At 71.7% G+C, this 56,744-nt stretch carries 50 protein-coding genes (2 of these 50 only partly in view); 32 read left to right on the top strand and 18 right to left on the bottom strand.

The window, feature by feature from the left end:
* From hemB to C0010_RS04400, 5 genes are all read left to right on the top strand, one after another.
* Window positions 1–684, top strand: the 3' portion of a protein-coding gene (gene hemB, locus C0010_RS04415; RefSeq protein ID WP_105565841.1) for a porphobilinogen synthase. It extends 300 nt beyond the left edge of the window; the window shows 684 of its 984 coding nt (coding positions 301–984); its start codon lies beyond the left edge, outside the window; the stop codon is at window positions 682–684.
* A gap of 54 nt (window positions 685–738) precedes the next feature.
* On the top strand, window positions 739–876 hold the full coding sequence (locus tag C0010_RS14890) for a hypothetical protein (RefSeq protein ID WP_158685302.1): 138 nt from the start codon (window positions 739–741) through the stop codon (window positions 874–876).
* Between the two features lie 257 nt (window positions 877–1,133).
* Complete coding sequence (locus C0010_RS04410; RefSeq protein WP_105565840.1) at window positions 1,134–3,653, top strand: GcvT family protein; 2,520 nt, start codon at window positions 1,134–1,136, stop codon at window positions 3,651–3,653.
* Between the two features lie 82 nt (window positions 3,654–3,735).
* A complete protein-coding gene (locus C0010_RS04405; protein ID WP_232531716.1) occupies window positions 3,736–4,956 on the top strand; it encodes a glycine cleavage T C-terminal barrel domain-containing protein in 1,221 nt (406 codons plus the stop codon).
* Window positions 4,957–5,265: 309 nt separating this feature from the next.
* Window positions 5,266–6,969, top strand: coding sequence for a formate--tetrahydrofolate ligase (locus C0010_RS04400; RefSeq protein WP_105565839.1), 1,704 nt, complete (start codon window positions 5,266–5,268; stop codon window positions 6,967–6,969).
* Between the two features lie 97 nt (window positions 6,970–7,066).
* On the opposite strand, the gene C0010_RS04395 is transcribed toward C0010_RS04400, so the two are convergent.
* The 3 genes from C0010_RS04395 to C0010_RS04385 form a co-directional block, all read right to left on the bottom strand.
* Window positions 7,067–7,531 (bottom strand): 5' nucleotidase, NT5C type, encoded by a 465-nt coding sequence (locus C0010_RS04395; protein ID WP_198410855.1) that lies wholly within the window; start codon window positions 7,529–7,531, stop codon window positions 7,067–7,069.
* Between the two features lie 71 nt (window positions 7,532–7,602).
* Window positions 7,603–8,319 (bottom strand): hypothetical protein, encoded by a 717-nt coding sequence (locus tag C0010_RS04390; protein WP_105565837.1) that lies wholly within the window; start codon window positions 8,317–8,319, stop codon window positions 7,603–7,605.
* A gap of 2 nt (window positions 8,320–8,321) precedes the next feature.
* On the bottom strand, window positions 8,322–8,519 hold the full coding sequence (locus C0010_RS04385) for a hypothetical protein (protein ID WP_158685299.1): 198 nt from the start codon (window positions 8,517–8,519) through the stop codon (window positions 8,322–8,324).
* Window positions 8,520–8,714: 195 nt separating this feature from the next.
* Between C0010_RS04385 and C0010_RS04380 the strand changes: the two genes are divergently transcribed.
* Window positions 8,715–9,161 carry a YbhB/YbcL family Raf kinase inhibitor-like protein gene (locus C0010_RS04380; protein WP_105565835.1) on the top strand — a complete coding sequence of 149 codons (447 nt, stop codon included), beginning with the start codon at window positions 8,715–8,717 and terminating at the stop codon, window positions 9,159–9,161.
* A 69-nt stretch (window positions 9,162–9,230) separates the two neighbouring features.
* On the opposite strand, the gene C0010_RS04375 is transcribed toward C0010_RS04380, so the two are convergent.
* Window positions 9,231–10,025 (bottom strand): class I SAM-dependent methyltransferase, encoded by a 795-nt coding sequence (locus C0010_RS04375; protein WP_105565834.1) that lies wholly within the window; start codon window positions 10,023–10,025, stop codon window positions 9,231–9,233.
* A 236-nt stretch (window positions 10,026–10,261) separates the two neighbouring features.
* On the opposite strand from C0010_RS04375, the gene C0010_RS04370 reads away from it, so the two are divergent.
* The 5 genes from C0010_RS04370 (at window position 10,262) to C0010_RS04350 (ending at window position 14,937) form a co-directional block, all read left to right on the top strand.
* On the top strand, window positions 10,262–10,678 hold the full coding sequence (locus tag C0010_RS04370) for a DUF2255 family protein (RefSeq protein ID WP_158685297.1): 417 nt from the start codon (window positions 10,262–10,264) through the stop codon (window positions 10,676–10,678).
* 133 nt (window positions 10,679–10,811) lie between these two features.
* Entirely contained in the window at window positions 10,812–12,128 is a 1,317-nt protein-coding gene (gene hemL / locus C0010_RS04365) for a glutamate-1-semialdehyde 2,1-aminomutase (RefSeq protein WP_105565932.1), read from the top strand.
* 193 nt (window positions 12,129–12,321) lie between these two features.
* On the top strand, window positions 12,322–13,182 hold the full coding sequence (locus C0010_RS04360; RefSeq protein WP_105565832.1) for an LLM class flavin-dependent oxidoreductase: 861 nt from the start codon (window positions 12,322–12,324) through the stop codon (window positions 13,180–13,182).
* A gap of 48 nt (window positions 13,183–13,230) precedes the next feature.
* Window positions 13,231–14,103: a PhzF family phenazine biosynthesis protein gene (locus C0010_RS04355; protein WP_105565831.1), complete on the top strand. Its 873-nt coding sequence runs from the start codon at window positions 13,231–13,233 to the stop codon at window positions 14,101–14,103.
* A gap of 165 nt (window positions 14,104–14,268) precedes the next feature.
* Window positions 14,269–14,937, top strand: coding sequence for a YitT family protein (locus C0010_RS04350; protein ID WP_232531715.1), 669 nt, complete (start codon window positions 14,269–14,271; stop codon window positions 14,935–14,937).
* Between the two features lie 192 nt (window positions 14,938–15,129).
* Here C0010_RS04350 and C0010_RS04345 read toward each other — a convergent pair whose 3' ends face one another.
* The 3 genes from C0010_RS04345 to C0010_RS04335 all read right to left on the bottom strand — a co-directional run bounded on the left by C0010_RS04345 (window position 15,130) and on the right by C0010_RS04335 (window position 17,296).
* Window positions 15,130–15,747 carry a trimeric intracellular cation channel family protein gene (locus C0010_RS04345; RefSeq protein WP_105565830.1) on the bottom strand — a complete coding sequence of 206 codons (618 nt, stop codon included), beginning with the start codon at window positions 15,745–15,747 and terminating at the stop codon, window positions 15,130–15,132.
* A 100-nt stretch (window positions 15,748–15,847) separates the two neighbouring features.
* Window positions 15,848–16,261: a nitroreductase family deazaflavin-dependent oxidoreductase gene (locus C0010_RS04340; protein WP_158685296.1), complete on the bottom strand. Its 414-nt coding sequence runs from the start codon at window positions 16,259–16,261 to the stop codon at window positions 15,848–15,850.
* 174 nt (window positions 16,262–16,435) lie between these two features.
* Window positions 16,436–17,296, bottom strand: coding sequence for a glycosyltransferase family protein (locus C0010_RS04335; protein WP_158685294.1), 861 nt, complete (start codon window positions 17,294–17,296; stop codon window positions 16,436–16,438).
* 4 nt (window positions 17,297–17,300) lie between these two features.
* Between C0010_RS04335 and C0010_RS14885 the strand changes: the two genes are divergently transcribed.
* Window positions 17,301–17,444 (top strand): hypothetical protein, encoded by a 144-nt coding sequence (locus C0010_RS14885; protein ID WP_158685292.1) that lies wholly within the window; start codon window positions 17,301–17,303, stop codon window positions 17,442–17,444.
* 133 nt (window positions 17,445–17,577) lie between these two features.
* On the opposite strand, the gene fgd is transcribed toward C0010_RS14885, so the two are convergent.
* The 3 genes from fgd to cofG form a co-directional block, all read right to left on the bottom strand.
* Complete coding sequence (gene fgd / locus C0010_RS04325) at window positions 17,578–18,591, bottom strand: glucose-6-phosphate dehydrogenase (coenzyme-F420) (RefSeq protein WP_105565826.1); 1,014 nt, start codon at window positions 18,589–18,591, stop codon at window positions 17,578–17,580.
* 250 nt (window positions 18,592–18,841) lie between these two features.
* Window positions 18,842–20,635: a flavin-containing monooxygenase gene (locus tag C0010_RS04320; RefSeq protein ID WP_232531714.1), complete on the bottom strand. Its 1,794-nt coding sequence runs from the start codon at window positions 20,633–20,635 to the stop codon at window positions 18,842–18,844.
* 127 nt (window positions 20,636–20,762) lie between these two features.
* Window positions 20,763–23,420: a 7,8-didemethyl-8-hydroxy-5-deazariboflavin synthase CofG gene (gene cofG, locus C0010_RS04310; RefSeq protein WP_105565825.1), complete on the bottom strand. Its 2,658-nt coding sequence runs from the start codon at window positions 23,418–23,420 to the stop codon at window positions 20,763–20,765.
* A gap of 192 nt (window positions 23,421–23,612) precedes the next feature.
* Here cofG and C0010_RS04305 point away from each other — a divergent pair, with 192 nt between their 5' ends.
* From C0010_RS04305 to C0010_RS04290, 4 genes are all read left to right on the top strand, one after another.
* A complete protein-coding gene (locus C0010_RS04305; protein WP_105565929.1) occupies window positions 23,613–25,139 on the top strand; it encodes an MmgE/PrpD family protein in 1,527 nt (508 codons plus the stop codon).
* Between the two features lie 151 nt (window positions 25,140–25,290).
* A complete protein-coding gene (prpB, locus tag C0010_RS04300) occupies window positions 25,291–26,193 on the top strand; it encodes a methylisocitrate lyase (protein WP_105565824.1) in 903 nt (300 codons plus the stop codon).
* 2 nt (window positions 26,194–26,195) lie between these two features.
* A complete protein-coding gene (locus tag C0010_RS04295; protein ID WP_105565823.1) occupies window positions 26,196–27,326 on the top strand; it encodes a bifunctional 2-methylcitrate synthase/citrate synthase in 1,131 nt (376 codons plus the stop codon).
* 127 nt (window positions 27,327–27,453) lie between these two features.
* The gene (locus C0010_RS04290; RefSeq protein WP_105565822.1) at window positions 27,454–27,846 is read left to right on the top strand and encodes a hypothetical protein; all 393 of its coding nucleotides are present in this window, start codon (window positions 27,454–27,456) and stop codon (window positions 27,844–27,846) included.
* A gap of 42 nt (window positions 27,847–27,888) precedes the next feature.
* Here the strand turns inward: C0010_RS04290 and C0010_RS04285 are convergent, their stop codons facing one another.
* Window positions 27,889–28,128 (bottom strand): hypothetical protein, encoded by a 240-nt coding sequence (locus C0010_RS04285; RefSeq protein WP_105565821.1) that lies wholly within the window; start codon window positions 28,126–28,128, stop codon window positions 27,889–27,891.
* Window positions 28,128–30,650, bottom strand: coding sequence for an ATP-binding cassette domain-containing protein (locus C0010_RS15110; RefSeq protein WP_198410856.1), 2,523 nt, complete (start codon window positions 30,648–30,650; stop codon window positions 28,128–28,130). Before C0010_RS15110 ends, C0010_RS04285 begins: the two co-directional genes overlap by 1 nt.
* A gap of 115 nt (window positions 30,651–30,765) precedes the next feature.
* Between C0010_RS15110 and C0010_RS04275 the strand changes: the two genes are divergently transcribed.
* Window positions 30,766–31,821, top strand: coding sequence for an enoyl-CoA hydratase/isomerase family protein (locus tag C0010_RS04275; RefSeq protein WP_105565820.1), 1,056 nt, complete (start codon window positions 30,766–30,768; stop codon window positions 31,819–31,821).
* Between the two features lie 48 nt (window positions 31,822–31,869).
* Here the strand turns inward: C0010_RS04275 and C0010_RS04270 are convergent, their stop codons facing one another.
* Window positions 31,870–33,225, bottom strand: coding sequence for a UDP-glucose dehydrogenase family protein (locus tag C0010_RS04270; protein ID WP_105565819.1), 1,356 nt, complete (start codon window positions 33,223–33,225; stop codon window positions 31,870–31,872).
* A gap of 335 nt (window positions 33,226–33,560) precedes the next feature.
* On the opposite strand from C0010_RS04270, the gene C0010_RS04265 reads away from it, so the two are divergent.
* The 9 genes from C0010_RS04265 (at window position 33,561) to C0010_RS04225 (ending at window position 45,060) form a co-directional block, all read left to right on the top strand.
* Window positions 33,561–34,730 carry a glycosyltransferase family protein gene (locus tag C0010_RS04265; protein ID WP_105565818.1) on the top strand — a complete coding sequence of 390 codons (1,170 nt, stop codon included), beginning with the start codon at window positions 33,561–33,563 and terminating at the stop codon, window positions 34,728–34,730.
* A complete protein-coding gene (locus C0010_RS04260; RefSeq protein WP_105565927.1) occupies window positions 34,720–35,946 on the top strand; it encodes a glycosyltransferase in 1,227 nt (408 codons plus the stop codon). Before C0010_RS04265 ends, C0010_RS04260 begins: the two co-directional genes overlap by 11 nt.
* Window positions 35,943–37,055, top strand: coding sequence for a glycosyltransferase family 4 protein (locus C0010_RS04255; protein WP_232531713.1), 1,113 nt, complete (start codon window positions 35,943–35,945; stop codon window positions 37,053–37,055). The genes C0010_RS04260 and C0010_RS04255 overlap by 4 nt, the downstream gene beginning before the upstream one ends.
* Window positions 37,052–38,866 (top strand): ABC transporter ATP-binding protein, encoded by a 1,815-nt coding sequence (locus tag C0010_RS04250; protein WP_105565817.1) that lies wholly within the window; start codon window positions 37,052–37,054, stop codon window positions 38,864–38,866. Before C0010_RS04255 ends, C0010_RS04250 begins: the two co-directional genes overlap by 4 nt.
* Window positions 38,863–39,948, top strand: a complete 1,086-nt coding sequence (locus C0010_RS04245) for a phosphotransferase family protein (RefSeq protein WP_158685290.1) — start codon at window positions 38,863–38,865, stop codon at window positions 39,946–39,948. The genes C0010_RS04250 and C0010_RS04245 overlap by 4 nt, the downstream gene beginning before the upstream one ends.
* Entirely contained in the window at window positions 39,945–41,030 is a 1,086-nt protein-coding gene (locus tag C0010_RS04240) for a phosphotransferase (protein ID WP_105565815.1), read from the top strand. The genes C0010_RS04245 and C0010_RS04240 overlap by 4 nt, the downstream gene beginning before the upstream one ends.
* The gene (locus tag C0010_RS14880; RefSeq protein ID WP_158685288.1) at window positions 41,027–41,515 is read left to right on the top strand and encodes a hypothetical protein; all 489 of its coding nucleotides are present in this window, start codon (window positions 41,027–41,029) and stop codon (window positions 41,513–41,515) included. Before C0010_RS04240 ends, C0010_RS14880 begins: the two co-directional genes overlap by 4 nt.
* 233 nt (window positions 41,516–41,748) lie before the next feature.
* Window positions 41,749–42,576, top strand: a complete 828-nt coding sequence (locus C0010_RS04230; protein WP_105565926.1) for a TIGR03620 family F420-dependent LLM class oxidoreductase — start codon at window positions 41,749–41,751, stop codon at window positions 42,574–42,576.
* A gap of 84 nt (window positions 42,577–42,660) precedes the next feature.
* The gene (locus C0010_RS04225; RefSeq protein ID WP_158685286.1) at window positions 42,661–45,060 is read left to right on the top strand and encodes a beta-galactosidase; all 2,400 of its coding nucleotides are present in this window, start codon (window positions 42,661–42,663) and stop codon (window positions 45,058–45,060) included.
* An 11-nt stretch (window positions 45,061–45,071) separates the two neighbouring features.
* Here C0010_RS04225 and C0010_RS04220 read toward each other — a convergent pair whose 3' ends face one another.
* The 5 genes from C0010_RS04220 to C0010_RS04200 all read right to left on the bottom strand — a co-directional run bounded on the left by C0010_RS04220 (window position 45,072) and on the right by C0010_RS04200 (window position 51,132).
* Window positions 45,072–47,198: a right-handed parallel beta-helix repeat-containing protein gene (locus tag C0010_RS04220; RefSeq protein WP_105565813.1), complete on the bottom strand. Its 2,127-nt coding sequence runs from the start codon at window positions 47,196–47,198 to the stop codon at window positions 45,072–45,074.
* 7 nt (window positions 47,199–47,205) lie between these two features.
* Window positions 47,206–48,033: a carbohydrate ABC transporter permease gene (locus C0010_RS04215; protein WP_105565812.1), complete on the bottom strand. Its 828-nt coding sequence runs from the start codon at window positions 48,031–48,033 to the stop codon at window positions 47,206–47,208.
* Entirely contained in the window at window positions 48,033–48,977 is a 945-nt protein-coding gene (locus C0010_RS04210) for a carbohydrate ABC transporter permease (protein ID WP_198410795.1), read from the bottom strand. Before C0010_RS04210 ends, C0010_RS04215 begins: the two co-directional genes overlap by 1 nt.
* 6 nt (window positions 48,978–48,983) lie before the next feature.
* Window positions 48,984–50,255, bottom strand: coding sequence for an ABC transporter substrate-binding protein (locus C0010_RS04205; protein ID WP_198410794.1), 1,272 nt, complete (start codon window positions 50,253–50,255; stop codon window positions 48,984–48,986).
* Between the two features lie 139 nt (window positions 50,256–50,394).
* The gene (locus C0010_RS04200; protein WP_105565811.1) at window positions 50,395–51,132 is read right to left on the bottom strand and encodes a FadR/GntR family transcriptional regulator; all 738 of its coding nucleotides are present in this window, start codon (window positions 51,130–51,132) and stop codon (window positions 50,395–50,397) included.
* A 104-nt stretch (window positions 51,133–51,236) separates the two neighbouring features.
* Between C0010_RS04200 and C0010_RS04195 the strand changes: the two genes are divergently transcribed.
* The 6 genes from C0010_RS04195 to C0010_RS04170 form a co-directional block, all read left to right on the top strand.
* Window positions 51,237–52,427 carry a mandelate racemase/muconate lactonizing enzyme family protein gene (locus C0010_RS04195; protein WP_105565810.1) on the top strand — a complete coding sequence of 397 codons (1,191 nt, stop codon included), beginning with the start codon at window positions 51,237–51,239 and terminating at the stop codon, window positions 52,425–52,427.
* Window positions 52,424–53,518 (top strand): Gfo/Idh/MocA family protein, encoded by a 1,095-nt coding sequence (locus C0010_RS04190; RefSeq protein WP_105565809.1) that lies wholly within the window; start codon window positions 52,424–52,426, stop codon window positions 53,516–53,518. The genes C0010_RS04195 and C0010_RS04190 overlap by 4 nt, the downstream gene beginning before the upstream one ends.
* A gap of 29 nt (window positions 53,519–53,547) precedes the next feature.
* Entirely contained in the window at window positions 53,548–54,462 is a 915-nt protein-coding gene (locus C0010_RS04185; RefSeq protein ID WP_105565808.1) for a sugar phosphate isomerase/epimerase family protein, read from the top strand.
* 177 nt (window positions 54,463–54,639) lie between these two features.
* Window positions 54,640–55,593, top strand: coding sequence for an MBL fold metallo-hydrolase (locus tag C0010_RS04180; RefSeq protein WP_158685284.1), 954 nt, complete (start codon window positions 54,640–54,642; stop codon window positions 55,591–55,593).
* Window positions 55,590–56,642, top strand: a complete 1,053-nt coding sequence (locus tag C0010_RS04175; protein WP_105565806.1) for a Gfo/Idh/MocA family protein — start codon at window positions 55,590–55,592, stop codon at window positions 56,640–56,642. Before C0010_RS04180 ends, C0010_RS04175 begins: the two co-directional genes overlap by 4 nt.
* A gap of 15 nt (window positions 56,643–56,657) precedes the next feature.
* Window positions 56,658–56,744, top strand: the beginning of a protein-coding gene (locus C0010_RS04170) for a CaiB/BaiF CoA transferase family protein (protein ID WP_105565805.1). 1,119 nt of this gene lie beyond the right edge of the window; the window shows 87 of its 1,206 coding nt (coding positions 1–87); its start codon is at window positions 56,658–56,660; its stop codon lies beyond the right edge, outside the window.

Here is a 56,744-nt window from a genome sequence, read left to right as displayed (position 1 = left end):
GTCGCGACGACCGCGGTCGCCGAGGAGGTCGGCGACGCGCTCGTCGTGCAGACCGACCTCTGCCTCGACGAGTTCACCGATCACGGTCACTGCGGCGTGCTCACGCCGTCCGGGGCCGTCGACAACGACGCCACGCTCGAGCGCTACGCCTCGATGGCGCTCGCGCAGGCCAGGGCCGGCTCGCAGCTGCTCGGGCTCAGCGGCATGATGGACGGCCAGACCGGCGTCGTGCGGGAGGCGCTCGACGAGGCCGGATTCACCGACACCCTGATCATGGCGTACTCGGCCAAGTACGCCGGCGCGTTCTACGGCCCGTTCCGCGAGGCGGTCGATTCGCAGCTCACCGGCGATCGCCGCGCGTACCAGATGGACGCGGCGAACGCCCGCGAGGGCGTGCGGGAGGCGATCCTCGACGTCGAAGAGGGCGCCGATGCCGTGATGGTCAAGCCGGGCCTGCCCTACCTCGACGTGCTCGCCGAGGTGCGAGCCTCCGTCGACGTGCCGGTGTGGACGTACCAGGTCTCGGGCGAGTACTCGATGGTTGAGGCGGCCGCCGAGCGCGGTTGGATCGACCGCCGCGCGACCATCCTCGACTCGCTCACGGCGTTCCGCCGCGCGGGCGCCGACACGATCCTCACGTACTGGGCGACCGAGGCCGCCGGCTGGCTGCGCGAGCAGCTGTAGCCGCCCCGCCCGCCATCGGCGGGCCACCGCCCGGCGAACCCGAGGAGCCCTGGCATGATCGAGGAGGAACCGCGCGAAAACGTCCTCGATCGTGCGGAATCTCCTCGTTTTCGTTGCGGCGGTGCGGGGGTGATGGAGCCTCGGCGCTGTCCGGTGCGTGGGCTGGTCGTCGAGGAGGCGCGGCAGAACTGAGGACGTTCGGCAGCATCGAGGAGGAATCGGGCGAAAACGTCCTCGATCGTGCGGATTCTCCTCGTTCCGGCCGCGCCCTCGCGCGCGCGACGCCGCCGTCGCGCGGTGCCCGCGGAGGCCACAGACGACACGCCGAAAATCGGTGCCTCCGCGCTCTTCCGTTCGGGAGGGACGCGGGGGTAGATTGCCCGGAACATGAGGGAGCGACGGAGGTTTCTCCGCCGTTCCCCGGCTGGTCGCTGTCGGAGGAGATGGTGATGGGTTCAGTTCCGGAACGGGCCTCGATCGTCGTGATCGGGGCGGGCATCGTCGGCAGCGCGCTCGTGCGCCACCTGGCCGAACTGGGCGAGCGGGACATCCTGCTGATCGACAAGGGCCCGCTGCCGGATCCGGGCGGATCGACCGGCCACGCGTCGAACTTCGTCTTCCCCGTCGACCACTCGCGCGAGATCACCGACCTGACGCTCGACTCGATGCGCCAGTACGACGAGCTCGGCGTGCTCATCGGTTCGGGCGGCGTCGAGGTCGCGCGCACGCCCGAGCGGCTGCAGGAGTTCACGCGCCGAATGTCGTCGGCCGAGTCCTGGGGCGTCGAGGCGGAGCTCGTGTCGCCGGCCCGCATCCGGGAGCTCGTGCCGTACGTGCGGGAGGACCTCCTGCTCGGCGGTTTCCACACGCCGTCCGGCGCGATCGTCGACGCCGTCCGGGCGGGCGAGATGCTCCGCGCCCGGGCCGAGGAGCTGGGCGCTCTCGCTGTCGCCCCCGAGACCGAGGTGACGGGCATCGACACGGCGCCGTCGGCATCCGGGCCCCGCGTCAGCCGCGTGCGGACCGATCGCGGCGACGTCGAGACCGAGCTCGTCGTGATCGCGTGCGGCGTCTGGAGCCCGCGCATCGCCGAGATGGCGGGCGCGACGATCCCGCTCACGCCGGCCGTGCACCAGATGGCTGACTACGGCCCGATCCCGCAGCTGGCGGCGACGGGCGAGGCGATCTCGATGCCGCTGCTGCGCGACATGGACGCCAAGATGTACGAGCGGCAGCGGGGCGCCGACCTCGAGATCGGCTCCTACGCGCACCGCCCCCTGCTGCATCGGCCCGGCGACATTCCCCCGCTCGGGGCCGGGCCTCAGACGTCCCCCACCAGGATGCCCTTCAGCGAGGCCGATTTCGCACCGCAGCTCGCGACGGCGTTCGAGCTGTTCGGCGAGCTCCTCGACCAGCCGGGCGTCGAGCGGCAGGACGCGATCGACGGGCTCCTGTCGATCACGCCCGACGGCTCGCCCGTGCTCGGCGAGACGGCCGAGGTCGCGGGGCTCTGGTCCGCCGCCGCCGTGTGGATCAAAGAGGGACCCGCGGTCGGGCGGGCGCTCGCCGAGCGGATCGTCGCGGGCCACAGCGAGATCGACATCGACGGCGCCGACGTCGCGCGCTTCCCGCAGCACGCCCGTTCGCGGCAGTTCGTCGAGCGGCGCAGCGCCGAGGGCTTCCCGAAGATCTACGGCATCAGCCACCCGCGCGAGCAGTACGCCTCCGAGCGGCCCATGCGCACCTCGCCGCTGCACACGCGCACCTCCGCGCTCGCGGCCGAGTACTACGACGCATCCGGATGGGAGAGGCCGCAGTGGTACGGCGCGAACGCCGCGCTCCTGGGCGACTACGCGGAGCGCATCGGCGACCGCACCCACGAATGGGACCAGCGCTGGTGGTCGCCGATCATCGAGGCCGAGCACCTCGCGATGCGCGACCGCGCCGCGATGTTCGACCTCTCGGCGTTCGCCGTCTTCGACGTCACCGGGCCGGGGGCGCTCGCGTTCCTCGAACGGATGGCCGCGAATCGCGTCGACCGCCCCGTCGGCACCGCCGTCTACACCCCCATGCTCGACCCGGCCGGCCGGTTCGCCGCCGACCTCACGATCATCCGGATGGGCGAGAACGAGTTCCAGGTGATCACGGGAGCGAACGACGGCCCGCGCGACCTGGCGCGGCTGCGCCGCCACGCGAGAGCCGACGTCCGCGTCGTCGACAGGACATCCGGCACCTCGGCCATCGGCCTGTGGGGGCCGCGCGCCCGCGACAGCGCGCAGCGCGTCGTCGACGCCGACCTCTCGCACGAGGCGTTCGGCTTCGCGACGGCGCAGGAAGTTTCGCTCGGCGGCGTGCCGGCGACGATGCTCCGCATCTCGTACGTCGGCGAGCTCGGCTGGGAGATCCACGTCCCCGCCGAGTACGCAGCCGCGGCCTGGGACCGCCTCTGGGCGGCCGGCCGCGACGACGGCGTGATCGCCGCGGGCGCCGGCGTGTACGGCACGACGGGCCGCATCGAGAAGGCGTTCCGCCTGATGGGCGCCGAGCTGACGGCCGACCGCGGCCCCGTCGAGGCGGGGCTCGCGATGCCGCGCGTCAAGGACGCGGACTTCATCGGGCGCGAGGCGTACCTCGCGGAGCGCGCGGCGGCGCCCGTCGCCGAGCTCGTCACGCTCGCGATGGTCGAGCCGCTGGCGCCCGCAGCACACTTCCCCACGGGCGGCGAGCCCGTGCAGGAGCCGGACGGGACCCCGATCGCTGATGCGCGGGGCATCCGGAGCTATGTCACGAGCGCGGGGCCCGGCCCCTCGCTCGGCAGGTACCTCATGCTGGCGTACCTGCCGCCCGAGCGCGCCGAGGTCGGCGCGCGGCTGAGCGTCGACTATCTCGGTCGGCGCCACCCCGTCGAGGTCGTGTCGCACGGCCGCGCCGGGGCGTTCGATCCGGATGGGCTGCGCATGCGGTCCTGAGCGCTTCGAACCACTTCCGCGGGGCCGTGACCCGGCCTCTTGCGGCGGCAGAATCCAGGCCCCAACCTGGAATGAGATGGATGTGTCGACTGAGGAGGTCATCATGTCTGTGAACCCGGATCCCCGGATCCTGCTGTACCCGAGGCTGAAGAAGTCACCCTTCTTCCACAGCTCCCGCGAGCACGGCGTCGCGATGTACAGCGTCTACAACCACACCTACCACCCGCGCCACTACGGCGACCCCGTCGCCGAGTACTGGGCGCTGCTGAACGGCGTCACCCTCTGGGACGTCGGCGTCGAGCGCCAGATCGAGATCACGGGGCCCGACGCGTTCACCTTCACGAACATGCTCGTGCCGCGCGATCTGTCGAAGTGCGCCGTCGGGCAGTGCAAGTACGTGTTCCTGACCGATCAGGACGGCGGCATCATCAACGACCCGGTGCTGCTGCGCCTCGGCGAGAATCACTTCTGGCTCTCGCTCGCCGACTCCGATGTGCTGCTGTGGGCCCGCGGGCTCGCGATCAACTCGGGTCTCGACGTCGACATCCGGGAGGCGGATGTCGGCCCCGTGCAGGTGCAGGGCCCGCTCTCGGGCGCACTCATGAGCGAGGTGTTCGGCGCCGACGTGCTCGACATCGGCTACTACTGGCTGCGCGAGTACGAGCTCGACGGCATGCAGCTGGTCGTCTCGCGCACGGGGTACACCGCCGAGCTGGGCTTCGAGGTCTACGTCAAGAACGCCAGTCGCGACGCCGGCCAGCTGTGGAACACCATCTGGGAGGCGGGCAAGGCCTTCGACCTGAAGGTGATCGGCCCGTGCCACATGCGCCGGATCGAGGCGGGCATCCTGTCGTACGGCTGCGACATCACGCTCGACACCAACCCATACGAGGTCGGGATGGGATACGACTGGATGGTCGACGTCGACCAGGAGGCCGACTTCATCGGCAAGGAGGCGCTGCGGCGCATCAAGGCCGAGGGCGTCAGCCGCCGGATGGTCGGGCTCGAGATCGGCGGCGACCGGCTCGGCACGTTCAACGACGGGTCCATGATCGAAGAGTTCACGGTGCTCGACGGCGAGATGCCCGTCGGCAACGTCACGAGCGCGTGCTTCTCGCCGCGGCTCGAGAAGAACATCGGCCTCGCCATGGTGCCTGTCGGCCTCGGCGAGGTGGGGCAGGAGCTGCTCGTCGCGACCCCCGCGGGAATCGTTCCCGCAACGGTCGTGCCGAAGCCGTTCATGGACCCCACCAAGGACACACCGAAGCAGGCCTTCGACACGGACCGCGTGGCGGAGGCGTAGGCCTAGCGGAGGGCGGCACCGCGCGTCGGTGTCGCCCACACCCCACGGTTCCCGTCGCAGATATCGCGCTTCCCATGGCGTGCAGAGCGCGTCCGTTGCGACGGGAGCGGTGGGGCGGTGAGGTCGACGCGGTCGGTGGTGCACGGCAGGTGCGGAGCAAGCGGCCGCGGTCGCAGATATCGCGCTTCCGATGGCGTGCCGAGCGCGTCCGTTGCGACGGGAGCGGCTGTGCGCGGCATTCGGCGCCGGCTCTGGACATCCGGGGCCGGCGCCACCAGGGTGGGGAAGACCGGATGAGGAGGCAGCTCGATGGCGAGTGCGGGAAAGCGGCTGAACAGCCTGGAGATCGCGGCACGGGCAGAGCTCAAGCCGATCGGCGAGATCGCCGACGCGCTGGGCCTGGCGGAGCACGTCGAGCAGTACGGGAAGGGCGTCGCGAAGGTCGACCTCGCGGCGATCGACGCGCTGAAGGACCGCCCGCCCGCGAAGTACGTGCTGGTCACGGCCGTGACTCCGACACCGCTCGGCGAGGGCAAGACGACCACGACCGTCGGGCTCGGCCAGGGCCTGCAGCACATCGGCCGCCGCGCCGTGCTCTCGCTGCGGCAGCCGTCGCTCGGCCCCGTGATGGGGATCAAGGGCGGAGGCGCGGGTGCGGGGCTCAGCCAGGTGGTGCCGATGGAGCGGCTGAACCTGCACCTTACGGGCGACATCCACGCGGTCGCGTCCGCCCACAACCAGCTCGCGGCTCAGGTCGACAACCACCTGATGAGGGGCGCGCCATCCGGTCTCGACCCCGCCCGCACGACGTGGCGCCGCACGGTCGACATCAACGATCGCGGGCTGCGCGACATCGTGACGGGCCTCGGCGCCGGCAACGGCACGGTGCGGCAGACGGGCTTCGACATCACGGCCGCGAGCGAGGTGATGACGGCGCTGTCGCTGTCGAGGTCGCTGCACGACCTGCGTGCCCGACTGGGCCGCATCGTCGTGGGCTTCACGCGTGACGGAGACCCCGTCACGGCGGAGGACGTGCGCGCGGCGGGCGCCATGACGGTGCTGCTGAAGGACGCTATCCGGCCCAATCTCATGCAGACGATCGAGCACACGCCCGTGCTCGTGCACTGCGGGCCGTTCGGGAACATCGCGACGGGCAACTCGTCGGTCGTCGCCGACCTGATCGGCAGCCGCGCCGCCGAGTTCCTCATCACGGAGGCCGGGTTCGCGAGCGACATGGGCGCAGAGCGCTTCTTCAACATCAAGTGCCGCGTCTCGGGCTTGAAGCCGGATGCCGCGGTCGTCGTCACGACCGTCCGGGCGCTGAAGGCGCACTCGGGCAAGCACCGGATCGTGGCGGGCCGAGACCTGCCGCCCGAGCTGTTCGACGAGAGCCCGGATGACGTGCGCGCCGGTGCCGACAACCTGCGGCATCACATCGGCATCGTGAGGCGGCACGGCGTGCCGGTCGTCGTCGCGGTCAACGCGTTCGCCGATGACCACGCGAGCGAGCACGACGCCATCCGGCAGATCGCCGCCGAGGAGGGCGTGCGCTGCGCCGTCTCGACCCACGTGGCCGACGGCGGGGCGGGCGCGACCGAGCTGGCGCTGCTGGTGACCGAGGCGGCCGACGAGCCGTCGAGCTTCGAGTTCCTGTACCGCTCGGAGGACGCGCTCGAGGACAAGGTGCGCGCGATCGCGACGGAGGTCTACGGCGCCGACGGCGTCGACTTCAGCGCCGCGGCTGCGCGCGACCTGGCCGAGTTCACGCGGCAGGGTTTCGGGCACCTGCCGGTCTGCATCGCGAAGACCCACCTCTCGCTCTCGGCCGACCCGACGCTGAAGGGGGCGCCGAAGGGCTGGCGCCTCCCCGTGCGCGAGGTGCGCCTCTCGGCCGGCGCGGGCTTCGTCTACCTGATCTGCGGAACGATGCAGACGATGCCGGGCCTCGGCTCGACGCCGGCTGCGGAGCAGATCGACATCGACGAGGACGGGAACACGGTGGGGTTGTACTAGGCAATCCGCGCGGCTTCGTCTGACGCGCACGGCCGTTCTTGAGCGCCGAGAACGGCCATGCGCGTCATCTGAACAGGAGGTCAGCGCGGTTGGTTGCTCAAGCGCGCCCGCGCAGATATCGGACGACATCCGGCCACGTGCGGTGCTCATCGGTCTGGCCGAAGGGCACGACCTCGCCCTCGAAGCGATCGGCCCCGTTGTGACCTGGCCGATCGTCGACGAGGAAGTCGCCGCGGTTCAGGTGCTTGTGGTGTGACAGGATCAGCCTCTTGTATGCGGGTGACCCTGGGTCGATTCCGAAGTGGATCTGCACCCATTCGACCTTGTGCTGCCACGCGGAGGGGTTGCCCCACGGCGCCGTCGACAGGATGTACGTGTCGAAGAGGTCTGCCAGCTCGTGGAACGCGTCGATGGCACCGGGCATGGGTGGCATGAGAGCGAAGAGGCCGGGCAGTTCGTCCTCGCGTCCGCGGAACCGGTTGCGCACGGCGGGGTCGACGCCGTCCAGACGCGCGCTGAAGTCGACGAGCGTATTGTCCATGTCGATGTAGAGGGTCTTCATACGGGCTCCTTCGTTCATGGTGAGGCGTCGTTCTCATCCTGCCGCCGCTCTCCGACGCCGAGGTCCGCCGCTCAGTACTCGCGCAGCACGTCGGAGTTTTCGGGAGGTTTGGCGCCGTCAGGTGGTTCGACTTTCCAACCGTGCACGCGCAACTCCCCGGCGACCTCGTGCGGAAAGTCGCGTGCGACTGTTCGGGCCTGGCGCCGCCGCGCGGCTTCGCGCCCGGCGGCGAGCGTGTTTCGCGAGCCAGGAAGCGCATCGAAGCCGCAATCCTCAATGAGGAACTGGAGGAAGTCTTCGAGCACGGGGCGGAACCGTCGGCCCCCTGTGGTGAAGTGCAGGTCTTGGAGGGACCGTGGGGCGCCCTCGTTCTTCGTGCCCAAGCTCGTGCGAGCGAGGGCGTATGACAGATCGCCACGCTCGGCGTGGAACTGCCAATGCGCTACGGGGGCGCGCGTATTGCGTCGTTGATACTCGAGTCTGACGATCGGGGCGTCGCGCAGACCTCGGTGTGCGGTCAGTAAGCTCATCCGCAGCTCATCGATGCGGAGGTGGCCGTCATGCGAGGCGTCGACCATCGCGTAGAACGTCCAATGTGCAACGATCTGCCCGTGCGCACGGAGCGGCATCTTGAGCAGGGATTCTTTGCCACCAGGGTCGTAGGCCGAGACGAGGATCCGCGACGCACCCTCGGCATGCTGCGCGCGGATATTGGGCTCGCAGTCGAAGACGGATCGGATCGTGAGATCAAGCTCGGCCGCGAACTGCTGCGCTTGCCCGACGAGCACGATCAGTCGGTGAGCTCGTCGGCACCCAACAGATACGCGATCGAATCCAGTTCGTCGCGGATGGCCCAGTCGGCATCGCTGAAAGCGCGTCGCCGGGAGCGCTCGACGAACTCTTCGTACGTGTTGAGCCCCACTTCGGCGAGCAGGTCAGACCTGCGGGCTTCGAGGTCGTGGCGCTTGAGTTCGATCACGGGTGCCATCGTCGGATCCTTCCGGTCGGTGAGTTCATCCGATTTCATCGCGAACCACTGACATTCGCAGAGTACCGCGTGATGCTGAGCGCGGACGGCGCTGACGAATGTGATCCATGATCAGAACTGAATCGATGGACAACGCGCCTCGGCTCTGATCTCAGGCATGATCGAAAAGGACCCATCGACGCAGAGGAGAACCCCATGGCCTTCCCCGGAACGATCACCGTCACGACTCCCGACTTCGCTGACCGCACGCGCATGCCCGACCGGTTCGCCGCCGAGCACGAGGACGTCGCACCCGTCATCGAGGTGTCGGGCGTGCCCGCGGAAACCGTCGAGCTCGCGCTGATCTGCCACGACCCCGACGCCCCTATTCCGCACGGGTGGACGCACTGGACCGTCTTCGGCATCGCGCCTGACCAGGCGACGCTCACGGCCGCATCCGGTCGCGAGGGCGTCACAACGAAGGGCGAGGCCGGCTACTCCGGACCGTTGCCCCCGGCCGGCCACGGCGACCACAGCTATTACTTCTGGGTCTACGCCCTGAGCCGCCGCGTCGAGGGCGAACCGACCCGCGAGGAGTTCCTGCGCGACTACGCCGACGCCGTCATCGAGCAGAACCGCGTCGTCGGGTCGTACTCGCGCTGACGCGCGCTTCGTATGACGCGGATTGCCGTTCTCGCGCGAAGAAACGGTAATCCGCGTCATACGAAGGCGTTACGGCACCCGGCAGACCAGCTCCGTGTGAAGGAGTGAGAACCAGCCATCGTCATCCGCCGCCCAGCGCTTCCAGCCCTCGCTGATCTCGCGCAGCTCATCCGGTGTCGCGAGCCCGGATGACGTGAGCTGGCGGGCGATCGCGGAGTCGACGATGCGATCGGCCCACATGCCGCCCCACCATGCGCGGGTCTCGGGCGTCGCGTAGCACCAGGTGCTCGTGGTGGCGGTGACATCGCTCAGGTCGGCGGCGTGCGCCCAGGAGAGCAGTCGGCGCCCGGCATCCGGTTCGCCGCCGTTCGCTCGGGCTGCCTCCTTGTACAGCTCGAGCCACGTGTCGAGCTCGGGCAGCTGCGGCCACCAGCAGAACCCGCCGTAGTCGCTGTCGCGCACCGCGATGATGCCGCCGGGGCGCGTGACGCGCGCCATCTCGCGGAGCGCCTGCACCGGGTCGGCGACGTGCTGCAGCACCTGGTGGGCATGCGCGACGTCGAAGCTGTCGTCGGCGAACGGGAGTGCGTGCACGTCGGCGACCACGAAGTCGATGTTGCTGACCCCGCGGCCGACGGCCTCCGTGCGGCTCAGTTCGAGGGCATCCGGGGTGATCTCGGTCGCCGTGACCTCCGCGACGACGCCGGCGAGGTCGGCCGTGATGGTGCCGGGGCCCGCGCCGACGTCGAGCAGACGATCGGTCGGGCGCAGGTGGGGGAGCAGGTAGCCGGCCGAGTTCTCGGCGGTGCGCGAGCGGTGCGACCGCAGGACGGATTCGTGGTGGCCGTGCGTGTAACTCGCCATGGGGTTCCTTCCGGATGGTGACGTCCCACCATCGTCGCGTGCGCGGCCGCCCGGCGGAAGGCCGCCGTTCCCACCCCGGGGCGCACGCTGGCCGGCGCCGCCACTCCCGTGACGCGGATCGACCTCCGCACGCGGTCGGAAGGTCGATTCGCGTAACCGGAGTGTGTGAGGGGCGGGTCACCCGGGCGGGAGGCGGAGCGGCCCACAGCAACTGCGACCCGCGGTACCGTCGTGCCATGGGCTTCGCAGGCGTGGTGAAACTGCTGGATGAGACGAAGGTCGTCGCGGTCGTGACGACGCGGCAGAACGGCGACCCGGTCGCGACGCCGATCTGGTCGATGGTCATCGACGGGGTGCCGTACGTCCGCTCCGTCTTCGGCGAGACGGCGTGGTGGTACAAGCACGTCGTGGCCGGCCGCCCCGTCGCGTTCGTCGACGGCGACGGGAGCATCGCCGAGCGCGACCGCGACGCCGCGCTCGTGCTGCCGCGCGTCGACGTCGCGCTCGAGCCGGTGCCGGCGGACGACCCGGTGCAAGGCGCGATCGATGCGGAGATCGAGCGCAAGTACGAGGGCGCGAGCCGCTCGTCGGTCGACGCGATGCTGGCCGAGACGGCGATCGCCTGCACCTTCCGGGTCGACCCGCGGGCCTGAGGCGCGCTCCGCCCCGGCGGCGGCAGAAAATGCCGCGCACTGCTCTGAGATCGTGGGATCAGCGCACTTCGCGGCATTCTCAGTGCGCGGCGGCATCGGCGACCGTGCGGCGGCCGTCGGGAAGAATGGGACCATGACGGATCGCAATGAGGAACTGTTCGCCCGTGCCCGGCAGGTCATCCCCGGTGGTGTGAACTCGCCCGTCCGGGCGTACGGCTCGGTGGGCGGGGCTCCGCGCTTCCTCCAGTCGGCGCGCGGCGCGTACGTGACCGACGCCGGCGGCCGCGAGTACGTCGATCTCGTCGCGACGTGGGGCCCCGCCCTGCTCGGGCACGCGCATCCGGATGTCGTGGCCGCGGTGCAGGAGGCGGCCGCGCGCGGGCTGTCGTTCGGCGCACCGACCGAGGCGGAATCGCGCCTCGCGGAACTGATCGCGCAGCGCGTGACGGCCGGCGGCCTCAGCCCCGTGGAGGAGGTGCGCCTCGTCTCGACCGGCACCGAGGCGACGATGACGGCCATTCGGCTCGCCCGCGGCGCGACCGGCCGCGACCTGCTCGTGAAGTTCGACGGCAACTACCACGGCCACTCCGACGGCCTGCTCGCGGCCGCCGGCTCGGGCGTCGCGACGCTCGCTCTGCCCGGCACCGCGGGCGTGCCGGAGGCGGTTGCGGCGCAGACCCTCGTCGTGCCCTACGGCGACCTCGACGCCGTGCGCGAGGTGTTCGCGGCCCACGGCGAGCGGATCGCCGCGATCATCGTCGAGGCCGCCCCAGCCAACATGGGCGTCGTCGAGGCGCCCGTCGGCTTCAACGCCGGCCTCGCCGACATCGCCCACGGCGCGGGTGCGCTCCTGATCGTCGACGAGGTGCTCACGGGCTTCCGCGTGCACCCCGCGGGAAACTGGGGCCTGCAGGTCTCCGGAGGCGAAGCGTACGAGCCCGACCTGTTCACGTTCGGCAAGGTCGTCGGCGGCGGGATGCCGCTGGCGGCGCTGGGCGGCAGACGCTCCGTCATGGAGGAGCTCGCGCCGTCGGGCCCGGTCTACCAGGCCGGCACGCTCTCGGGGAACCCGCTCTCGGTCGCCGCGGGCATCGCGACGCTCGAGCGCGCGACCGACGACGTCTACGCGCACCTCGACCGCGCCGCCGACCTCGTCACGGAGGCGCTGACCGACGCGCTCGCCGCGGAGGGCGTCGCCCACTCCATCTCCCGGGTCGGCTCGCTCTTCGGCATCGCGTTCTCGGAGCAGAAGCCGGTCTCGTACGACGACGCGAAGGCCCAGGACGCGCACCGCTTCACGTCGTTCTTCCACGCGATGCTCGACGCGGGCGTGAACCTGCCGCCGAGCGTGTACGAGGCCTGGTTCGTCACCGCCGCCCACGACGACGCGGCGCTGGCGCGGATCGCCGATGCGCTCCCCGCGGCGGCGAAGGCGGCCGCCGCGGCCTGAGGGGTCGCGCGGGCGGACAGGTGGTCGCTCCAACCCGGATGCGCGGACCCGTCGGTGACGGAGCAGGCGCCCGGCCCCTGCGGCGGCGTTCTTCCACGGGGACGCACACCCGCAGGGTCGTGACGGCCGGTTCCGATCCGGCTGCTGAGGCACGGCCCTCCCGAATGTCTGAGGGGGCGCCTAGCCTGATGGCATGCGCTTCGGATTCATCGGCAGTTACGGCACCCCCAAGCAGCAGGTGCGCCTCGCGCGGGCCTGCGAAGATTCCGGATGGGACGGCTTCTTCACGTGGGACGGCATCAGCCTCGACGCGGGGGAGTTCGACGCGGGCCCGACATGGGATCCGTTCGCGCTCCTCGGCGCCGTCGCGGCCGCGACCGAGCGCATCACGCTCGGCGCGATGATCTTCGCGGTGCCGCGGCGCCGGCCGTGGGAGCTCGCGCAGCAGGCGCTGACCGTCGATCACCTCTCGGGAGGGCGCCTGGTGCTGCCCGTCGGCATGGGCGTGCCCATCGACCACGCCTTCACGTCGGTCCCTGAGCAGCCGGAGGCCCTCCGCGATCGCGCCCGGCTCCTCGACGAGACGCTCGCGTGGCTCGAGCGCTCCTGGTCGACCGAGAAGTTCTCCTACGAGGGGACCGCCGTGCAGACCGGGCCCTTCCAGTTCCCGCAGGCTCCCGTGCGCGGCCGCATCCCGGTCTGGCCCGTCGCCGTGTGGGATGCGAAGAACCCGCCGCGCCGCAGCCTCGCCCGGGCTCTGCGGTGGGACGGCATCGTGCCGCAGGTGCGCGGCGATTCGCCGGAGGACGCCGAACCCTCGCCCGGCGACATCGCCGACCTGAACCGATGGATCGCCGAGAACCGCGTCGACGCGACGGGCTTCGAGGTCGTGTTCCAGGGGCGCCTCGACGCCGACCCCGCCGTCGCCGCCGAACAGGCGCGGGCCGCGGAGGAAGCTGGCGCGACCTGGTGGATGGAATCGCGGTGGGACCCGGCGACCGTCACGGCCGAGAGCCTCCTCGAACGCGCGCTCCAGGGCCCGCCGGGGCGCTGATCGAGGGCGCCCGCGGCGGGAGTGCGCATGCGATAGCGTGGTGCCACCATGAGTCCTGAGATCCTGCACAGCACCGCCTTCGCCCTCACGCCAGAGGGCGGTAACCCCGCCGGGATCGTCTTCGACGCATCCCACCTGACGGACGCGGAGATGCTCGCGATCGCCGCTCGGCTCGGATACCCGGAGAGCGTGTTCGTGACCGACATGTCGGTTCCGCAGAGCGTCGAGGGCGCGGCGGAGGTCGCCGTGCGGTACTTCTCGCCCGCCGCGGAGGTGCCGTTCTGCGGGCACGCCACGGTAGCGGCAGCGGTTGCCATTGCCAAGCGCAGCGGCCATCGACGGTTGAGGTTCGCCACGACAGCCGGCCCTGTCGAGATCGTCACGGGCATCGACGAGCTCGGTGTCGTGACCGCGTCGTTCACCTCGGTGGAGCCGAGCGTGCGCGAGATCGATGCCGGCGCGTACGCGGATCTCCTCGACGTGCTCGGTCTCGTCGCGAGCGACATCGCGGAGGGTTTCCCCGCGCTGGAGGCCTTCGCGGGGAACAGGCATCCGGTGCTCGTCCTTGCGGACCGCGAGCTGTTCCACCAGTTCCGGTTCGCACCGCGGGTACTGGCTCCGCTCATGCGCCGGGCCGGATGGGAGGGCACGGTGACCGTGCTGTCGCGCCTCGACGAAGACGAATTCGAGGCTCGCAACCTGTTCCCGGTCGGTCGGATCTCTGAGGACCCGGCGACGGGCTCGGCCGCCGCCGCGACCGGCGCGTACCTGCGCGCGATCGGTCGTGTGCCCCAGGGTGGCCGAGTGCGCATCCGGCAGGGAGCGCACGTCGGCCGGCCGAGCCTGCTCGTCGCTGATATCCCTGAGACGGGCGGCATCACGGTCACGGGCAGCGCGACGGAGTTCGTCCCCGCGAAGTGAGGCGGCGGGCTGGCGTCATCGACACGATCGGTGCCTGCGCCGGAACACCGGGCGGGAAGCGATTGTGCCAGGCGACTCCTCCGGGCCTGCCGCTCAGCACGACATTCTGCTCAATCGAGGGAAGCCCATTTCCGCATTTCTCTCGCCTCATGCACACTCGATCGAGTGACCTCCGAGATCCCCGTCCCGCACCCGGCACCGACGCACTCGGTTGCGGATGACGTCCTCGGCATTCTCTGCGGCACCATCGTCGTGTCGATCGGGCTGTTCCTGCTGCGCGCCGGCGGGGTCGTCACGGGCGGCACGGCCGGCCTGACGCTGCTGCTCGACTACGCGACACCGATCCCGTTCGGGGCTCTCTTCTTCGCGATCAACCTGCCGTTCTTCCTGCTCGCGATCCGCAGCAAGGGGTGGGGATTCGTGCTGCGCAGCGCGCTGGCGATCGCGCTCGTGTCGGTCTTCGCGTCGTTCCACGCGCTCAGCGGCATCGGTGCGCTCGGTGACATCGCCCTGAATCCGTTCTACGCGGCGGTGATCGGGTCGGTCGTGGCCTCGGTCGGCGTGATCATCCTGTTCCGGCACGGCGCGAGCATGGGCGGGTTCAACATCGTCGGGCTCATCCTGCAGGAGAGGGTGGGCTGGCGCGCCGGATACGTGATGATGGTCGGCGACGCGTGCGTCGTGCTCGCCTCCCTCGCGATCGCACCTTGGCCCGTGGTGCTCGCGTCGGCGCTGGGCATCGTCGTGATGAACCTGATCATCGCTGTGAACCACAGGCCCGGCCGCTACGTCGCGATCACGCGCGGATCGGCCCGCTCCGCGCGACGCAGCTGAGCCCGGCCGAGACTGCGCGGCGCGCGTCGCCGCCGGGCGAGGTCGCCGAGCGGCTGGCCGCGCGGCTGGGCAATCGCGGGCGTGAGTCCAGTCCACCCGTGTGCGTCCGGTACAGCAGCGATCAGGGCACGGCGGGGCCGGGCGAGCCCGCGCGCCCGAACGCCGGAAGCCCCGCCTCCGCGGCGGCTCACCCTACTTCGCGCGGTCGAGGTGGGCGCCCGGCACGCGCCACCGGAACTTCAGGGAGAGCAGGCGGAACACCAGGACCGCCGCCGTGATCACGGAGAGCGAGATCGCGTTGTACCAGCCGAGATGCCAGACCAGCACGATGAGCCCGGCGCCGAGGAAGGCCGGTGCGGCGTAGAGGTCGCGAGGGTTGAACAGCTGCGGGTCGTGGTTCGCCACGACATCGCGCATCAGGCCGCCGCCGACCGCGGTCGTCACACCGAGCAGGAGCGCCGCGGCGGGGTTCATGGCGAACTCGAGCGCCGTGACGGCGCCCGTCGTGCAGAACACCGCGAGCCCGACGGCGTCGAAGGTCAGGATGGTGCGCCAGAAGCGCTGCACGTGGCTGGACATGAAGTACACGACGATCGCCGCGAGCAACGGCGGGATGAAGTGCACCGGCTCGTCGAACGCGAGCGGCGGCCGGCCGATGATGAGGTCGCGCACGACACCGCCGCCGAGGCCGGTGAGCGAGCCGAGCAGCAGCGACGCCACGATGTCGAAGCCGCGCTTGGCCGCCAGTAGGCTCCCCGAGATCGCGAAGAAGAAGGTGCCGAGCAGGTCGAGCGCCAGCCCCCAGTCCATGCGAGCTCCCGTCCGCCCGACCGCCGGCCGATCCGGCGCGTTCGGGGTCCGATCCTATCCGCTCGGCCTGCGTCGGCAGGCCAGCCCTGGCCCGGTGGCCTCAGGCGCGGGCGAAGCGGAAGATCGGGAAGACGCGGCCGCCCGACTTCTCCTCGTAGCTCGGGAACGGCGGGATCTCCAGGTACCGAGCCCAGATCGCGTCGCGCTCCGCACCCGTCAGCTCCGTGACGGTCACGGGCACAGGCTCGGCGCCGCCGTCCCCCGCGACCTCGATCGTCGTGGAGTCCATTCGGCGCAGGTTGTAGACCCACCCGGGGTTCTTCGGCGCGCCGGCGGCGGTGGCCGTGACGTGCCAGCCGTCGTCGGTGACGACGCCGCGCAGCGGCAGAACGCGCTCGCTCCCGTCCTTCCTGATGACGTGCACGAGCACGAGGGAGTCGCCCCAGTCCACCGGTTCTTTCACGACCCCGCCGTTGGCGCGGAAGGACAGGATCACGTCGTCGTTGAAGCTCATGCCCATCAGGCTACGCGGGGTACGGATGCGCGGCGCGGCGTTCCGGGAGACTCGCTCATCCGTCCGCTCTGGGCAGCTGTGCGGCGTTCGGAGCGCTCTGTCGCGTGGAGCCGGTGGTCTTCTCAGGGCAAGCGCGCACGCCGACCGCGCGCTCAGCGGTCGCGTGTGGTCGTGTCAGGGCAGCAGCGCGGCGGTGCGCGGCCCGAGGCCGAGCGTGCGGGCGGCGGCGAGGTGCGCGGCGGTGTCGACGTCCTGCCGCAGCGACGAGCCCACCGCGACGTCGAGCGGGGCGGCGCCGGCCGCGAGGTGGCGCGCATACGAATCCGCGCCGAAGCGCAGGGCATCCGGATGCGCATGGGCGAGCAGCGTCGTGCCCGTGCCATCGGCATCGGCGACGGCCCGCGGCGTCGGTCGCTCACGGATTTGCGCCGTTGTCGGCGTATCGGCGCTTATACCTCGACAACCGCACAAATCGTCGTCGCAAGTCGCGTCAGCGGTGCGTGCCGCACCGGAGGGGAGTGGCATTGCGGCGTCGAGGGCGGCGTCGAGGGCGGCGGGCCGCAGCGCGGGCAGGTCGCCGAGCATCGCGGCGCGCAGCGGCGCGGTCGCCGCATCGAGCCCAGCCGCGATCGCGGGGTTGAGTCCGCGGCCGGGGTCGTCGACGAGCGTGATCCGCGCGCGTGCGGCATCTTGATGCGGGCCTGGGATCGCGGTGGGCGCTGCCGTGTCTGCCGCCGAGCCGCTGAGCGCGGCGTTCAGCGTGCGTGCCACGTCGGGGTGCGTGTGCCGCGGCCAGGATGCGGAGGCGGAGTCGGCGGCGCTCTGCGAATGTGCGTCATCCGGATGCGTGCGTTGCGGCCCGGCTTCTGGGGCTCCCAATCGGGTGGGTGCGTCGTCGGGTTGCGCGTGTTGGATCCCGCCTTCGGCGGCGGTGTGCGCCGAGGTCACCGCACGCGCCGCGGGGGAGTTCGTCAAGGTGGCGGCGTCGCAGACGAGGGCAGCCCGTACCCCGGGATCATCGGTCACGACGACCACCTCGGTGACGGACGTCGCGCGCGCCGCCGCGTCGATCGTGTCGAGCGCGATCGCGCGGGCGAGCGCCTCGCGATCGATGCCGGGCACGGAGAGGCGCGACTTCCCGACGGCGGCGGGCTTCACCGGGATGACGAGCGACCACGCCTGACCCGCCTGCCCTCGAATTTGCGTCGTTGTCGATGTTTCCGCGCTGGTACCTCGACAACGGCACAAATCCGCGGCGCCGCGCGCCGCATCCGGGCCCGTGAAGCCCCCGATCATGCCTCCCGGCACGCTCCCACTCACGCGCCGTGGCGCTCGCGGAGGCGCGGCAGCACCTGCTCGCCGTAGAGGCGCAGGAACGCCTCCTGGTCGTGGCCGGGGTCGTGGAAGACGAGGTGGCGGAAGCCGAGGTCGATGTACCGCTCGATCGCCGCGATGTGCTCCTCGACGTCGTCGGAGACGATGAACCGGCTCGCGGCGCGCTCGATCGGGAGGCCCTCGGCCAGCCGCTGCATCTCGCGGGGGTCGTCGACGCCGCTCTTCTCCTCGGGGCTGAGGGCGAGGGGCGCCCAGAACCGTGTGTTCTCGAGCGCCTGCGCGCGGTCGGGTCGCAGCGAGACCTTGACCTCCATCATGGTGTCGACGTCGTCGCGCGTGCGCTCCGACTGCACGAGGCCCTCCTCGAACGCCGGGATGAGCTTGTCGGTGTACAGCTCCTGCGCCTTGCCTCCGGTGGTGATCCATCCGGATGTCTCGCGCGCCGCGAAGCGCGTCGTGGCGGGGCCGGCGGCGCCGATGTAGATCGGCACCTCCGTCTCGGGCCGGTCGTAGATCGTGGCGTTGGATACTGAGTAGTACTCCCCGTCGAAGCTGACGCGCTCGTCGGCCCAGAGCGCCCGGATGAGCTCCACGGCCTCGCGCAGCCGCGCGAAGCGCTCGCGCGGCTCGGGCCACTCGAGGCCGAGCGTCACCTCGTTGAGGGCCTCGCCCGTGCCGAGGCCCAGGATCATCCGGCCGGGGTGCATCGCTCCGAGCGTGCCGAACGCCTGCGCGACGACGCCCGGGTGGTAGCGGAACGTGGGCGTGAGCACGCTCGTGCCGAGCAGCACGCGCGATGTGCGCTCGGCGGCGGCGCCGAGCCAGGGGAGCGCGGCGGGGGCGTGGCCGCCGTCATGCATCCAGGGCTGCAGGTGGTCGCTGAGGAAGACCGAGTCGAAGCCGACCTCCTCCGCGAGCACGGCGAACTCGAGCAGCTCGCGGGGCCCGAACTGCTCGCTCGACGCCTTGTATCCGAAGCGGACGGGAACGGTCATGACACTCCTTCGTGGGGCGGGTGCGGTTCGATCATCCCGCTCATTCGATGAAAGCGGGCGAGCGGAGACGGCGCGAACGCGTTGGGCGGTGCCGACAGGAGGCGGCGGGCGTCGGAGCGGTGCGGCGAGCGGGCGGCCACAATCGGCACTGGCCGGATGTCCGCATCCTGCAGCCTTGGCGCCGCTGTGGTCCGCATGCAGCCGTGGGTCCGCGACAGACCTCGGGGCGGAGCCGCTTCGAGCCTGGCGGTCATCGGGCCCCTCCGGATGCCGTGGGCGCGAGAAGCGCCGACCGCACGCGGTCGAGGCGCTCGCGGAACGCCGCGACGGTGCTGGGCCAGATGAGCGTCAGCCGGCCGGAGCGCTCGTCGACGTACCAGTTCCGGCAGCCGCCGGTCAGCCACGGGGTGCCCGCCGCCATCTCATCGACCTCGGCGGTCGCCTCCCGCTCGGCCTCCGCCGAGACGCGGACGGGCGCGCCCGCGCGATCCGCGATCAGGTCGGCGGCCAGGGCGGCCTGCGCCTCGAGCAGCAGCACGGCCGAGTTGTGGCCGAGCGTCGCGTTGGGGCCGCCGAGCACGAAGAGGTTCGGGAAGCCGTGCACGAGCGTCGACGCGACCGCCGTGAAGCCGCCCGACCAGTGCTCGTCGAGGGTCGTGCCGTGCTCGCCCGTGACGAGCGGGGCGTAGGACTGGCGCGTGGCACGGAAGCCCGTCGCGAGCACGACGATGTCGGCGTCGTGGCGCGCACCGCTCGCGGCGACGAGGCTCCCGTCGTCGACGGCGGCCAGCGCGCTCGGCTCCAGGCGCACGGCGCCTGAGCCGATCGCGGCATAGAACTCGTCGCTGAGGAGCACGCGCTTGCAGCCGAACGCGTAGTCGGGCGTGAGCGCGGCGCGCAGGTGCGGGTCCTCGACGGCGGCATGCAGGTGCGCGAGCGCGGCCCGGGAGGCGGCCCCAGCGGCCGCGGCGTCGCCCGAGCGCGACGCGAACCGTGCCTCGCCGTCAGCGTACAGCTCGGCACGGACCTCGGCGAGGGCGCCAGCGGTCTCGCGCCACTCGGTGCGCTCCGCGTCGGTATGGGCGCGGTCGCCGCGCGGCATGATCCACGCGGGGGTGCGCTGGAACACGGTGACGTCGGCGCCGCGGTCGGCCAGGGCGGGGGCCAACTGCACGGCGCTCGCGCCCGTCCCGACGACCGCCACGCGCTTGCCTGCGACGCTCAGCCCATCCGGCCACCGCGCAGAGTGGAAGACGGGGCCGTGGAATCCGGCGAGCCCCGGCACGTGCGGGATGCGAGGCTCGGAGAGCCGCCCGCACGCGAGCACGAGGTGCTCGGCCCGGATCGTCCCGCCGCGTCCGGGCGCCGGGTGGGCGGTGCCGTTCGCGGCCCCGGCGAGCACGTCGCCGGGCCCAGCAGGGCGGAGCATCCGGGCGCCGCCGAGCCCGGCAGGGCGCAGCCCCCTGGCGTCGTCGGATGCACCGTCGGGTGCGGCGTCGGGCGCTTGATTCGGCGCGGAGGCGCCGCTCGCTTCGCCCGCTGATCGCTTCCGCGTGCCACCACCCGCGCCGGTAGCGCCGGGCGGGTGGTCACGTGCGTCGGCGCGGATGTCCCGGCCGTCGCTGGGCGCGTGTTCGCGTGGGTCGGTGCGGACGCTTCGGCCGTCGCCGAGCCCGGAGGTCCGGACGCCCGTCCGGACCTCCCACCGGTCGCCGTCCCATCGGGCGTCCTCCAGCGCGTGGCCGAACCGGATGTGCGCTCGAAGGCCCTCGGCGTCGACGACGCGCTCGAGGTATGCGCGGATCTCATCGCCCGGCGCGAACGTGCGCGACCACTCGGGCCACGGGTGCGACTCGAGCGCGTACAGGTGTGCCGGAACGTCGCACGCGACGCCGGGGTAGCGGTTGTCGCGCCACGTGCCCCCGACGGATTCGGCGCGCTCCAGGATGACGAAGTCGGTCGCGCCCGCGCGCTTCAGCGCGATGGCGGCGGCGATCCCGGCGAAGCCCGCGCCGACGATGACGGTGCCGACGGGCGAAGTCATGTGCACCTCTCGGCAGGCCGCGCGGAATCGAGGAGGAACAACGGGATCGAGGAGGGATTCCGTGAGATCGTCCTGGTTTCTGCGGTTTCTCCTCGGATGTGTGCGGGGAGGGGCGGGTGGGTCGGAATCATGCGGCCCTCGTCGCTGCAGCACCGCTGCCGCGCGCGCCCGCCTCGGCGGCCGCTCGGCGCTCGGCGCTCGGTTCCCCGTAGGTGGTCGTGCGCAGGCGGAGCGGGCGGAACAGGCGGCCCGCGACGCGGCGCGCGGCGTCGAGCGGAAGCTCCGCGCCGGCCTCGATACCCGACGCGGGCAGCAGGCGCCCGTCGAGGAGCGTTCCGCCGAGGTCGTCCCCGCCGCTCGCGAGCAGCTCGGCCGTCGTCGCGGCGTCGTGCCGCGGCCACGGCACCTGGATGTGGGGGATGTCCTCTGACAGCATCAGGCGCGACACCGCGACCATGGCGCGGTGCTCGTCGAGCGGCGCCCTGTCGGCGACGAGCGGCACCCCGCCCGAGGCCCCCGGCAGGGCGATCGGCACGAACTCGGTGAATCCGCCGGTGGTGCGCTGGATCCGGATGAGCTCGCGCAGGTGGGCGACGCGCTCCGCGGCCGACTCGGCGTGGCCGTAGAACATCACCGACGTCGAGCGGAAGCCCGCCGCGTGCGCCGCAGAGATCGTCTCGACCCATGCGTCCACGGGCAGGTCGTCGGGCGCGACGAGCCGCCGCACCCGCTCCGACAGCACCTTGACGCCCGTGCCCGGCACGGAAGCGACGCCCGCCCCGCGCATCGCCGCCAGCGCGCCGTCGACGTCGAGGCCAGAGCGACCGGCGAGGTCGCGGACGTCCTGCGGGCGGTACGCGTGCAGGTGTATTCCGGGGGCGGCATGCACGATCGTGCGCGCGATGTCGAGGTAGGCCTCGGCGGGCTCATCCGGATGCACGAGGCCCTGCACGCAGATCTCGCCGAGCCCGAGATCCCAGGCGTCGCGCGCGGCGTCGGCGAGCTCGGCGACCCCGTACGCTTCCCCGGCCGCGCTCATGCCTCCGGCCCGCAGGGTCGCCGGACCCGCCCCGGATGACCGGAACGCCGTCGAGGCGATGTTGCGGTTCGCCGAGATGCCGATCGCCTCGCCGACGGTGTAGCGCCGCACGTCGTCGGCCGTGCGCACCATGGCCTCGAGATCGTCGCCCGTCGCGGTCAGCAGCGTCGCCCACTCGGCGTCGTCGAGGGAGCCGGGGTCCTGCGCGGCGCGGTCGATGACGGCGGCGATGAGGCCCGTCGAACCGCTCGAGACGAGGGGCGGCACATCGGCGGGAGCAGTGCTGGGGCTTCCGTCGCCTGCACGCAGGGCGGTGCTCGCTTCGCGCCCACCGTCGCGCTCTGTCGTACCTTCAGCGGCTCGCTCTTCGCCGACGTCCGCGTTCTGCGCTGCCACGCGACGCCGGTGTTCGGGGCCCTCGGTCCCAGTGCTCGCACCGGAACCCGCACGAGGCGCTCCCTGTCGGGTCGCGCCGCCCAGGTTCTCCGCCCCGCGCGGCGCCGGGCTCGCACCCACGGGCACGGCGCCCTCGACGGCCAGGAACGTCTCCGGCTCGGCGAGCGCGAGCAGCGGCCCGCGCATCTCCGGTGCGATCCATGCGTCGTCGCGCACGTACTCCGGATGCGCCGTGAGGCGCTCCCGGAGCGTGAAGCCGAGCTCCGCGGTCAGGCGCGCGAGGTCGTCGAGGTGCGGCCACGGCCGCTCGGGGTTGACGTGGTCGGCGGTCAGCGGCGAGACGCCGCCCCAGTCGTCGACGCCGGCGCGCACGAGGAGGCCGAGCTCCGTGAGGTCCTGCAGGTTCGGCGGAACCTGCACCCGCATCGTCGGCCCGAGCACGAGCCGCGCGACGGCGACGGCGGCGACGTACTCGAGCAGTTGGGCGTCGGGCGCCTGTTGCGCCGCCGTGCGCGGCTTCGCGCGGAAGTTCTGCACGATGACTTCTTGGATGTGCCCGTGCCGCTCGGCGGCGTCGCGGAGCGCGACGAGCGACTCGGCGCGATCCCTCTCGGCCTCGCCGATGCCGACGAGGATGCCCGTCGTGAACGGGATCTTCGCCCGGCCGGCGTCGTCGATCAGCTTCAGCCGCACATCCGGGTCCTTGTCGGGCGAACCGTAGTGCACCTCGCCCGGCGTCTCGTAGACGTGCCGCGACGTGGTCTCGAGCATGACGCCCATCGACGGGGCCGTGGGGCGGAGCGCCTCGAGCTCGTCGGGCCGCATCACGCCGGGGTTCAGGTGTGCGAGCAGGCCGGTCTCGGCCGTGATCATCCGGGCCATCGCGCCGACGTATTCGAGCGTCGACGCGAAGCCGTGCGCGTCGAGCCAGGCGCGGGCCTCCGGCCAGCGGTCCTCCGGGCGGTCGCCGAGCGTCAGCAGCGCCTCCTTGCAGCCCATCGCGGCCCCGCGGCGGGCGACCTGCAGCACCTGCTGCGGCGACATGAACGCCGGCTTGTGCTTCTTCAGCAGCTGGCCGGGGGTGTCGACGAAGACGCAGTAGTGGCATCGGTCGCGACAGAGCGTCGTGAGGGGGATGAACACCTTGCGCGAGTAGGTGATGATTCCTGGTCGGCCGGCCGTGAGCAGTCCCTCGTCGCGCGTGCGGGAGGCGAGGTCGAGCACGCGTTCGAGCTCGTCGCCGCGGGCCGCCAGGAGGGCCTCGGCGTCGCCGGCCGTGAGGCGCTCGCGCGCCTCCGCGCGCCGCAGCGCGTCGGTGACGGCCGGTGCAGTCTTCTCGAGCTGGGGCACCGTTCCAGTCTCGCACCGGGCGCGGGGGCGGGCGTCGCGTCTCACGACCCCGCCCGTCTCCGACGGTCGTCGTCGTGAGACGATGGTGCGCACGAGCGCGGGAGATCGTGCAGCGCCGGGCGCACGGACCCACGTGCACCCGGAAGTCGCGCTCGCGAGCTTTCACGAGAACCTCGAGAACGAAGGATGACGATGACCGTCTTGCATTCCGTCCGCACCTACCGCTCAGAGGAAGACCTGCCGCGCCGCGACCAGCTGGCCTGGAAGATCGCGGAGGTCGCGGTCGACCCGGTCGAAGTCGATGAGGCGGTCACCGAGATGATCGTCAACCGCGTCATCGACAACGCAGCGGTCGCGGCGGCGTCGCTGACGCGCGCGCCGATCTGCTCTGCGCGGGCGCAGGCGCTGTCGCACCCCGTCTCGACGGGCGGCGCGGGCTCGACGATCTTCGGCCTGCCCGCGGAGCGGCGCACGAGCCCCGAGTGGGCCGCCTGGGCGAACGGCGTCGCGGTGCGTGAGCTCGACTACCACGACACGTTCCTCGCGGCCGAGTACTCGCATCCGGGCGACAACATCCCGCCGATCCTGGCCGTGGCGCAGCACGCCGGCTGCGACGGCCGCGCCCTCGTGCGCGGCATCGCGACGGGTTACGAGATCCAGATGGACCTCGTGCGGGCGATCAGCCTGCACAAGCACAAGATCGACCACGTCGCGCACCTGGGCCCGTCGGCGGCGGCGGGCATCGGCACGATGCTGGGCCTCGACGCCGAGACGGTCTTCCAGGCCGTGGGCCAGGCGCTGCACACGACGACCGCCACGCGCCAGTCGCGCAAGGGCGAGATCTCGACCTGGAAGGCGCACGCCCCTGCGTTCGCGGGGAAGATGGCCGTCGAGGCCGTCGACCGGGCGATGCGAGGGCAGACCTCGCCCTCGCCGATCTACGAGGGCGAGGACGGCGTGATCGCGTGGCTGCTCGACGGCCCGGATGCGGCGTACGAGGTGCCGCTGCCTGCGGCGGGGGAGCCGAAGCGGGCGATCCTCGACTCGTACACGAAGGAGCACTCGGCCGAGTACCAGGCGCAGGCCTGGATCGACCTCGCTCGCCGCCTCGGCACCGAGCGCCCCGAGCTGCGCGACCCGGCGAACGTCGCGGGCATCGTGCTGCACACCTCGCACCACACGCACGTCGTGATCGGTTCCGGCTCGGGCGACCCGCAGAAGTACGACCCGACGGCGTCGCGCGAGACGCTCGACCACTCGATCCCGTACATCTTCACGGTCGCGCTGCAAGACGGCGGCTGGCACCACGTCGACTCGTACGCCCCCGAGCGGGCGGGCCGCGCCGACACCGTCGCGCTGTGGCACAAGGTCACCACGGCCCTCGACGACGAGTGGACGCGCCGATACCACTCGGAGGACCCGGATGAGAAGGCCTTCGGCGGCCGCGCCGAGATCACGCTGACCGATGGCACGACCGTGACCGCCGAGATCGCGGTCGCCGACGCGCACCCCCTCGGGGCGCGCCCGTTCGCCAGGGCCGACTACGAGAACAAGTTCCGGCTGCTCGCCGAACCCGTGCTCGCGCCGGATGAGGTCGAGCGCTTCCTCGCGCTCGCCGCCCGTCTGCCCGAGCTGACGGCCGAGGAGGTCGGCGAGCTGACGATCCTCGCGAACCCCGGCGTGGTCGACGCCGCCCCGAGCCCGAAAGGACTCTTCTGATGGGCACGCGGCGCGCGATGTCGCAACACAACGCAGTCAATCCTGCAGGCCTGTGGGCGGCCTACAGCGGAGTTCCGCGGGCTGCAGACACGGTTCGACGCGGATCGACTGCGTTGTGTCCGGGAGAATCGCGAAAGGAAAGGGGCCACTGATGCTGAACGCGACCACCCCGCCCCACATCAAGCGCCAGAAGTTCCGCGAGGCGCTCGCCTCGGGCGAGCTGCTGCGCTTCCCCGGCGCCTTCAACCCGCTCTCGGCCCGGATGATCGAGCGCAAGGGCTTCGAGGGCGTCTACATCTCGGGCGCCGTGCTCTCGGCCGACCTCGGCCTGCCCGACATCGGCCTCACGACGCTCACGGAGGTCGCGGGCCGCGCCGCACAGATCGCCCGGATGACGGACCTGCCGGCGATCGTCGACGCCGACACCGGCTTCGGCGAGACGATGAACGTCGCCCGCACCGTCCAGACGCTGGAGGATGCGGGCCTCGCCGGCTGCCACATCGAGGACCAGGTCAACCCGAAGCGGTGCGGCCACCTCGACGGCAAGGAGGTCGTCGACGAGGAGACGGCGCTGAAACGCATTCGGGCGGCGCGCGATGCGCGCCGAGACGAGAACTTCCTGATCATGGCGCGCACCGATATCCGGGCCGTCGAGGGCCTCGACGCCGCGATCGGTCGCATCCGGAAGCTCGTCGAGGCGGGCGCCGACGCGATCTTCCCCGAGGCGATGAGGAGCCTCGACGAGTTCCGCGCCGTGGCCGACGCCGTCGACGTGCCGGTGCTGGCGAACATGACCGAGTTCGGCAAGAGCGACCTGTTCACGGTCGATGAACTGCGCGAGGCGGGCATCCGGATGATCATCTGGCCCGTCTCGCTGCTCCGGATGGCGATGGGCGCGGCCGAGCGGGCGCTCGACGCGCTCGTCGACGAGGGCAGCCTCACGAGTCAGCTCGGCGCCATGCAGCACCGCGCCGACCTCTACGACCTCGTCGACTACGAGTCGTACAACCGATTCGATTCCGGAATCTTTAACTTCCAGATCACGAAGGAGTGAGCATGACCGAGGACATCAAGAAGGGGCTCGCCGGCGTCGTCGTCGATCACACGGCCGTCAGCAAGGTCAACCCCGAGACGAACAGCCTGCTCTACCGCGGCTACCCCGTGCAGGAGCTCGCCGCGACGCAGCCGTTCGAGGCCGTCGCCCACTTGCTGTGGAACGGCGAGCTGCCGACCGCCGACGAGCTCGCCCGGCTGCGCGCCGAGGAGCGCCGGCACCGCGCGCTCGCGCCCGAGGTCAAGGCCGTCATCGACGTCCTGCCGGTCGAGGCGCACCCGATGGACGAGATCCGCACGGCGCTCAGCGCGGTCGGCGCCGCCGACACGGCGGGCGGCGGCTCGGTGCTCGACGCGTCGGGGACCCCCGAGGAGAACCTCGCCCGCAGCGTCCGCCTGTTCGCGGCGCTGCCCGCGATCGTCGCGTACGGGCAGCGCCGCCGCCGCGGCGAGGAGCTCGTGGCCCCTCGCGACGACCTCGACTATTCGGCGAACTTCCTCTGGATGACGTTCGGCGACGAGGCCCACCCCGCGGTCGTCGACGCGTTCAACCGCTCGATGATCCTCTACGCCGAGCACTCGTTCAACGCCTCGACCTTCACGGCGCGCGTCATCACGTCGACGATGAGCGATCTGTACTCGGCCGTCGTCGGCGCCGTCGGCGCGCTCAAGGGCCCGCTGCACGGCGGCGCCAACGAGGCTGTCCTGCACATCTTCGACGAGATCGGTGACGCCTCGAACGTCGTGCCGTGGCTCGACCAGGCCCTTGCGGAGAAGCGCAAGATCATGGGCTTCGGCCACCGCGTCTACAAGCACGGCGACTCGCGAGTGCCGACGATGAAGGCCGCGCTCGACACCCTCGTCGAGCACTACGACCGCCCGGATGTCGCGGCGCTCTACGACGCACTCGAGAGCGAGTTCGTGGGGCGCAAGGGCATCTACCCGAACCTCGACTATCCGTCCGGCCCGGCCTATAGCCTGATGGGCTTCGACACCGTGACGTTCACGCCTCTGTTCGTCGCGGCGCGCGTGACCGGATGGACCGCCCACATCATGGAGCAGCAGGCGGCCAACGCCCTCATCCGCCCCCTGTCGGCCTACAACGGCCCGGACGAGCGGCACGTCGCGGACTGACTCGAGGACGGCCGGGCGCTCAGGGGAGCGCCTCGGGGAGGGCTCTGTCCCGCAGCCCGGGTGCCGGGAGCGGGGCACGCGCGCCGGGGTCGCCGGTTCGCGGCGACGGCATGCCAGGATGGGGAGCGTGGTGAGGCTGCTGATCGACCAGGCGCAGCTCGTGATCGAGCTGGCCGCCGTCGAGCGCGCCCTCGCCTTCCGCAAGGAGAGCGTGCGGGTGCCGCGCGCCGACATCCGGCGGGTGCTCCTCACCGACGACCCGTGGACGTGGCTGCAGGGCGTTCGCAAGCCGGGCACGCACATCGGGCGCCGGCTGGCCGCGGGCACGTGGGTGCGTACAGCGGGCCGAGACTTCGTGCTCCTGCGCGGGCGCGGGCACGACGGCGTCGTGATCACGCTGCGCGACCACGAGTTCCAGCGCATCGTGCTGTCGACCCCGCACGCGAAGGCCCTCGTCGAGGCGCTCCAGGTCGAGGAGGTCGGCACGCAGACCGACGTCATCGACCTCGTCGAAGACTGAGGACCGGAGGCGCACCGCACCCGGCGCCGTGCCTCGGTCAGGTCAGCGCGTGCGTGAACCGCTGCGGACTGCTCCGCGGCCGTGCCCGAACCACGCGATCGGGCCGAGCACCGGGAGCGCGAGCACGATCACGAACCCCACGAGGAACGCGAAGCCGGTGAGCTCGCGGGTGCGCACCATCGACACCACCGTCGTGACGGTGAGCGCGGCGATGGCCAGGAGCAGCAGGGCCCACGCGATGTCGTAGGCCGCCGGCAGCAGCGGGTTCGCCGATGAGCCCATCAGCGCGTCGGGTTCGACGTGTCGTCGTCGGTGTCGTCGTCCTGCTCGAACTCCGCGACGAACTCGTCGAACGACGCGGAATCGGATTCGCTGTCGTCGTGGCCCGGTTCGTCCGCGCCGTCCTCCGCGGCGGAAGGTGCGTCGTCATGCTGCGCCTCGTCGGCACCGTCTCCGAGCGAGATGATGTCGGCGTTGGCCAGGTCCTCGGCCGTCAGCGAACGGGGTTCGACGCCTTCTTCGACGCCGTCCGCATCCCGGTCAGGTTCGGCGTCGCCCCGCGCGCCCGCGCTCGCGCGCTCGGCGAAGCTCGGGCCGGCCGACCAGGGGCTCCCCTCGCCGTCGGTGTCGGCCGCGGCGCCAGGGGCACCGTCGCGCTCGGGGGCCTCGGCGATCGGGAACTTCGGGATCGACTTCGCGCCCGCCCCGTCGGGGTCGTTCAGGATGTCGTGGAGGGCCGACAGGCCGGGGAGCGGCCGCGAATCGGCCGCCGATTCGGCGGACGTCGCCGCCGGGCCGAACGCGGAACCCGCGGCGGCGGGGGTCTGCTCGGGTGCGTCGTCGTCGAGCGGAGCGCCGCCGTCGCGACCATCGGGCTCGCCGTCTCCAGCGGCGTCGTCCGTGCTCGCTTCGGCCGGGGTGCTCGCGGCGTCGTCCTCCGCCTGCTCGGTCGCCGGGGCGGAGCCGCCACCCAGGGTGTCGTCGCCGGCCCTGGACGCGTCGTCGGAAGCCTCGCGCGTCTCCTCGTCGTCGGTGTCCTCCCGCTCGGCCGCTTGGCCGCCGGCTCCTTCGGCGCCGCCATCGGATGCCGAGTCGGACTCGCCCGAGGCGTCGTCCTGTCCAGCCGAATCCGTGCCGTCCGACGCTTCGCCGGCCGCGTCCTCCGACGCGGCTTCGGCGACCTCGCCCTCGGCTTCCTCCGACTCGCTCCGGGCCGCATCGGTCTCGGAGCCGTCGCTCGCCGCGTCATCCCCCGCATCGGCGGCCTCGCTCGCCTCGTCGTCAGACGTCGCCGCAGCGGCGCCTGCGGCGACGGCCGCGCCGATCGAGGCGGGAACCGCGTTCGCCGCTTCGCCGGTCTCGTCGCCCGGCTCGGAGTCGGTTTCGTCCGCGGCGTTGTCGCTCGGCTCGCTGTCGCCCGCGTCGCTCGTCTCGGCGTTGTCGCTCGCCTCGGCGTCACCCTCGTCGCCCGGCTCGCCAGCCTCGGCGTCGTCCTCGGCGTCGTCCGCGCCGTCGACCGTGGTTCCGTCTTCGTGCGTTTCGGCGTCGGAGGAGGTCGCGTCCGCGGCCTCGTCGTCCGCCGCGGCGTCGTCCTCGGCCCCGCCATCGGCGTCCGACGCTTCGCCCTCGTCGTCGTCAGCGCCCTCGTCGTCGCCGCTCCCGGCGGGCGCCTCGTCCGCCTCCGCGTCGTCGGTGTCCGCCCCGGCGGCGGCCGCAACGCCCGCGGCACCGGCGGCGGTGGCCGCGACGCCCGCGCCGGTGGCGACTGCCGCGGCATCCGGGGTCTCGGTGCCGTCCGCCTCAGCGTCATCCGGAGTCTCGTTCGTGTCGCCCGTCGCGGCGATGCCGGCTGCGCCCGCGGAAACAGCGGCCGCGGCGGCGTCTCCGCCCGAGAGGGCGGCGGTCTGGCGCGTGGGGCGGCCGTTCACCAGGTCGAGGAAGACGTCCTCGAGGCTCGCGCCGCGCTGGTGCAGCACCGACAGCGGCAGGCCGGCCGCGGCGGCTGCCTCGCCGACCTCGCGAGCGAGCGCGTCGCGCACATTGATACCGCTGCGCAGCACCTCGAACTCGTAGCCGCCGTCGCGCAGCACGCGCGAGAGCTTCTCGCGGTCGGAGGAGTCGACGACCACGATCGGGTTGACGTCGGCGAGCTCCTCGATGCCGCCCGAGAAGACGATCCTGCCGTTGGAGATGATCAGGATGCGGTCGGCGATCTGCTGAACCTCGCTGAGCAGGTGCGACGACACGAGCACCGTGCGCCCCTCGTCGGCGAGGCCGCGCATCAGGAGGCGCATCCACCGGATGCCCTCGGGGTCCATGCCGTTGACCGGTTCGTCGAACACCAGCACGCCGGGGTCGCCCAGCAGCGCCTGCGCGATCGACAGGCGCTGGCGCATGCCGAGCGAATAGCTGCCGATGCGCATGTCGGCGACGTCGGTGAGACCCACCAGGTCGAGCACCTCGCGCACCCGAGCAGGCGCGATGCCGTTCGACTTCGCGACCGAGGTGAGCTGGCGCGTCGCGGTGCGTCGCGGCCGGAACTCCGGCGTCTCGAGCACGGCGCCGACGGTGCGGGCCGGGTGCGAGAGGTTCTTGTACGTCGACCCGCCGATCGTGGCGGTGCCGGATGTCGGCTTCACCGCGCCGAGCAGGATGCGCAGGGATGTCGTCTTGCCCGCGCCGTTCGGGCCGAGAACGGCCGTCACGACGCCGGGCTCGATGTGCGCATTCAGGTCGGAGACAGCCGATACGTCGCCGAAGACCTTCGTCACGCCCGAGAACTCGAGCACCTTGCCGTCGGTCATGCGGCCTCCTTCACAGATCGAACCACTTCTATCTTGGCGGAGAACCCCCGGAAAACAGGAACCGACCGGCGAAACTTCGGGGCGCGTCGGGTCTGCGGGCGGCTAACGTGAAGGCATGACGGCTCCCGCTGACGACGTGCGCACCTCTTCCAAGCACGGCCTCGGCCGCGTCGTGCTCGACCGCGAGGAGGCGATCAACGCCCTCAGCGAGGGCATGATCGTGCGGGTGCGCGAGGCCCTCGAGGCGTGGCGGCGCGACCCGGACGTCGAACTCGTGCTGCTCACGGGTGAAGGGCAGCGGGGGCTGAGCGCCGGCGGCGACGTGCGGGCGCTCCACCGCCTGATCACGTCGGGCGACACGGCGTCGGTGGGGCGGTACTTCCGCGAGGAGTACGCCATGAACGCACTGATCGGCGAGTACCAGAAGCCGATCATCTCGGTCATGCACGGCGTGACGATGGGCGGCGGCATCGGCATCGCGGCGCACGCCGGAACCCGCATCGTGACCGAGACCTCTCGATTGGCGATGCCCGAGACCCGCATCGGCTTCACACCGGATGTCGGCGGCTCGTGGTTGCTCGCGCGCACGCCGGGCAGGCTCGGCGAGTACTTCGCCCTGACGAGCGACATCATGGGCGCGCACGACGCGATCTACTGCGGCCTGGCCGACTACCTCGTGCCGTCGGCCAACGTCCCGGATGTGGTGCACGCCTTCGAGACGCGCGCCGACCCCCAGACGCCGGCCGAGCTCGTGCTGCTCTTCGACGAGACCCCGTACCCATCGCGGCTCGCGGAAGACCGTGCGTGGATCGACGACGCGTTCGCGGCGCCCACGGTCGAGGCGATCATCGGCCGACTCCGCGCGATCGGTGGCCCCGGCCCGGAGGCGGCGGTTGAGGCGCTGCAGGCGCGCGCACCGCTCGCGCTCAAGGTGACTCTGGAGGCCATCCGGCGCGCCCGCGAGCAGCCGACGCTGCGCGCGGCGCTCGAGCAGGAGTACGGCCTCGTGATGTGGTTCGTCGAGACGCAGCCGGACATGGTCGAGGGCATCAGGGCCCAGCTGATCGACAAGGACCTCTCGCCGGTGTGGTCGCCCAAGTCGTTGGCGGCGGTGCCGCAGGCACTGGTCGCCGAGGCGTTCGCGCACCGCCCCGAGCCCGCGCTGTGGTGAGCGCGGCGTAGGTCGTGGTCGTCGGAGCGGGCGCGCGCTCGCAACGCTTCAGAGCGTCCCCGCCCCGACCAGCACCCGCTCCTCGGCTGGGTGCCGCAGCGCCGGACGGCCCATCCGGATGCAGTCCCAGCCGGCCGCGTACCAGGCGTCGGCGTCGAGACAGTTGCGGCCGTCGACGATGACCCGACCCGAGGCGAGCTCCCGCGCGCGTTCCGGGTCGAGGTGACGGTACTGCTCCCATTCGGTGGCGACGAGCACGGCGTGCGCTCCGAGCAGCGCTGTCTCCAGGTGCGGCTCGTAGCTCAGCTCGGGGTGGACCCGGCGCGCGTTCCCGATGGCCTCGGGGTCGGTGACCGTCACGAGCGCCCCGAGCGAGCGGAGGCGTGCGGCGATGTCGAGCGCCGGCGAATCGCGCACGTCGTCGCTGTTCGGCTTGAACGCGGCGCCGAGCACCGTGACCCGGCGGCCGGCGACGTCGCCCAGCGCGTCGGCGACGAGGTCGGCCGTGTGATCCCTGCGGCGCAGGTTGATCGCGTCCACCTCTCGGAGGAACCGGGTCGAGTGCCCCGTCCCGAGCTCCTCAGCCCGCGCCGCGAAGGCCCGGATGTCCTTGGGCAGGCAGCCGCCGCCGAAGCCGATCCCCGCGTTGAGGAAGCTGCGCCCGATGCGCGGGTCGCAGCCGATGGCGTCGGCGAGCTCCGCCACGTCGGCCCCGGCGACCTCCGCGATCTCCGACATGGCGTTGATGAACGAGATCTTGGTGGCCAGGAACGCGTTCGCCGCGATCTTGACGAGTTCGGTGGTCGCCCCGGGGGTCCCGCGTACGGGCCCCCCGCGGGCTCTCGCCTGCGCGTACACCTCGCGCAGGCGATCGCCGGCGCGCTCGCCATCGGCGCCGTCCGGAATGCCGACGACGAGTCGGTCGGGTGCGACCGTGTCCTGCACCGCACGCCCCTCGCGGAGGAACTCGGGGTTCCAGACGAGGGTCGCGCCCGTCGCGTCGATCCGTTCGCGCAGGGCCGCGACCGTCCCGACCGGAACCGTGGACTTCCCGGCGACGACGTCGCCCGGCGACAGGTGCGGCACGAGCGCGTCGACGGCGGCGTTCACGAACGCCATGTCGGCGGCATCGTCGCCGGCCCGCTGCGGGGTTCCGACGCAGATGAAGTGCACGGCGGCACCAGTCGCGGCCGCGAAGTCTGTCGTGAACCGGAGGCGCCCGGAGCGCGTCTCCTCGTCGAGGAGGCGGGGCAGGTCGGCCTCGTAGAACGGGGCGCGGCCCTCGGCCAGTTCGGCGATCTTGCGCCGGTCGACGTCGATGCCGACGACATCGTGTCCGAGCGACGCCATCGCCGCGGCATGAACGGTACCGAGGTAGCCGCAGCCGATCACGGAAATACGCACGATGAACTCCTGTCTCGTCGAGATTCCCCACCGTTCCGGGCCCGATCCCCGAACGGGGCGGCACCATGAGACGAAGCGGTGGGCTTGGAGGATCATGCTGGCGACCGGAGATGAGGCGCGGCGCAGACGTTGATGAGCCTTCTCTCACGTGCGCAGCTCGGTCAGGAACGCCGCCGCACGGCCGACCGCCGTACGGTCGGAACGGCCTGATGCCGGCGGCCCCGCGAAGTGTGAGAGGCCTCTCATGAAGGGTTCATCGCGGTCTCGCGGAGGTCCGCGAGTGTGGAACCCATCGACGGTGCGGCACCGCGCTGTCGGGAGAGAGAGGGGCGTTCATGAGCATTCGGATCGTCATGTATTCGCACGACGCGGTCGGGCTCGGCCACATCCGGCGCAATCTCGCACTGGCGCACGCACTGACCACGGGCCTGGGGGACGTGACGGGCATGCTGGTGGCGGGGCGGCCGGAAGCGACGCGGTTCGCCGTGCCGCGCGGTTGGGACTGGCTGATCCTGCCGGGCATGGCCCACGCCGACGACGGCTACGCCTCCCGCGCGCTCGACATCGACGTCGACGCGGCGGCCGCCGTGCGCGGCGGTGCGTTCCGATCGGCGGTGCGGGCCTTCCGGCCCGACCTCGTCGTGATCGACAGGCACCCGCTCGGCGTGGGGGGAGAGCTCGAACGCGCCCTGCGCACCCTCCGCGCCGAACACCCGGAGTGCCGGGTCGTGCTGGGGCTGCGCGACGTGCTCGATGCGCCGGGGGCGACCGCACGGGAGTGGCGCGCGATCGGAGGGCCGGCCGCGATGCGCGAGTTCTTCGACGCGATCTGGGTATACGGCGACCCGAACGTGCACGACCTCGCGGCCGACGGCGAGCTTCCGGCCGGCGTCAGCGACCTCGTCTCGCACACGGGGCTCCTCGCGGACGGCCGCGTGGCGGGCGCGGCCCACGACATCGAGGAACCGTTCGTGCTCACGACGGTGGGCGGCGGGTCGGACGGCGCGGAGCTGGCGGTTGCCGCCGCGGGCGCCGAGGTGCCGCGCGGCTACCGGCACCTCGTGATCACGGGGCCGCAGATGGCGGCCGCCGACCGCCGTGCGGTGCAGGGCGCCGCGCGCGAGGGCACGACGGTCGTGCGCAGGGTGCCGGATGCCTTGCCCCTGATGCAGCGGGCGGCTGCCGTCGTATGCATGGGCGGGTACAACACGATCTGCGAGGTGCTCAGCACGGCGACGCCCGCCCTCGTCGCGCCCCGGATGCAGCGCCGCGCCGAACAGCGCATCCGCGCCGCCGCGCTCGAGCGCGTCGGAGCGGTCGAGACGCTGCTGCCGTGGCGGATCGACGCGGACACGATCGGCGCCTGGTTCGGCCGCAGCGTGGGAACGCGCGTCGAGCGGGAGTCTCTCGCGCTCGACGGCCTCGCGCGCGTGCCGCAGCTCGCGGCTGACCTGCTGGGCGTCGCCGCCGGCGCCGCTGCGGGAGGTGAGCGCGTTGCTGTCTGAACGCATCGGATACGTCGCCAAGGTGTACCCGCGGTTCTCGGAGACGTTCGTCGTCACGGAGCTGCTCGCCCGCGAGGCCGAGGGAGCCGACATCACGGTGTTCTCGCTGCGCCCGCCGCAGGACCCCCGCTTCCATCCGGAACTGGCGCGCGTCGCCGCACCCGTGCGCTACCTGCCCCGCCCGACGCGCTCCGCCGGGCTCTGGGAGATCCTGCGCGACGCGGCCGGCGACCCCGACCTCGCCGACGGCATCGCCCGCGCGCTGCCCGAACTGCTCGACGCCGACGCGGACGACGCCGTGCAGGCGGTGGCGCTCGCCGCGGAGGCCACGGCCGTGGGGCTCGGACACCTGCATGCCCACTTCGCGAACGCCGCAGCGACCGTCGCCCGGCTCGCGAGCCTGATCACGGGCATTCCCTACTCGTTCACGGCCCACGCGAAGGACATCTTCCACGAGTCGGTCGACCCGGCGGCGCTGCGCCGCCTCATCACGGGCGCCTCCTACGTCGCGACCGTCAGCGAGTACAACGTGCGCGTGCTGCAGTCGCTCTCGCCGCGCGCGGCCGGCCGCATCCACCTCGTTCCGAACGCGATCGAGATCGACCGCTTCGCCTATCGCAGGCCCGAGCCGGTGCGCGGGGAGCTGCACGTCGTCGCCGTGGGGCGCCTCGTCGAGAAGAAGGGCTTCGGAGTGCTGCTCGACGCCGTCGCCGCGCTGCGCGACGGCGGCGTCCCCGTGCGCCTGACGCTCGCGGGCGGGGGCGAGCTCGAGGCCGAACTGCGCGACAGGGTCATCCGGCTCGGCCTCACCGACGTCGTCGACATGCCCGGCCCGATCTCGCAGGCCGAGGTGGGCGAATTGCTGCGCAGTGCGGACGTGTTCGCCGCCCCCTGCGTCGTCGGAGCGGACGGGAACGCCGACGGGCTCCCCACCGTGCTCCTGGAGGCGATGGCGACGGGCGTCCCGTGCGTCTCGACGGCCGTCACGGGCATCCCCGAGGTCGTCATCGACGGCGAGACCGGCCTCCTCTGCCCGCCGGGGGACACCTCGGCGCTCGTCGACGCACTCGGGCGCATCGCGCGGGGCGACGTCGACGTCGCCGCCCTCGCGGACAGCGCGCGCCGCCTCATCGAGGAGCGCCACGACGCGCGCCTGCTCGCACGGCGCCACGATGCGCTGATGCCGCACGCACCGGCGGAGAGGAGGACGGCATGATGCGCGTCGCCTATATCTGCGCCGACCCCGGCATCCCCGTCCTCGGGACGAAGGGCGCATCCATCCACGTGCAGCAGATCGTGCGCGCGCTCCGGCGCAGGGGCGCCGACGTGACCGTCTACTGCACCCGGCGCGGCGATGGGGACGAGGCGCTGCTCGGCGGCGCCCGCGTCGTCGAGGACCGCGTGCCCCGCGCCGATCCGGGCCAGCGCGAGCTGCTCGTCGCGGCGGCCGCCGCCCGGCTCGCCGAGCGGGCTGATGCCGACGGCTGCGACCTCGTCTACGAGCGCTACGCGCTGTTCTCCGACGCCGCCGCGCGCGTCGGCGCGCCGGCCGTCGTCGAGGTCAACGCGCCCCTCATCGACGAGCAGCGCACCCACCGATCCCTCGTGCACGCCGCGGAGTCGGAGGCCGTCACGCGCGATCTCCTGTCCCGAGCGGATGTCGTCGCCTGCGTCTCCGAACCCGTCGCGGAGTGGGCGGGCCGGTTCGGCGCGCCGCATGCCCGCGTGGTGCCGAACGGCGTCGACACCCGGGCGTTCTCCCCTGCCTCGCACGGCGACGGCCCGCTGCGCGTCGCCTTCGTCGGCTCGCTGAAGCCATGGCACGGCGTCGAGGTCGCGATCGAGGCGGTCGCGGGTCTCGACGGCACCGAGCTCGTCGTCGTCGGCGACGGCCCTGAGCGCTCGCGGCTCGAAGAGCTGGCCGCGGCCAGGGGCGCGCCCGTGACCTGGCTCGGTGCGGTTCCGCACGGGCAGGTGCCGGGCGTGCTGGCCTCGGCGCACGCGGGCGTCGCGCCGTACCCCGAGCGCGCCGAGACGTACTTCTCGCCGCTGAAGGTCTACGAGTACATGGCGGCGGGGCTGGCGATCGCCGCATCCGACGCCGGACAGATCCCGTCGATCATCGATCACGGCCGCACGGGGCTCCTCGTTCCGCCCGGCGATGCCGTCGCGCTCCGTCGCACGCTCGCGGCGCTGCGCGACGACCGGATGGTCGCGAGCGGCCTCGGCGCGGCGGCGCGCGAGCGCGCCGTCCGGCACCACGACTGGGACCGCACGCTCGCGACCATCCTCGACGCCCTGCAGGCGCAGGAGGTGCCGGCATGACGCCCGAGACCGACAAGCGGCCGGGGCCGCTGCGACGGACCCTCGGCCTGCTGCGGCCCCACCTGCGCGGTGAGCGGCTGCTGCTGAGCGGCGGCCTCCTCGCGATGTTCATCGAGGTCGCGCTCCGCGTTGCGGAGCCGTGGCCGCTGAAGTTCGTCGTCGACGCCGTGACGGTGAGCCTCGGCGCGACGTCGGGCGCGGCGGCGGGCGGCCCGCCCGCCACCGTCCCGCTGCTGCTCGCGTGCGGTCTCCTGCTGATCGGCATCGTCGGTCTGCGGGCCTGCTCCCAATACCTCGCGACCGTCGCGTTCGCGCTCGCCGGCTCGCGCATCGCCACCCGCATCCGCTCGCGGCTGTTCGCGCACCTGCAGTCCCTCACCCTCCGCTACCACTCGACCGCCGCGCACGGGGACAACGTGCAGAGGCTCGTCGGCGACGTCGGCAGGCTCCAGGAGGTCGCGGTCACGGCGGGGCTCCCGCTGATCGGCAACATCGTCACGCTCGTGGTGCTCGCCGTCGTGATGGCGTTCCTCGATCCGCTCCTCGCAGTCGTCGTCCTCGTGGCCGCCGTCCTCTATGCGCTGCTCTCGCGCACGGGCGCGAAGAAGATCACGGCCGCCGCCCGGCGCACGCGCCGCAGCGAGGGCGACCTCGCGAACACGGCCGCGGAGACGTTCGGGGCGATCCGGGTGGTGCAGGCCTTCGGGCTGGAGCGCCAGCGCGGCCAGGCTTTCGAACGGGGCAACGAGCGCGCGCTCGGCGAGGGCGTGAAGGCACGGCGTCTCGCGGCCGGCCTCGAGCGCAGCACCGACGTCATCGTCGGCCTCGCCCTCGCCTTCGTGCTCGTGTTCGGCGGATGGCGGGTGATCGAGGGTGCGCTGACGCCGGGCGACCTCGTGATCTTCACGAGCTACCTGAAGCTCGCACTGCGGCCGCTCAAGGACCTCGCCAAGCACACGGGGCGCATCGCGAAGGCCTGCGCATCCGGCGAACGCGTCGCCGACCTGCTCGACGAGGAGACCGAGGTCGCGGATCGACCCGGCGCCCTCTCGCTCCCGGGCGGGCCGGGGGCGGTCGAGCTGCGCGACATCCGGATGGACGACGGCCGCGGCGCCGAGCTGTTCCGCGGCCTGTCGTTGCAGGTGGAGGCAGGCACGTCGGTGTGCGTTCTCGGCCCCTCTGGCGCCGGGAAGTCGACCCTCGCGGGCCTGATCACCCGGGCGGCGGACCCCGCCGGCGGCACCGTCGCGATCGACGGATGGGACGTGCGGCGCGCGACGCTCGAGAGCGTGCGCGCCAGGGTGTCCGTCGTGCACCAGGAGAGCGTGCTGTTCGCGACCACGGTACGGGAGAACATCCGGCTCGGACGCCTCGACGCGACCGACGCCGAGGTGGAGCAGGCCGCCCGCCGCGCGCAGGCCCACGCGTTCATCGTCGGGCTGCCCGACGGCTACGACACGGAGCTCGGCGACCGCGGGCAGACCCTCTCGGGCGGCCAGCGCCAGCGCATCGCGATCGCGCGGGCGCTGCTGAGGGATGCCCCGATCGTCGTGCTCGACGAGGCCACGACCGGCCTCGACCCCGCCTCGAAGGCGGCGGTCGCGGCGTCGATCGCGTCGCTGACCCAGGGCCGCACGACGATCTCGATCACGCACGACCCCGCCGCGATCCGCACGGCCGACCGGATCGTGTGGCTCGAGGGCGGCGCGATCGTGGAGGACGGTGACCCGGCCGAACTGCTCGCCCGCCACGACTCCCGGCTCGCCAGGTGGATGCGCGCCGCGTCGACGACGTTCGGGAGGGCCGCATGAACCCGTCCACGATGACCGCCGGCGACGCCGTCGCCGCGCTGATCGAGCGCGACCCCTCGCTGCCGGAGCTCGCCGTCGTCCTCGACGACGACGCCCGGGCGGACGCATTCGGCCGGCGCCTCGAGATCGAGCGGCTCCGGTACAAGCCGGGCGCGGCGATCCTCGCCGCCGTGCGAGATGCGGCGGGCGACCGGTACTGGATCGCCTCCTACGCCGACCCCGACAAGCTCGTCAAGAGCGCCGACCGGGCGCGGCGGGCCGGTGCCGTGACGTTCGCCCCGACCGCGCGCGTGCTCTCCGGCCCCGCGTACGCCGACCGGCTCCTGGTGCGGCGCGTGATGAGCCACTACGGCGATCGGGCGGCGACGCTCGCGGGTGCGCGCATCGTCCGGTACAACCCGCTGCGGAGGCTCGTCGTGCGCGACGGCGCCTCCGCCGTGAAGTTCGCCGCGGAGGAGGCGCCGATGGCGGCGGCGTCGGCGCTCGCGGCCGCGGGGCTGCCGGTCCTCGCGCCCGTCCGGCTGGGCGACGGGGTGTCGTCGACGCCCTGGTGGGGTGCCGATCTCGACGCCTCGCCCGAGTCGGCCGCCAGGGCGGGCGAGGCCCTGGCCGGGATCCACCTCGTGTCGCCGCCGGCCCTGCCCGTCGCCGACCCCGCCCGCGAGGCGGGCGCCGCGGGGCAGGCCATCGCGGCGGTGCTGCCCGAGCTGGCGGGCCGCGCCCGGCGGGTGGCGGACCGCATCGCGCGCGGGCCGTTCGGCCGGCGCCGCGCGTTCTGCCACGGCGACTTCACGGCCGACCAGGTGCTGTCGGACGGCTCCGGCATCCGGATCATCGACCTCGATCGCGCGCAGATCGCCGCGCCCGAGAGCGACCTCGGATCCTTCCTGGCCTGCGGCGGAGAACCGTCGCTGCTCGACGGCTACCGGGCCGCCGGAGGCCGCGTCGACGAGGCGGCAATGCGCAACCACCGCGCGCTCGCGATCCTGCAGCGGGCGATCGAGCCGTTCCGCACGGCGCCCGCCGATTGGCCCGCCCGCGTCGAGGGCGAGCTGGCGCGCGCGGAGGAGGACGCCGGATGAGCGAGGAGGTGCCGGCAGCGGTCGAGGTCGAGGGGCGCGAATGGGCGATCGCGAGGGCGTGGCCCGCCGAGGTCGGCGCGGAGACGCCGATCGAAGCGCGGCGCGACCGCGAGGCGCGAGGCGGGTACTGGAGCGCGGCCGGCGGCGCCCGGCTGCTGCCCGCCGGCGCCGACCCGCGGCTCCCGGCGCTCGCCGCCGTCGCCCGCGCGGGCCGCGTCATCTCGCACCGGCCGGGTAAGCGCGCCGTCGTGCGCCTGGACGACGGGGGCGCGTTCGCGAAGGTCGTGCGCCCGGGGCGCGCGGGCGGAGTCGCGCAAGCCCACGCCAGCGCCGAGCTCTTCGCCGGCGCGATGCGCGTGCCCCGGATCGTGCCGCACGGGTTCGCCGCGCGCGACGTCGTCTGCTTCTCGCCGCTGGGCGGCACGACGTTCGCCGAGCTCGGAGCATCCGGTGGCGTCGCGCAGTGGGCGGCCGCGTGGCGGGGGTGGGAGCGCGCCTGGTCGACCGCCGTGGGTTCGGCCGACGCGTCGGGCCTGCCCGCGCACAGCACGGAGGACGAGGCGGGGGTGCTGCTCGAGTGGGCAGGCAGGGCAGACGCTCTGGTGGGCCGGAGCGACCGGATGCGGAGCGCCGCGGGCGCCGTCGCCGACGAGCTGGCGGCCGTCGCCGGCGCGCCGGGGGCCCTCGCGCACCGCGACCTGCACGACAAGCAGCTTCTGTGGAGCCCGGAGGGCGGGGTCGGCCTGATCGACCTCGATACGTGCGCCAGGGCGGACCCGGCGCTCGACCTCGGCAACCTCGCCGCGCACATCGGGTTGGCGGTGCGGCTCGGCACCTGGGCGCCCGATCGGGCCCGCGTGGCCCTCGCCTCCGTCGAGGCGGCCGCCGCCGCGCTCGACGTGAGCCAGAGGCGGCTGTCCGCGTGGCGCCTCGCCGCGCGGTTCCGCATCGACTGCGTGCACCTGCTGCGACCCGGCTCCCGGCGCGCGGCGCACGACGACCTCGAACGGCTGGTGCGACTGGCCGAACGCGAATCAGGTCGGGTGGGGATGCCCGCCCGGGAACGGAGGGCGCTGGCATGAAGCGCGAACAGGTGATGATCTGGGTCGGAGCCGCGGCGAGCGTCGCGGCCGTCGCCATCGGCGTGGTCGGGATCTCCGCGGCCATGGGCGGCGATCGCGAGTCGGGGGTCATCCGCGAGGCCCCGGCGATCGCGCCGACGAGCACGGGCGGTCCGACCCCGAGCGACGAACCGACGGAAGAACCGAAGCCGAGCCCGGAGCCGAAGAAGACGGCGGAGCCGGAGAGATCGCCGGAGCCGAAGGGGGAGCCCGAGGTCCGTCACGAGCCGGAAGCGCCGCCGGCGAACGACACGGGCGGATCGGCCCCGAGCGATGGCGGGTCATCCGGGGGATCGGGGTCGGGCTCCGGCGGGTCCGACGTCGAGAGCGTGACGCCGCCGCCACCGGTCGACGTCGACGAGGACGATGATGACGACGACGATGACGCTGACGACAACGGCGGCGATGACGACGATGACGATGACGATGACGATGACGACGACTGAGCATGCGGTCGCGGCGCGATCAGGCTCGCGGCCGGCCCCGTCCTGACCCGCGAAGGTTGCGCGGGGAACGCGTCGGCGAGGGGGAGCGCGGTCACCCCCGCCGCCGAGCCGCTCGCACTCGGCCACGCGTCGCGGCGGGCACGGAATAACCGCGCGTCCGTTCGGTTGCCACCAACGAGTGCGTGCCGGATGCGCGCACTGGCCGAGAGAACGACGCGAGGGAGCAGCAAGTGGTGACGAAGCAGGACTTCGGGACGTACGGCGCGTGGCGCTGGGAGAGCGGGATCGACGAACGGTTCGCGCAAGCGGTCGAGCGCCTCGGCTACGGCGCGCTCTGGGTCGGCGGATCGCCGTCCGCGGAGCTCGCGCCGGTCGAGCGGGCGCTCGACGCGACCGAGCACATCACCGTCGCGACCGGCATCGTGAATATCTGGAAGGATGCCGCCGTCGACGTTGCGGCGTCGTTCCGCCGCATCGAGGAGCGCCACCCCGGCCGCTTCGTGCTCGGCATCGGCTCCGGCCACCGCGAGGCGACCCCGGAGCGGGTGCGTCCGCTGACAGCCCTGCGCGAGTACGTTGCGGTGCTCGCCGCCGAGGGGCTCCGTCAGGACCAGATGCTCCTCGCCGCGCTGGGGGACAGGACGCTCGCGTTCTCGGCCGAGGCGACCCTTGGCGCGCACCCGTACCTGACGGTCCCGGAGCACACGGCCCACGCCCGCCCGATCCTCGGCGATGCGCTGCTCGCGCCAGAGCTGAAGGTATCGCTCGACGCCGACCAGGGCAAGGCGCGCGAGATCGCGCGGAACTACCTGAAGAAGTACTTCGGCCTGCAGAACTACACCAACGCCCTCGTGCGCTTCGGCGTCGATCCGGACGACATCGCCTCCGGCGGTTCGGATGCCCTGATCGACCGCGTCGCGGCGAACCCGACCGCCGCGGCCGCCGTGCTCGGGGCCCAGGCGCACCTCGACGCGGGCGCCGACCACCTGTCGTTCCAGGCGCTCGGAGACGACCCGATCGGCTCGCTCGAGCAGATCGCCGAGGCGCTCCGGCTCGGGTGACGAGGGCGGACCGAGCGCTTCGTCCATCCCCGCCGTCGTCCCGTCGGTACCGGGAGGGCGCCCGGCACCGATAGCGTCGTGCGGGTGAGCGAATCGATCCATTCGGACCAGCCGCGCGGCCGTCGGGTTCCCGCGGGGGCCGCCCACCGCATCCGGGTTCCGATGCCGCCGCCCGTGGGCGCGGCGCCGCTCGAGATCGGCGACGGCGACGGTATGCCCGGCCCGATCCGGCTCACGAGCCGCAGCGTCACGGTCGGCGGCGAGCCGTGGATCCCCGTGATGGGCGAGTACCACTTCGCCCGCGACCTGCCGCATCGGTGGGAGCGCGAGCTGCGCAAGCTCGCATCCGGCGGCATCTCGGTGCTCGCGACCTACGTGATCTGGAACACCCATGAGGAGACCGAGGGGGATCTGCGCTGGGACGGGCCCCGCGACGTGCGGCGCTTCATCGAGCTCGCGGACGCGGCGGGCCTGAAGGTCATGCTCCGCATCGGGCCGTGGGCGCACGGCGAGTCGCGCAACGGCGGGTTCCCCGACTGGCTGCAGGCGCTGCCCATCCGGCACCGCTCCGACGACCCGGCCTACCTCGCGCACGTGCGCCGGTGGTTCGGCGCGATCGCCGAGCAAGCGCGCGGGCTGTTCCGCTCCGAGGAGAACCCGGGTGCCCCGATCATCGGCATCCAGGTCGACAACGAGCTCTACGACGACGGCCCGCACCTCGCGACGCTGCGCCGCCTCGCGGAGGAGGCCGGCATGCGCGCGAGCCTGTGGACGGCGACCGGATGGGGCGGCGCGCAGCTTCCGGCCGGCCGCGTCCTGCCGGTGTACGCCGGCTATGCCGACGGCTTCTGGGAGGAGTCGACGACCGGCTGGCCGGGGTTCGGCGAGATGCACTTCTCGTTCAGCACCGTGCGCGACGATCTGACCGTCGGCGCCGACCTGCGCGATGCGCCCGCGCGGGCGGCGGAAGCGGCGGGCGACGCCGACCCGTGGCCGTTCGTGACGTGCGAGCTCGGGGGCGGCATGGCGGTCGCGTACCACCGCAGGCCCCTCGTCGAACCGGATGACGTCGCGGCGCTCGCGCTGACGAAGCTCGGCAGCGGCTCGTCGTGGCAGGGCTACTACATGTACCACGGCGGGGCGCAGGCGATGGGGCGGCTGACGACGCTGCAGGAATCGCAGGAGACCGGGTACCCGAACGACGTGCCCGCGCGCGACTACGACTTCGGGGCGCCCATCGGGGCGGCGGGCGGCCAGCGCCGCCACTTCCACCTGCTGCGCCAGCAGCACCTCATGCTGCGGGCGTTCGGCGGCGCGATCGCCGACGCCGTGGTGACGGTCCCCGAACCGGCTGTCGGAGCGCCCCGCTGGGCCGTGCGGTCCGACGGGCGCCGCGGGTTCCTGTTCGTGAACAACCACCAGCCGGCGATCGCCGTCCTCCCCGCCCTCGATAACGTGCAGTTCCACGTGGAGTTCGACGACGAGGCCGTGACGATCCCGTCGGCACCGGCGCACCTCCGCTCGGGCGCGTACGCGGCGTGGCCTCTGCGCCAACGGCTCGGCGGGCTGGAGGAGGTCTCGGCGACGGCCCAGCCGATCACGGAGTTCGACGGGCCGGGCGGGCCGGTCGTGCTGCTCGCCGCGACGCCGGGTGTCGCACCGGAGATCCGGGTGCACGGGGCCGCCGGCGCCGCCCCGGCGAGCCGAGCGCTCGCGGCCGATGTCTCCGGGGCCTCGGTGCGGCGCGACGGCGCGGACCTCGTCCTGCACCCGGATGCCCCTCCGGGCCTCGGCTGCGAGGTGCGCGTCGGCGGCACGACCTTCGTGATCCTCGACGGCGACGGTGCGGCGTCCGTATGGCGCGGGGACATCGGCGGGCGCGACTCCGTTGTGCTGTGGCGCGGCGGCGGGTGGTTCGACGGCGGCTACTGCGCCGTGCGCGGCGCCGAAGCCACCGCGATCGGCGTGTTCCCGCCCCTCCGGAACGAGGCCCCTGTCGTCGGCGAGGGCGGTGTCTTCAGCCGGTACGCCGTGCCTGCCGGGGTCGCCGAGCAGCGCATCGAGGTGCCCGCGTTCCCCGCGGCGCCCGTCGCGCCGGTGCGCCGCGGCGGGCCCGCCGACCGCCTGTCGGCGCCGACGACGGCGGACTTCGCGGCGGCCGCGAGCGTCGACGTGCACATACCGGCGGACGCGCTGTCCGCCGAAGCCGCGGTCCTCTCGCTGGATTGGATCGGCGACGTCATCCGGCTGCACATCGGCGACGAGCTGATCGCCGACCAGTTCTGGCACGGCCGCGCGCTCGAGGTCGACCTCGCCCCGTACGCCGACGCGCTGCGGTCAGCGCCGCTCACGCTGCAGGCGTTCGCGTGGAACCCGGCAACCGGGGTGTACGTCGACCCGCGCGTGCGTCCGGATGCGGCCGAGCCGATTCTCGAGGTGCGGTCCGCGGTCGTGCGGCGGGTTGAGACGGTGCTGTTGGGGTGAGGCGGGGTGCGTCAGCCCCGTGTCGGTGGCAAGGGGTCGGGCAGCGTCGGCGCGGCGAGCGGATGGTCCCGATCGGACGCGGGCCGAGGCCCCACGTCGGACACGTCGGGTATGCGGATGCCCAATTCGCGTGCCGGGGAGTCGTCGCCCACTCCGAAGCTGTCGGTGAGCCTAGGGTCGGCGGTGATCGAGTGGCGGTCGCGGCCGAGCGCGGCCCACTCGTCATCGAGGGCCTCGACGATCGAGAAGCCGATGCTGCCGTCCGGCAGTGTCGGCTTCTCGGCGTTGGCAGCTCGCACTGCGCCGGCGATGGGCGACGTGTCCCAGAACAGGTTGAGATCGGTGTCCGCGCCGAAGAGGCGCACGTCGCGAACACCCGGCTCGCCGACGAACGCGGGCGACGCCGCACCGACGACGATGTTCCGGATGAAGGTGAACGACGTATGCGGCTCTGGGCGGGTGATCGAGACTTGGCCGTTCCCGCCGCGGGCCCAGATATTGTCGCGCACGATCACCTCGCGGCCGTAGTGCTGGTGGTAGCACTGGCTCGATGTGTCGTGCACGACGTTTCCCTCGACGACGACGTGGCTCGATCCCTCGTCAAGGTATACGCCCCAGCCGCCGTAGTTGCGACATTCGACGTCGTGGATGTGATTGTCGCGGACGACTGTGCCGGGTGCGACACCGAGCAGATACACGCCGCCCATGTCGTTCAGCCGCCCCTGGCCGAGGTGGTGGATGTGGTTGCCGACGACGAGGTTGCCCTCCGACGGGCTCGGCCCGTAGTCCCATGTCCAGCCCACCGAGACGCCCGAGTACGGGAAGTCGCGGATCTCGTTGTGTGCGATCACGTTGTGGTCCCCGTGCTGGAACAGAACAGCGACGGCCCCCCGGTACACCTGCCCGCCGCGTTCCGCCGTGCAGTCCGAGATCTCGTTGGCGCGGTTGGCGCTCAGCGCCGCACGGTCCGGCCCTCCGCCTGCACGCACGGCGCCCGCGCCCAGGTCGCGGAATGCGACCCCTGAGATCAGATTGCCGCGCGAACCGGGGGCGAGCGAGATGGCCCATCCGCCGACGCGTTCGATTGCGCCGCCGACGACGGCGCACGAGCGAGCGAACGAGAACCGCACTGCCGCCGGCACCGTGGACGCCGCCTGCACGTCCGCGGCGTACCGGCCGCCCACGGGCAGCTGAGGGTCTTCGCGCACGCCGAACGGTGGTACGGCCGCGGGGACCACATCGAAGTCGGCATCCGCGAACCGTATGCCTTCGAACCGCACCTCGCGAGCAGGAGCTTCGGCCGTGCCGTCGACCCGAACGAAGCAGTCCATGACGGGCAGCCGCACGTCGCGATCGTGCGGCGCGTCGGAGGAGGCGAGCAGAATATGCGGCCCGTCGAGACCCGAGACGGAGCCGTCGGCGTCGAGGTACCACTCGCCCGGCACCTCGCCGAGCGCCTCGGCGACATTGTCGAGGTAATAGCGCGCGAACCGTTCCGCCGCGTCGTCGCGCAACGCGAAGATGCTCCTCAGCGAGCACGAAATCGTCCGTCGTTCGCGATCGATCGCCGCGATCGGCATGCGCTCCTGCACCCAGTAGTGGGGTACGACGACCTCGACGCAGCGTTCTTGCGCGAATTTCGGGATGTCCCCTTCGGCGTATTGGAACGACGCGGAGCCGTCGAAGAGCGTTCCGACGAAGCTGCTGGCGGGGTCGAGACCCGCCTGCTGTTCGACCCGAAGCATCCGATCGCGCGGATATCGCGGTCGCGGCGCCGCCTCGCCGTCGATGTACAGGCGCCGCGCGGTCGCGCGCGGTGCCTGCGCTGCCCACATCTCGATGCCGTTCACCGTCACCGGCCGCCAACCCGAGACCCGGACCGAGCCGCGCAGAACCGGCGGGTCTTCCGGGTCCTCGGCGGCGACGCTGGTGAAAGAGTCGGCGGACGTCAGTGCGACGGGTGCCGGATGCGCGTACTCGCCCCCGGACATCCAGATGATCGCACGCTGGCCGGGCTCTCGGCGCGCCCGGACGAGCGAGACAGCATGCGGGAGATCGTTGGTCGGGTAGCCGCGGGAGCCGTCAGCGAAGGGCGAGCCGTCAGGCGAGACGTACACCTCGATGCGATCGGTGCTCACGTGGCGATCACCCCTTCGTCGCGCCCGCGGTTACGCCGGCCGTGATCTGCCGCTGGAAGACGAGGTACACGACAATGATCGGCAGCACAGCGAGCATCACGCCGGCGATGTAGGTCGGCACGTTGTCGGGGTACTGGCCGCGCAGGGTGCTGACGCCGACCATGACGGTGCGCTTCTCCGGTGACTGCATGATCAGCAGAGCGATCAGGATGTCGTTCCAGATGAACAGTGCATTCAGGATGCCCATCGAGACGAGCGCCGGCTTGCCGGACGGCACCATGATGCGCCACCAGACCCCGAACAGACCGTTCCCGTCCACGCGTGCCGCTTCGGTCAACTCCTTCGGGATGCCCGCATAGTACGACGTCATGAAGTACACCGTGAATGGGAGGAACTGGGCGACGTAGGCCAAGATCAACCCGGGGAACGTATCGATGAGCCCGAAGTCGCTGAGCACTTTCACGGTTGGGACCATGATCACCTGGAAGGGGATCATCATCATTCCTAGGATGACGAAGAATACCGCCCTGCTGCCGCGGAACGCCAAGTGGCTGAGGGCGTAACCGCACATCGACGCGAGTACGAGCAGCAGCACGACCGAGACCCCCGTCACGATGATCGTGTTCAGGAAGTATCGCCCCATGTCGGCGTTGACCCATGCGTCGGCGTAGTTCTGCAGATTGATCGTCTGCGTGGCGCCGAGACGGTCGAGGACGTAGTCCTTGCGAGTCTTCAGGGACACGTTGAGCCCGAACAGAATGGGATAGATCGTCGCGACCGCCAACACCATCATCGGTGCGGCGATCGCCCACATCGCGGCGCGCTGTCTGCGCATCACGCCTCCTTCGTCGCGCGGCGCAGCACGCGGATCTGGATCAGCCCGACCACCAGTACGATTAGCAGCAGGAACACGGATGCCGCGGATGCCAAGGCCGGTCGCGCCTCCCCGTTGAGCTTCCAGATGAGGAACTCGGGGAGGTAGCTCGCGGTGCCGGGGCCACCGGCAGTCATGGTGTACAGGAGCGCGAACAGTCCGGTGAGCATGCCGATCGTCGTCGTGACGAACACGAACTGAATCGTCTGGCTGAGGCTGGGGATGATGACGTGCACGATCTGCTGCCACATGGTCGCGCCATCGATTCGCGCGGCATCGAGCAGCTCCGGGTCGAGCGTCGCGAAACCGGCGAGGAAGATCGTGAACGCCATGCCGAACGTCGCCCAGATGTGCACGACGAGCACGGTCGGGAGCGCCGTCGGCGGAAGCCCGAGCCAGTCGACACCGGGGATGCTCACTGTTTCGAGCGCGGCATTCAACGGTCCGTTCGCCGCGAGGATGATGTTGAAGATCGCCCCGATGATGATCGGCGAGAGCACGACAGGCAGGAAGTACACGCTGCGGTAGAAGCGCTGGCCCGGCACCTTCAGGAAGACGAACGTTGCGAGGATACCGGCGACGAACACCTGGATCGGCACGAAGAGGAGCACGACCAGGACGTTCCGGGCGGAGGCCTGGAATCGCTCATCCTGCAGCAGGTACGCGTAATTGTCGAGCCCGATGAACGCGCCGTTCAGCTCCCCGTCGCCCGTGAACGAGAAGTTGATTCCGAGGACGAGCGGATACAGCCGAAGCAGGGCAAGGATCACGAGCACCGGCAGCACCATCAGGTACGGCGCGATGCGCTCCGCCGTCCACGGCCGCTTCCTCGCCCCGCCGCGGCCGCGCCCCGTGCCCCGATCGCCGGTGATCAGGGTGCGGGTCTCGGTCGTATAGGTCGACAAGGCGGATCAGCCCTCGGAATCGGCCAGCTGCTGAGCTGCGTCGTCGACGGTGACGTCACCGCCGAGCAGCTCCTGGCCGAGCCGGTGGAGCAGGTCGAGCGTGTCCGCCTCGAGAGACGTATGCAGAAGCGGTTTGCTGCCGGGCAGCTCGGCGACGATGTCGTTCGCCGAAGCGATGTCCGTATCGAGCTCGATCGTCGTGTCGGACGTGATCTGGCCGCCGGCGAGCGAGTACTCGGAGAGCGCGTCGTGATCGACCGTCGCGCGGATCCAATCGACGCCGAGCTCCTTCTTCTCCTCGTTCAGGATGCCGTAGCCGATGCCGCCCTCGGCCGGCAGGGCGGGCTGTGTGCCGTCATTGACGGCGACGGGCATCATGAACCCGAGATCGTCGCCCAGGAACTCGTCGAACTGCTTCCAATGAGCGGTCCCGCTCATGAGGGCGACCACCATCGCCGCATCCCCCGCGGAGAAGATGTCGAAGGAGTCGTTGAACATCGCGGTGGAGTTCGCGCCGTCGTTGTACCAGCCGTCAGCCGAGCTGTCGGCCCACATCTGCAGTGCCTGCTTCGCGTGTTCGCTCGTCCAATCCCGCTCGCCGTCGATCCACGCGTCGTACTCCTCCGGTGTGAACACACCTGATCCGAAGCCGGAGAGGAAGAACTCGATGCCGAGGCCCTCCTTATTGCCGAGGGCGAAGCAGGACGCTTCCGTGCTCTCCAGGATGGCGTCGCACGCGTCACCGAGTTCGTCCCACGTGGCGGGCGGTGCGTTCGGGTCGAGTCCGGCTTCGGCGAACAGGGCTTTGTTGTAGTAGACCGGGAACCCCTGCAGGAATGTCGGCGCTGAGTACGTCTCGCCGTTCGCCTCGAACGCCGGCCAGCCCGCGAGCTGATCCCGGATGTCCGAGAGCTCGTCGGTCACGGGCACGAGTGAATCCGCCCGACTCTTGATCTGTGTGCCCCCGTTGTACAGCGCGAGGTCGGGCCCGGTGCCCGCCTCGATCGCGCTGCCGAGCAGTGTGTAGTACTGATCGAAGGGTTGACTGACGATCTCGACCGTCACGTCCGGATGCACTTCGGCGAAGGCGGCCTTGACGTTCTCGGTGTACTCTGCGGCGGCCTCGTCGGCATCACCCCAGTTCCAGATGACGAGCTCATCGCTCGCCCCGCCGTCGGTATCGCCGTCGCTCGAGGTCGTCGGTGCGGCCCCGCCGCACCCGGCAAGCGTTACCACCCCCATGGTGGCGACGGCTGCTGTGATCAGTGTGCGCTTCATTGCGATCCTCTCCAGAGCATGCCCGGGCTCGGGCCCCATGCGCCGAAAGTACTACGTCTGATGACTGGCGTCAATCAAACGTCATACGAATGATGTTATCCCGTATCCGAACGGCATCCCTCGTACGGGACGCCCCGAATCAGGCGGTGGGGGGCTCTGGCGCGCGGCGCCGCGACCAGGAGCCGAGGATGTGCTCGCTCATCGCGATCCGCGCCTTGTCGGCGTCGCCCTCCGTGATCGCGGCGACGATCCGCTCGTGTTCGCCGAGCGTGAGCTCGAATGAGTGGGCCGGATCGTGGCCCGTGAATCGTGAGCTGCCGATCGCGTGCGCCACGAGCACGCGCGCGATGTTCTCGGCCAGGGCGTTCCCCGACATCGCCATGACGGCATGGTGGAACCGCACGTCCGCCTCGCGGAAGGCGGTCGAGTCCTCGATGCTGTCCTGCATCGCTTCGAGTGCGGCCCGGAGTTCTTCATCGGACGAATCGCCTCCGGCGGCGGCTGACGCCATCTCGGCCTCGAGTGCCGCGCGCGCCGCCGTGAGGTCGTCGAGCACGCTGAGGGTCTCGTCATGGCGGATGAGCGCTTCGATGACGAGCGGGTCGAGCATGTTCCAACTCGTGCGCGGGTTCACCGTCGTGCCGCGCCCCTGGGCGACTGTGACCATGTTCTTCTCCTGCAGGCGCTTCATCGACTCGCGTACGACGGTGCGGCTGACGCCGAACTGCTCGCTGAGCACGGCCTCCGTCGGCATCGTGGCGCCGGGCAAGTGGTCGCCCACCACGATCGAGTCGACGAGCTCGCGCAGGACGGTCGCTCCGATGCGATCGATCGGTGCGCGGCGCGCGGCGCCGCTAGGGGCTGTGCGTTCGATCATGCGGCTACATTACGGCCCCGACTGGGTGAAGCCGGAGTTGACACTCGATTCACCAGACATATGATGTATGGTGTTTGAACGATCGGTCGCGATGAGGGGGCGAGATGAAGATCACGGGCTTCCGCGCTCTGACGACGGTGCACGACTGGGGGCGCCCTGTCGGTGACGTGAACGGCAGTGTCGCGTCCGGGCTCACGCAGGTGCCGCTCGTGATCGTCGAGACCGACGAGGGCATCGAAGGCGTGGGCATGGGGTCTCATGCCGACCTCGATCGGCTGTTCCCCGCGATCGAAGGACGGGATCCCCGGGCCGTGGTATCGCTCTACGACGGGATGCTCGCGAGGGTGTTCAAGTCGTCGCACGCCGGCGCGACTTTCGGCGGGATCGGCGCACTCGATACGGCGCTGTGGGACATCAAGGCGAAGGCTGCGGGGGAGCCTCTTTGGCGCCTGCTCGGCGCGAGTGATCGCTTCGTCACGGGGTACGCATCGGCCCTCGACGCGGCCCTCGACGACGACGCGCTCGCCGAAGTCTACGCTCGCTTCGCTGAGCGCGGGTTCGCGGCAGCGAAGCTCAAGGGCGGCCGCGACGCCGTGACCGATCTGCGGCGATTCGATCTTGTTCGCGGGGCGCTGATGCCCGTGACGAACGATCCTGCCCTGATGCTCGATGTCAACGAATCGTGGAACCTGAAGCAGGCAGTCCGCTACGTCGCGACGCTCGAGCGCGAGCTCGACCTCACGTGGGTCGAAGAGCCGCTGCGCCGCTGGGACGCCGCGGGCCATGCTCGGCTGGGCACCGCGATCCGTGCCGCCGTGGCGACCGGTGAGAACCTCACGGGCCTCGAACAGTACCGCCCGCTGCTCGACGCGGGCGGCGCCGATATCGTCCAGGCCGGCGCCGTGTGGGGCGTGACGCATTTCCTGCGCGTTGCGGTGGCCGCTCACGGGCGGGACCTGCCGGTGAGCCCGGTCGGGCTCACCGCTAATCACACGGTGACGGCCGCGGCTGCCGCGGTGCCCAACCACCTGACGGCTGAGGTTCAGGACCTCGGTGCGCCCTTCGGTCTCTCGCTCGACCAGGAGTTCGAATCCGGCGGCGTCGTGCTGGGCGATCGCCCCGGCGCGGGGATCGAGGTCGACGAGGCCGCGATCCGCGCGGCGAGCTCGGGCGACGATTGGCAGATCTCGGAGGGGCCGCATGTGCGCTCCCCGCGCGCGGGTCTGCGGCTCGGCAGCGCCGAAGGGCACCTTCCGCCGCGCGGCCGCACGGACTCGACGATGGGCAGGCGATGACGTCACCAGAACGGTACGACCTCGTTCCGGACGCGCCGGTTCGGGTCTCGCGGCACACGATCGGCGCCATCGGCGCCGGAGCGATCATGGCGGATCAGCACCTTGAGGCCTACCGGCAGGCGGGCTTCCCCGTCGCGGCGATCGCGTCGCGCACCCCGGCGCACGCCGCGGTGGTCGCCGAGCGCTACGGCATCGGTACGGTGCACGACACCCCGAGTGCGCTCATCGCCGACGAGCGCATCGAGATCGTCGACATCGCGTTCCCGCCCGACAGGCAGCCGGCGCTCATCCGGGAGGCGCTCGCGGCGCCCCATGTGAAGGCAGTGCTGGCGCAGAAGCCGCTCGCCCTCACCCTCGAGGAGGCGATCGCGCTCCGCGACGAGGCGGCGGCGGCCGACACGACCCTGTCCGTCAATCAGAACATGCGCTACGACCAGTCGATCCGCTCACTCGCGCAACTGCTCGACCGCGGTGCGCTCGGCGAGCCGGTGTTCGCGGCGATCGACATGCACGCGGTGCCGCACTGGCAGACGTTCCTCGCCGACTACGACCGGCTCACGATCGCCAACATGGGGGTTCATCACCTCGATGCTCTGCGCTACCTGTTCGGCGATCCGACCGAGGTCACGGCCGTCGCCCGCCCCGATCCGCGCACCGCATTCGCTCACACTGACGGCATCGTCTCATCGACACTGCGTTTCGCGGGCGGCGTGCTCGCTACGACCCGCGAGGACGTCTGGGGCGGGCCGCGCCACGAGGACTACGACGACGACTTCTTCATCTCATGGCGCGTGGAGGGCACCGGCGGCGTCGCGAAAGGCACGATCGGGTGGCCGAACGGTGCGCCGTCGACGATCGCCTACAACTCGATCACCGAGACGGGCGGCCAGTGGGTCTCCCCGATGTGGGAGACCCACTGGTTCCCGCACGCCTTCGCCGGAGTGATGGAGCAGGTGCAGTACGCCGTCGAGACCGGCGCGGAGCCCGCGCTCACGGTCGCCGACAACGTCCGGACAATGGCCGTCGTCGAGGCGAGTTATCGGTCCATCGCCGAGAGGCGCACGGTGCGATTCGACGAATTCACCCTCTGACCAGCAGGAAACGCAAAGGAGCACTTTCCATGATCCAGGTAGGCATCTTCTCGGGGTACTTCCCGTACGACCTCGAGACGACCGCGACGAAGATCCGGGACCTCGGCTTCAACACGGTGCAGCTCGACCTGCACTTCAAGGACATCGACCTCTCGGACGGCCAGCTCACCGCCGAGAAGGGAAAGCGCGTTCGCGACGTGTTCCGTGACCACGACCTGCCCATCTGCGCGATCAGCGCCTACACGAACATGATCCATCCGGATGAGGACGTGCGGAAGAAGAACGTCGAGCGCGTCAAGGAGATTCTGCGCCACGCCCGCGAGTTCGGCACGCCGTACGTCATCACCGAGACCGGCACGATGAACCCGGAGAGCGAGTGGGCGGGTCACCCGGACAACCGCTCGGAGGCCGCGTACGACCTCGCCCGCGAGACGCTCGCCGACTTCGCGCAGACGGCGTGGGACCACGGGGCGACGTTCCTGATGGAGACGTACGTCAACAACGTGATCGGTTCCGTCCGCGAGGCGGCGCGCGCGTTCCACGACGTGAATCACCCGGGCCTCGAACTGCTGATGGACCCGACGAACTTCTTCGAGGTCCACAACATCGGCGATCAAAAGGGCACGCTTGACGAGATGTTCGACGTGCTCGGCGATCGCGTGCGCGTCGCCCACGCCAAGGACGTCAAGCTCGCCGGCGCGGACAAGAGCGAGAAGCACGCGGACATCGGCGACGACGACGCGCTCGCATCCCACACGTTCCGCGGTGTCGGCGAGATCGAGCTGCCAGCCGCTGGCCTCGGCTCCATGGACTACGACCACTACGTCACGCGCCTCGCGGAGCGATCGCCCAACGTGCCCCTCATCATCGAGCACCTCGACGAATCCGATGTGCCGCGCGCGAAGAAGTTCATCGACGACGTCCTGAAGCGCCAGGGCGTGTGAAGCTGGCGGTGGGGGGGGGGGGGGGGGGGGGCCCCCCCCCCCCCCCCCCCCCCCCCCCCCCCCCCCCGGGAAGGAAACGCCCATCCCCCCCGCCCTGAAGCGCCAGGGCGTGTGAAGCTGGCGGTGCGGGATGCGCAGGGGCGCATCCCGCACCGCCTCGAAGACGAGGAGACGACCATGGAGATCAGGCCGGGCCTGCACCGCATCGCGGCGCCCATCCCGCCGCGCTTCATCGCGATGCACCTGTTCACGGGGCCGAACGGCGCCCTGCTGTTCGACACGGGCGTCGACGACTCGGTCGAGGGCACGCTGCTGCCCTACCTCGCGGAGCACGGCATCGATCCGGGGTCCATCCGGTGGGTCGTCAGCTCGCACTGCGACTTCGACCACACGGGCGGCAACGCCGCGCTGAAGGCCGAAGTCCCGGATGCGCAGTTCCTCGCGGGCGCGCAGGACGAGCTGATGACCGAGAACCTCGAGGTGCTCATCGCCGGCCGCTACGGCGAGTTCGCGCGCTCCGACGGCTTCGATGATCCGCCCGAGACGACCGCGGCGATCCGGAGTTCGACGCGCCTGGTGGGCGTCGATCGTGCCCTGACGGGCGGCGAGGCGTTCGACCTCGGCGGCGGGCGGGTGATCGAGGTGATCGCAGCGCCGGGCCACGCCCCGGGCCACCTCGCCCTTTGGGACGCCTCGAACCGCGCGCTCGCGATCTCCGACGCCGTGCTCGGCGACACCGTTCCGACCGCCGACGGCGACCCGGCCTTCCCGCCGACCTACCGGGACGCGGCACGGTACGTCGAGACGATCGGGCGCCTGCGCGGGTACGACGCCGATCTGCTCCTGACCGCTCACTACCCCGTGTACGAGGGGGAAGGCGTGAACGCCTTCCTCGACGTCTCGCTCGCCTATACCGAGCGCATCGACCGGGCTATCGAGGAGCACCTCCGCGGTGAGATGACCTCGCTCCAGCTCATCCGGGCTTGTGCGCCGGAGCTCGGGCCGTGGCAACCGGAGGCGGCGGACTACCTGATCTTCCCGATGACGGGGAACCTCGAGCGGCTCGCGGCCGCCGGACGCATCGTCGAGGGCCGCAGCGGCGATAGGCGCACCTGGAGGTGGGCGGTATGACCGCGGAGAAAGTGCGCCTCGGCGCGATCGGGGCCGGCTGGTGGGCGACCAGTAACCACTTCCCGCTGTTCCGAGACCACCCGGATGTCGAACTCGTCGGCGTCTGCGGCATCGGTGATGGGCTCGAGAAGGTCCGCGACAAGTTCGGCTTCGGGTTCGCGACCGAGAGTGCACAGGAGCTGCTCGACGCCGACATCGACGCGGTCGTGATCTCCACGCCCCATGACCTGCACCACGACCTCGCGGCCGAGGCACTCGAGCGCGGCCTGCACGTCCTGTGCGAGAAGCCCATGACGCTGAAGGCCGATGAGGCCTGGGACCTCGTGCGCAGGGCGGAGACGGCCGGCACGGTCTTCCTGGTGCCCTACGGCTGGAACTACAAGCCGTTCACGGTCACGGCGAAGCGCATGCTCGACGCCGGTGCGATCGGTGAGATCCAGTTCGTGTCGTGCCACATGGCGTCGCCGACCCGCGGCCTGTTCGGTTCCGACCCGACGCACATGCTCGAGCGGTGGAACTCCGAGACGGCGCCGAACCCGGCCACCTGGTCGAGCCCTGAGCACGGCGGGGGCTACGCGCACGGCCAGGTCACCCATTCGTCCGCTCTCCTGTTCTGGCTCACGGGCCTGCGCGCCGAATCCGTGGCGGGCCGCGTGACGAACGCCGGCGCCCCCGTCGACCTCTTCGACGCCGGCGTCGTACGCTTCGTCGGCGGCGCGCTCGGCACGATCTCGGGCGCGGCCACGCTCGCCGACGGCGACAGGTACCAGATCGACATCCGGATGCACGGCACCGAGGGCGTGCTCATGGTCGACGTCGAACGCGAACGCGTCACGCTGAGCCGTTACGACGGCCGGCGCGAGAGCGTCGAGATCCCGCCCGGCCAGGGCGACTACGAGTGCCTCGTGCCGCCCGTGCGCTTCATCGAACTGATCACGCGCGCTTCGACCGAGAACAATTCCGATGTGACGGTGGCGGCGCGCTCCGTCGAGCTGATCGATGCACTGCTGCGCTCGTCGGCCGCGGGCGGCGCCGAAACCGCGGTGTGAGACAGGGGAGTACGGATGACGACCACTAGGGGCATCCTCGACGGCTATCGCGTGATCGACTGTTCGATCGCTCAGGCGGGACCGTTCGCGGCTCAGCGCCTC

Origin of the sequence: Microbacterium halophytorum (assembly GCF_002970975.1) — a bacterium.
GTDB lineage: Bacteria > Actinomycetota > Actinomycetes > Actinomycetales > Microbacteriaceae > Microbacterium > Microbacterium halophytorum.
Note: the sequence above shows the minus strand (reverse complement) of the source record. Positions and strands in the feature narration are given on the sequence as shown.

What these genes read in the sequence shown, in the direction of transcription:
- C0010_RS14890 (WP_158685302.1), top strand. Translation starts at nt 739, where the DNA reads ATGATCGAGGAGGAACCGCGCGAAAACGTCCTCGATCGTGCGGAATCT.
- C0010_RS04410 (WP_105565840.1), top strand. Translation starts at nt 1,134, where the DNA reads ATGGGTTCAGTTCCGGAACGGGCCTCGATCGTCGTGATCGGGGCGGGC.
- C0010_RS04400 (WP_105565839.1), top strand. Translation starts at nt 5,266, where the DNA reads ATGGCGAGTGCGGGAAAGCGGCTGAACAGCCTGGAGATCGCGGCACGG.
- C0010_RS04395 (WP_198410855.1), bottom strand. Translation starts at nt 7,531, where the DNA reads ATGAAGACCCTCTACATCGACATGGACAATACGCTCGTCGACTTCAGC.
- C0010_RS04385 (WP_158685299.1), bottom strand. Translation starts at nt 8,519, where the DNA reads ATGGCACCCGTGATCGAACTCAAGCGCCACGACCTCGAAGCCCGCAGG.
- C0010_RS04380 (WP_105565835.1), top strand. Translation starts at nt 8,715, where the DNA reads ATGGCCTTCCCCGGAACGATCACCGTCACGACTCCCGACTTCGCTGAC.
- C0010_RS04375 (WP_105565834.1), bottom strand. Translation starts at nt 10,025, where the DNA reads ATGGCGAGTTACACGCACGGCCACCACGAATCCGTCCTGCGGTCGCAC.
- C0010_RS04370 (WP_158685297.1), top strand. Translation starts at nt 10,262, where the DNA reads ATGGGCTTCGCAGGCGTGGTGAAACTGCTGGATGAGACGAAGGTCGTC.
- hemL (WP_105565932.1), top strand. Translation starts at nt 10,812, where the DNA reads ATGACGGATCGCAATGAGGAACTGTTCGCCCGTGCCCGGCAGGTCATC.
- C0010_RS04360 (WP_105565832.1), top strand. Translation starts at nt 12,322, where the DNA reads ATGCGCTTCGGATTCATCGGCAGTTACGGCACCCCCAAGCAGCAGGTG.
- C0010_RS04355 (WP_105565831.1), top strand. Translation starts at nt 13,231, where the DNA reads ATGAGTCCTGAGATCCTGCACAGCACCGCCTTCGCCCTCACGCCAGAG.
- C0010_RS04345 (WP_105565830.1), bottom strand. Translation starts at nt 15,747, where the DNA reads ATGGACTGGGGGCTGGCGCTCGACCTGCTCGGCACCTTCTTCTTCGCG.
- C0010_RS04340 (WP_158685296.1), bottom strand. Translation starts at nt 16,261, where the DNA reads ATGAGCTTCAACGACGACGTGATCCTGTCCTTCCGCGCCAACGGCGGG.
- fgd (WP_105565826.1), bottom strand. Translation starts at nt 18,591, where the DNA reads ATGACCGTTCCCGTCCGCTTCGGATACAAGGCGTCGAGCGAGCAGTTC.
- C0010_RS04320 (WP_232531714.1), bottom strand. Translation starts at nt 20,635, where the DNA reads ATGACTTCGCCCGTCGGCACCGTCATCGTCGGCGCGGGCTTCGCCGGG.
- C0010_RS04305 (WP_105565929.1), top strand. Translation starts at nt 23,613, where the DNA reads ATGACCGTCTTGCATTCCGTCCGCACCTACCGCTCAGAGGAAGACCTG.
- prpB (WP_105565824.1), top strand. Translation starts at nt 25,291, where the DNA reads ATGCTGAACGCGACCACCCCGCCCCACATCAAGCGCCAGAAGTTCCGC.
- C0010_RS04295 (WP_105565823.1), top strand. Translation starts at nt 26,196, where the DNA reads ATGACCGAGGACATCAAGAAGGGGCTCGCCGGCGTCGTCGTCGATCAC.
- C0010_RS04285 (WP_105565821.1), bottom strand. Translation starts at nt 28,128, where the DNA reads ATGGGCTCATCGGCGAACCCGCTGCTGCCGGCGGCCTACGACATCGCG.
- C0010_RS15110 (WP_198410856.1), bottom strand. Translation starts at nt 30,650, where the DNA reads ATGACCGACGGCAAGGTGCTCGAGTTCTCGGGCGTGACGAAGGTCTTC.
- C0010_RS04275 (WP_105565820.1), top strand. Translation starts at nt 30,766, where the DNA reads ATGACGGCTCCCGCTGACGACGTGCGCACCTCTTCCAAGCACGGCCTC.
- C0010_RS04265 (WP_105565818.1), top strand. Translation starts at nt 33,561, where the DNA reads ATGAGCATTCGGATCGTCATGTATTCGCACGACGCGGTCGGGCTCGGC.
- C0010_RS04255 (WP_232531713.1), top strand. Translation starts at nt 35,943, where the DNA reads ATGATGCGCGTCGCCTATATCTGCGCCGACCCCGGCATCCCCGTCCTC.
- C0010_RS04250 (WP_105565817.1), top strand. Translation starts at nt 37,052, where the DNA reads ATGACGCCCGAGACCGACAAGCGGCCGGGGCCGCTGCGACGGACCCTC.
- C0010_RS04245 (WP_158685290.1), top strand. Translation starts at nt 38,863, where the DNA reads ATGAACCCGTCCACGATGACCGCCGGCGACGCCGTCGCCGCGCTGATC.
- C0010_RS04240 (WP_105565815.1), top strand. Translation starts at nt 39,945, where the DNA reads ATGAGCGAGGAGGTGCCGGCAGCGGTCGAGGTCGAGGGGCGCGAATGG.
- C0010_RS14880 (WP_158685288.1), top strand. Translation starts at nt 41,027, where the DNA reads ATGAAGCGCGAACAGGTGATGATCTGGGTCGGAGCCGCGGCGAGCGTC.
- C0010_RS04215 (WP_105565812.1), bottom strand. Translation starts at nt 48,033, where the DNA reads ATGCGCAGACAGCGCGCCGCGATGTGGGCGATCGCCGCACCGATGATG.
- C0010_RS04205 (WP_198410794.1), bottom strand. Translation starts at nt 50,255, where the DNA reads ATGAAGCGCACACTGATCACAGCAGCCGTCGCCACCATGGGGGTGGTA.
- C0010_RS04200 (WP_105565811.1), bottom strand. Translation starts at nt 51,132, where the DNA reads ATGATCGAACGCACAGCCCCTAGCGGCGCCGCGCGCCGCGCACCGATC.
- C0010_RS04195 (WP_105565810.1), top strand. Translation starts at nt 51,237, where the DNA reads ATGAAGATCACGGGCTTCCGCGCTCTGACGACGGTGCACGACTGGGGG.
- C0010_RS04190 (WP_105565809.1), top strand. Translation starts at nt 52,424, where the DNA reads ATGACGTCACCAGAACGGTACGACCTCGTTCCGGACGCGCCGGTTCGG.
- C0010_RS04185 (WP_105565808.1), top strand. Translation starts at nt 53,548, where the DNA reads ATGATCCAGGTAGGCATCTTCTCGGGGTACTTCCCGTACGACCTCGAG.
- C0010_RS04180 (WP_158685284.1), top strand. Translation starts at nt 54,640, where the DNA reads ATGGAGATCAGGCCGGGCCTGCACCGCATCGCGGCGCCCATCCCGCCG.
- C0010_RS04175 (WP_105565806.1), top strand. Translation starts at nt 55,590, where the DNA reads ATGACCGCGGAGAAAGTGCGCCTCGGCGCGATCGGGGCCGGCTGGTGG.